General features: G+C 70.1%; 50 protein-coding genes, 2 tRNA genes and 1 pseudogene (2 of these 53 running past the window's edge). 33 read left to right on the top strand and 20 right to left on the bottom strand.

Annotated elements, in window-relative coordinates:
* Both ACH5HR_RS15130 and ACH5HR_RS15125 read left to right on the top strand, forming a co-directional pair.
* Positions 1-317, top strand: a pseudogene (locus ACH5HR_RS15130) (IS3 family transposase); it begins 855 nt to the left of the window's first position.
* Positions 318-711: 394 nt separating this feature from the next.
* Positions 712-939 (top strand): hypothetical protein, encoded by a 228-nt coding sequence (locus ACH5HR_RS15125; RefSeq protein WP_416478617.1) that lies wholly within the window; start codon positions 712-714, stop codon positions 937-939.
* A gap of 104 nt (positions 940-1,043) precedes the next feature.
* Here the strand turns inward: ACH5HR_RS15125 and ACH5HR_RS15120 are convergent, their stop codons facing one another.
* The 3 genes from ACH5HR_RS15120 to ACH5HR_RS15110 all read right to left on the bottom strand — a co-directional run bounded on the left by ACH5HR_RS15120 (position 1,044) and on the right by ACH5HR_RS15110 (position 6,159).
* Complete coding sequence (locus ACH5HR_RS15120) at positions 1,044-1,574, bottom strand: AAA family ATPase (protein WP_416478615.1); 531 nt, start codon at positions 1,572-1,574, stop codon at positions 1,044-1,046.
* Positions 1,575-2,063: 489 nt separating this feature from the next.
* Positions 2,064-2,960 (bottom strand): histidine phosphatase family protein, encoded by an 897-nt coding sequence (locus tag ACH5HR_RS15115; protein WP_416478613.1) that lies wholly within the window; start codon positions 2,958-2,960, stop codon positions 2,064-2,066.
* Between the two features lie 130 nt (positions 2,961-3,090).
* Positions 3,091-6,159 (bottom strand): replicative DNA helicase, encoded by a 3,069-nt coding sequence (locus tag ACH5HR_RS15110; RefSeq protein WP_416478612.1) that lies wholly within the window; start codon positions 6,157-6,159, stop codon positions 3,091-3,093.
* A gap of 306 nt (positions 6,160-6,465) precedes the next feature.
* Between ACH5HR_RS15110 and ACH5HR_RS15105 the strand changes: the two genes are divergently transcribed.
* Positions 6,466-7,779: an MATE family efflux transporter gene (locus ACH5HR_RS15105; protein WP_416478610.1), complete on the top strand. Its 1,314-nt coding sequence runs from the start codon at positions 6,466-6,468 to the stop codon at positions 7,777-7,779.
* Between the two features lie 93 nt (positions 7,780-7,872).
* On the opposite strand, the gene ACH5HR_RS15100 is transcribed toward ACH5HR_RS15105, so the two are convergent.
* The 6 genes from ACH5HR_RS15100 to ACH5HR_RS15075 all read right to left on the bottom strand — a co-directional run bounded on the left by ACH5HR_RS15100 (position 7,873) and on the right by ACH5HR_RS15075 (position 13,483).
* Positions 7,873-8,820: a hypothetical protein gene (locus tag ACH5HR_RS15100; protein ID WP_402374942.1), complete on the bottom strand. Its 948-nt coding sequence runs from the start codon at positions 8,818-8,820 to the stop codon at positions 7,873-7,875.
* A gap of 202 nt (positions 8,821-9,022) precedes the next feature.
* On the bottom strand, positions 9,023-9,472 hold the full coding sequence (rplI, locus tag ACH5HR_RS15095) for a 50S ribosomal protein L9 (protein ID WP_106265818.1): 450 nt from the start codon (positions 9,470-9,472) through the stop codon (positions 9,023-9,025).
* Between the two features lie 18 nt (positions 9,473-9,490).
* Entirely contained in the window at positions 9,491-9,727 is a 237-nt protein-coding gene (gene rpsR / locus ACH5HR_RS15090; RefSeq protein WP_106265817.1) for a 30S ribosomal protein S18, read from the bottom strand.
* A 78-nt stretch (positions 9,728-9,805) separates the two neighbouring features.
* Positions 9,806-10,363 (bottom strand): single-stranded DNA-binding protein, encoded by a 558-nt coding sequence (locus ACH5HR_RS15085; protein ID WP_106265815.1) that lies wholly within the window; start codon positions 10,361-10,363, stop codon positions 9,806-9,808.
* 116 nt (positions 10,364-10,479) lie between these two features.
* Positions 10,480-10,770, bottom strand: a complete 291-nt coding sequence (rpsF, locus tag ACH5HR_RS15080) for a 30S ribosomal protein S6 (RefSeq protein WP_106265813.1) — start codon at positions 10,768-10,770, stop codon at positions 10,480-10,482.
* 160 nt (positions 10,771-10,930) lie between these two features.
* Entirely contained in the window at positions 10,931-13,483 is a 2,553-nt protein-coding gene (locus ACH5HR_RS15075) for a transglycosylase domain-containing protein (protein ID WP_416478607.1), read from the bottom strand.
* A 315-nt stretch (positions 13,484-13,798) separates the two neighbouring features.
* Between ACH5HR_RS15075 and ACH5HR_RS15070 the strand changes: the two genes are divergently transcribed.
* The 5 genes from ACH5HR_RS15070 (at position 13,799) to ACH5HR_RS15050 (ending at position 21,090) form a co-directional block, all read left to right on the top strand.
* Positions 13,799-14,476 carry a PadR family transcriptional regulator gene (locus ACH5HR_RS15070; protein ID WP_416478605.1) on the top strand — a complete coding sequence of 226 codons (678 nt, stop codon included), beginning with the start codon at positions 13,799-13,801 and terminating at the stop codon, positions 14,474-14,476.
* Entirely contained in the window at positions 14,473-15,564 is a 1,092-nt protein-coding gene (locus ACH5HR_RS15065) for an inositol-3-phosphate synthase (protein ID WP_402374931.1), read from the top strand. The genes ACH5HR_RS15070 and ACH5HR_RS15065 overlap by 4 nt, the downstream gene beginning before the upstream one ends.
* A gap of 300 nt (positions 15,565-15,864) precedes the next feature.
* Positions 15,865-17,199 carry an MFS transporter gene (locus tag ACH5HR_RS15060; RefSeq protein WP_416478603.1) on the top strand — a complete coding sequence of 445 codons (1,335 nt, stop codon included), beginning with the start codon at positions 15,865-15,867 and terminating at the stop codon, positions 17,197-17,199.
* 119 nt (positions 17,200-17,318) lie between these two features.
* A complete protein-coding gene (locus tag ACH5HR_RS15055; protein WP_416478602.1) occupies positions 17,319-19,442 on the top strand; it encodes a SpoIIE family protein phosphatase in 2,124 nt (707 codons plus the stop codon).
* Positions 19,443-19,605: 163 nt separating this feature from the next.
* Positions 19,606-21,090, top strand: coding sequence for a DHA2 family efflux MFS transporter permease subunit (locus ACH5HR_RS15050; protein ID WP_402374925.1), 1,485 nt, complete (start codon positions 19,606-19,608; stop codon positions 21,088-21,090).
* 25 nt (positions 21,091-21,115) lie between these two features.
* On the opposite strand, the gene ACH5HR_RS15045 is transcribed toward ACH5HR_RS15050, so the two are convergent.
* From ACH5HR_RS15045 to ACH5HR_RS15035, 3 genes are all read right to left on the bottom strand, one after another.
* Entirely contained in the window at positions 21,116-22,186 is a 1,071-nt protein-coding gene (locus ACH5HR_RS15045) for an MFS transporter (protein ID WP_416478600.1), read from the bottom strand.
* Between the two features lie 5 nt (positions 22,187-22,191).
* Positions 22,192-22,320: a hypothetical protein gene (locus ACH5HR_RS15040; protein WP_416478599.1), complete on the bottom strand. Its 129-nt coding sequence runs from the start codon at positions 22,318-22,320 to the stop codon at positions 22,192-22,194.
* A gap of 69 nt (positions 22,321-22,389) precedes the next feature.
* Positions 22,390-23,877, bottom strand: a complete 1,488-nt coding sequence (locus ACH5HR_RS15035) for a CCA tRNA nucleotidyltransferase (protein WP_416478598.1) — start codon at positions 23,875-23,877, stop codon at positions 22,390-22,392.
* Between the two features lie 156 nt (positions 23,878-24,033).
* On the opposite strand from ACH5HR_RS15035, the gene ACH5HR_RS15030 reads away from it, so the two are divergent.
* The 6 genes from ACH5HR_RS15030 (at position 24,034) to trxA (ending at position 31,984) form a co-directional block, all read left to right on the top strand.
* Positions 24,034-24,651 carry an NUDIX hydrolase gene (locus tag ACH5HR_RS15030; protein WP_402374919.1) on the top strand — a complete coding sequence of 206 codons (618 nt, stop codon included), beginning with the start codon at positions 24,034-24,036 and terminating at the stop codon, positions 24,649-24,651.
* Between the two features lie 10 nt (positions 24,652-24,661).
* On the top strand, positions 24,662-26,785 hold the full coding sequence (locus ACH5HR_RS15025; RefSeq protein ID WP_416478597.1) for a DUF6049 family protein: 2,124 nt from the start codon (positions 24,662-24,664) through the stop codon (positions 26,783-26,785).
* Positions 26,782-28,509, top strand: coding sequence for a murein biosynthesis integral membrane protein MurJ (murJ, locus tag ACH5HR_RS15020; protein ID WP_416478596.1), 1,728 nt, complete (start codon positions 26,782-26,784; stop codon positions 28,507-28,509). Before ACH5HR_RS15025 ends, murJ begins: the two co-directional genes overlap by 4 nt.
* A gap of 106 nt (positions 28,510-28,615) precedes the next feature.
* Complete coding sequence (locus tag ACH5HR_RS15015; RefSeq protein WP_416478594.1) at positions 28,616-30,529, top strand: protein kinase family protein; 1,914 nt, start codon at positions 28,616-28,618, stop codon at positions 30,527-30,529.
* Between the two features lie 82 nt (positions 30,530-30,611).
* Complete coding sequence (gene trxB / locus ACH5HR_RS15010; RefSeq protein WP_402374911.1) at positions 30,612-31,631, top strand: thioredoxin-disulfide reductase; 1,020 nt, start codon at positions 30,612-30,614, stop codon at positions 31,629-31,631.
* A gap of 29 nt (positions 31,632-31,660) precedes the next feature.
* The gene (gene trxA, locus ACH5HR_RS15005; protein WP_402374909.1) at positions 31,661-31,984 is read left to right on the top strand and encodes a thioredoxin; all 324 of its coding nucleotides are present in this window, start codon (positions 31,661-31,663) and stop codon (positions 31,982-31,984) included.
* Between the two features lie 295 nt (positions 31,985-32,279).
* Here the strand turns inward: trxA and ACH5HR_RS15000 are convergent, their stop codons facing one another.
* From ACH5HR_RS15000 to rpmH, 8 genes are all read right to left on the bottom strand, one after another.
* Complete coding sequence (locus tag ACH5HR_RS15000) at positions 32,280-33,632, bottom strand: ParB/RepB/Spo0J family partition protein (RefSeq protein WP_416478592.1); 1,353 nt, start codon at positions 33,630-33,632, stop codon at positions 32,280-32,282.
* A gap of 109 nt (positions 33,633-33,741) precedes the next feature.
* Positions 33,742-34,842: a ParA family protein gene (locus tag ACH5HR_RS14995; RefSeq protein ID WP_402374905.1), complete on the bottom strand. Its 1,101-nt coding sequence runs from the start codon at positions 34,840-34,842 to the stop codon at positions 33,742-33,744.
* A gap of 183 nt (positions 34,843-35,025) precedes the next feature.
* Entirely contained in the window at positions 35,026-35,661 is a 636-nt protein-coding gene (gene rsmG / locus ACH5HR_RS14990; RefSeq protein ID WP_402374903.1) for a 16S rRNA (guanine(527)-N(7))-methyltransferase RsmG, read from the bottom strand.
* A 121-nt stretch (positions 35,662-35,782) separates the two neighbouring features.
* Positions 35,783-36,316, bottom strand: a complete 534-nt coding sequence (locus ACH5HR_RS14985) for a Jag family protein (RefSeq protein WP_402374901.1) — start codon at positions 36,314-36,316, stop codon at positions 35,783-35,785.
* Entirely contained in the window at positions 36,313-37,254 is a 942-nt protein-coding gene (gene yidC / locus ACH5HR_RS14980) for a membrane protein insertase YidC (RefSeq protein ID WP_416478590.1), read from the bottom strand. Before yidC ends, ACH5HR_RS14985 begins: the two co-directional genes overlap by 4 nt.
* A gap of 54 nt (positions 37,255-37,308) precedes the next feature.
* The gene (yidD, locus tag ACH5HR_RS14975; RefSeq protein WP_402374897.1) at positions 37,309-37,569 is read right to left on the bottom strand and encodes a membrane protein insertion efficiency factor YidD; all 261 of its coding nucleotides are present in this window, start codon (positions 37,567-37,569) and stop codon (positions 37,309-37,311) included.
* Between the two features lie 35 nt (positions 37,570-37,604).
* A complete protein-coding gene (rnpA, locus tag ACH5HR_RS14970; RefSeq protein ID WP_416478588.1) occupies positions 37,605-37,961 on the bottom strand; it encodes a ribonuclease P protein component in 357 nt (118 codons plus the stop codon).
* 3 nt (positions 37,962-37,964) lie between these two features.
* Positions 37,965-38,102, bottom strand: a complete 138-nt coding sequence (gene rpmH / locus ACH5HR_RS14965) for a 50S ribosomal protein L34 (protein ID WP_402375114.1) — start codon at positions 38,100-38,102, stop codon at positions 37,965-37,967.
* 317 nt (positions 38,103-38,419) lie between these two features.
* Between rpmH and dnaA the strand changes: the two genes are divergently transcribed.
* The 19 genes from dnaA to ACH5HR_RS14870 all read left to right on the top strand — a co-directional run.
* Positions 38,420-39,856, top strand: coding sequence for a chromosomal replication initiator protein DnaA (gene dnaA, locus ACH5HR_RS14960; protein ID WP_402374893.1), 1,437 nt, complete (start codon positions 38,420-38,422; stop codon positions 39,854-39,856).
* Positions 39,857-40,383: 527 nt separating this feature from the next.
* A complete protein-coding gene (gene dnaN / locus ACH5HR_RS14955) occupies positions 40,384-41,517 on the top strand; it encodes a DNA polymerase III subunit beta (RefSeq protein ID WP_402374891.1) in 1,134 nt (377 codons plus the stop codon).
* A 63-nt stretch (positions 41,518-41,580) separates the two neighbouring features.
* Complete coding sequence (gene gnd, locus ACH5HR_RS14950) at positions 41,581-42,480, top strand: phosphogluconate dehydrogenase (NAD(+)-dependent, decarboxylating) (RefSeq protein WP_402374889.1); 900 nt, start codon at positions 41,581-41,583, stop codon at positions 42,478-42,480.
* A 19-nt stretch (positions 42,481-42,499) separates the two neighbouring features.
* Positions 42,500-43,681, top strand: a complete 1,182-nt coding sequence (gene recF, locus ACH5HR_RS14945; RefSeq protein ID WP_416478586.1) for a DNA replication/repair protein RecF — start codon at positions 42,500-42,502, stop codon at positions 43,679-43,681.
* 91 nt (positions 43,682-43,772) lie between these two features.
* On the top strand, positions 43,773-44,270 hold the full coding sequence (locus ACH5HR_RS14940; protein WP_402375112.1) for a DciA family protein: 498 nt from the start codon (positions 43,773-43,775) through the stop codon (positions 44,268-44,270).
* A gap of 315 nt (positions 44,271-44,585) precedes the next feature.
* The gene (gyrB, locus tag ACH5HR_RS14935) at positions 44,586-46,661 is read left to right on the top strand and encodes a DNA topoisomerase (ATP-hydrolyzing) subunit B (RefSeq protein ID WP_416478585.1); all 2,076 of its coding nucleotides are present in this window, start codon (positions 44,586-44,588) and stop codon (positions 46,659-46,661) included.
* Between the two features lie 103 nt (positions 46,662-46,764).
* On the top strand, positions 46,765-49,404 hold the full coding sequence (gyrA, locus tag ACH5HR_RS14930; protein WP_416478584.1) for a DNA gyrase subunit A: 2,640 nt from the start codon (positions 46,765-46,767) through the stop codon (positions 49,402-49,404).
* Complete coding sequence (locus tag ACH5HR_RS14925) at positions 49,404-50,429, top strand: DUF3566 domain-containing protein (RefSeq protein WP_416478582.1); 1,026 nt, start codon at positions 49,404-49,406, stop codon at positions 50,427-50,429. The genes gyrA and ACH5HR_RS14925 overlap by 1 nt, the downstream gene beginning before the upstream one ends.
* Before the next feature lie 115 nt (positions 50,430-50,544).
* Positions 50,545-50,618 (top strand) — tRNA-Ile (locus ACH5HR_RS14920).
* Positions 50,619-50,644: 26 nt separating this feature from the next.
* A complete protein-coding gene (locus tag ACH5HR_RS14915; RefSeq protein ID WP_402374879.1) occupies positions 50,645-50,764 on the top strand; it encodes a DLW-39 family protein in 120 nt (39 codons plus the stop codon).
* Between the two features lie 8 nt (positions 50,765-50,772).
* Positions 50,773-50,848: transfer RNA gene (locus ACH5HR_RS14910), tRNA-Ala, on the top strand.
* A 141-nt stretch (positions 50,849-50,989) separates the two neighbouring features.
* Positions 50,990-51,703, top strand: coding sequence for an 8-oxoguanine DNA glycosylase OGG fold protein (locus ACH5HR_RS14905; RefSeq protein WP_416478580.1), 714 nt, complete (start codon positions 50,990-50,992; stop codon positions 51,701-51,703).
* 81 nt (positions 51,704-51,784) lie between these two features.
* Positions 51,785-52,351, top strand: a complete 567-nt coding sequence (locus ACH5HR_RS14900) for a hypothetical protein (protein WP_416478578.1) — start codon at positions 51,785-51,787, stop codon at positions 52,349-52,351.
* Between the two features lie 80 nt (positions 52,352-52,431).
* On the top strand, positions 52,432-52,884 hold the full coding sequence (locus tag ACH5HR_RS14895; RefSeq protein WP_416478577.1) for a hypothetical protein: 453 nt from the start codon (positions 52,432-52,434) through the stop codon (positions 52,882-52,884).
* 54 nt (positions 52,885-52,938) lie between these two features.
* Positions 52,939-53,976 (top strand): adenine-specific methyltransferase EcoRI family protein, encoded by a 1,038-nt coding sequence (locus ACH5HR_RS14890; RefSeq protein WP_416478576.1) that lies wholly within the window; start codon positions 52,939-52,941, stop codon positions 53,974-53,976.
* Between the two features lie 27 nt (positions 53,977-54,003).
* Positions 54,004-55,026: a DNA adenine methylase gene (locus tag ACH5HR_RS14885; RefSeq protein WP_416478575.1), complete on the top strand. Its 1,023-nt coding sequence runs from the start codon at positions 54,004-54,006 to the stop codon at positions 55,024-55,026.
* A 2-nt stretch (positions 55,027-55,028) separates the two neighbouring features.
* Positions 55,029-55,580, top strand: a complete 552-nt coding sequence (locus tag ACH5HR_RS14880; RefSeq protein WP_416478573.1) for a hypothetical protein — start codon at positions 55,029-55,031, stop codon at positions 55,578-55,580.
* Positions 55,581-55,588: 8 nt separating this feature from the next.
* Positions 55,589-56,770, top strand: a complete 1,182-nt coding sequence (locus ACH5HR_RS14875; RefSeq protein ID WP_416478572.1) for an AAA family ATPase — start codon at positions 55,589-55,591, stop codon at positions 56,768-56,770.
* Positions 56,755-57,671: the 5' portion of a 5-methylcytosine restriction system specificity protein McrC gene (locus ACH5HR_RS14870; protein ID WP_416478570.1), read on the top strand. Its footprint extends 364 nt past the window's final position; 917 of the gene's 1,281 nt are visible here — the first part of the coding sequence; its start codon is at positions 56,755-56,757; the stop codon falls past the right edge of the window. Before ACH5HR_RS14875 ends, ACH5HR_RS14870 begins: the two co-directional genes overlap by 16 nt.

Below are 57,671 nucleotides of genomic sequence, written 5' to 3'. Positions count from 1 at the left end.
GCATCGTGCACAGCGACAGAGGCAGCCAGTTTCGAAGCCGCAAATTCCTGGCAGCGCTGCGGCGCCACGACCTGCGCGGATCCATGGGCCAGGTCGCCTCCGCCGGCGACAACGCCGCCATGGAGTCGTTCTTCGCGCTGCTGCAGAAGAACGTCCTGGACCGGCGCCGCTGGACCACCCGCGAGCAGCTGCGCATCCGGATCATCACCTGGATCGAACGGACCTACCACCGACGCCGCCGCCAGACCCGTCTCGGACGCTTGACCCCCATCGAATACGAAGCCATCATCACCACTCAGGTCGCACTCGCCGCCTGAGAACCGCTGTCACCTATCCGTGCAGCAGTCCCGAACGTCGTCAGGTCAGGTGTGCAGAAGGTAGCGTCGTCCACGTCGAGGTCTTCCAGATGGTGAGCGTGAGAACTCCCATCCTGGGGGACCTCGACCCATCCCCGGCCAGATCAGCCAGCCAGCGCTACACCCTCATCTGCGTTGAGCCACGTTGACGACCAGAGCACAGGCCGCACTCATGACACGGGCGAGGCTGCACCAAGGGCCACGGGTCACACAGAGGTTTGAAGCTGACTCCGAGCTCCCGATCGCGCAAGTGGTGAGTTCCGATCGGCCCAACCTGGAGTACATCATGGCCGAGCCCGTAGGGTGGATGACCACCCGCTGGGTACTCACTGCTGTGGATGCCGACGGTAGGCGCATGCGCTACATGGGGGACGGGCGGCCAGAGTTCGACCCCAGCGCCGAACGATGGCGCCGACCCCTGTGGGTTCTCTCCGCGTTGGTCATGGCGGCACTTCTCTGGGCGACCGCTGCCGGTGCGGGACTGCTGGACCAGGCTGCGGTGCTGACACCGCTGGCTCCCGCCGGGGCTGTACTCGCGTTCTTGATGGGTCGCGTCACGGCGGACACGCTGCTGCGGCGCTGACGGCGGCCGCCGACGCTCGAGCTCGCACCTCACACTGCGGGGCGCGGATGACCTTTCTCTCAACCGGTCACCCCCTCGGACACCCCACCGGCGAAAGCCCGAGGCTAGGCTCCGGTCGCCCGAGCGTCTCGGACCGCCAGCACCGCTGCGGCCACCTCCTGCGCGGTGCGGTTCTCGGTGTCGACACGCGGCCCGAGCGTGGCCAGGCGGTCAGCTGCCTCGAAGTAGCGGGAGGCCTGGGCAAGCCGCCAGTTCCGGGCCCCAGGGTCGTCCGTGTCGTTCTCGATGCGGGCAACCAGCGTCTCGTGCGGGGCGTGCAGCGTCACGTGGACGACCTCGTGACCCGCCGCGCGCAGACCACCGAGGATCTCGTCCGCGTAGTCTGCGCGGACTAGGGTCATCGGAACGACCAGCGTTGGCGTCCGCCGAGCCGCTCGGTGGGCACCATGGACCACGCCTCGGCGCCAGACGGGACGATCCTGGAAGTCGCCCGGGCGGACGAGACCGACCGTGCGCTGGAGCAACCAGCCGAGTCGTTCGGGGTTGTACTGGCGAGCCTGCGGATCGTGCTGGAGCAGCAGTCGGGTGCACGTTGACTTGCCCACCCCAAAGGGCCCGTTGAGCCAGAGGATCATGCCCAAGACCTTAGCAAGGGGAAGGCTGTCACCTGCGAGGATGCGAGCTCTCCACACTCAATCCGCGCCCGGGAGGTTACGCCCGCCACCTGCCCAGCGGGCCGTCGGTCTGGGCACCACCGGAGCGCGACGCCCTCGACCCGGCTAACGGGCGCGTGGTAGCCAGATCGCGGACGCGCCCGGTGGCGCTCGCGGCCTGCCCGCCGTGGCTTTTGGGAGACGCCTTAGGGCCCCGCCCACCTGCCGCCCACCTGCCGTCGGCCTGCCGCGGGCCGTGCGGGTGTCGTGGTGCTCGCCCGGCCCCCCGGGTGCTCGCTCGTTCCTCCGTCGGCTGCTGGTGGCTCCGCTCGGGCTCGTCCGTCGTCGCCCGGCCTGCCCTGTCGTCGGCCGCTCCGGTGGCCTGCGGCCCCCCGTGCTCGCGGCCGTCGTGGTCGTGCCCCTGCTGGTCCGGGTGTTCGTTGAGGGCGCGACGTAAACCCCCAGCGCCCGTCACTGTGCCGCGTTATGAACCCGATGTTCGCCTCTCATGTCCTGGTCCACATCGCGGCGGCCTTCGGCCTCGAGCTGGACCACGATTCCGCCGCCCTGATCGCGTACGCACTGGATCGAGTCCGCAGGCTCGCGCTGCGGTGGTGGCGCCGCCGCCGCCCCCCGGCTCCGCGGGCCTGGCCGTGTTCTGTCCGCCCATGCTCCGGCCCCGCCGCCGTCCCGCCGGCCCGCGGGCCCCGGCGCCGGGCGACTCGCCCGCCCGCGTCGTGCTCGTCGCCGGCGTTCTGTCCGCCCACGCCCACCGGCCCGTCGACCGGCAGCGGGCCCCGGCCGCCGCGCCCGGGCCCGTCCGTCGTCGTGCTCCAGCTGCCCGCCACGCACCGCCCATGCTCCGGCCCCGCCGCCGTCGCGCGCCAGGGCGTCGGACATCGCCGCGTAGACCCTGGACGCCACCTCCAGGCGCGTTTCGGCGCCATCGATCCCCTCGTGGTGACGCAGCCGGTCGCCTACCGCCGGCGGCGAGACGAACCGTTCGTCCAACCACGATTGCTCACGACCACCGGCCACGCCGTATGACTTTTCCCGCAGGCGCCTGTCGAGGTCGGGTTCAACGCCCAGGACGTCGCCGATCACTGTCGCTGTCTGAGCCGTCCGGCGAAGATCCGACGAGACCACGGACCGGCTGCGCTCTTCACCGATCCATCCGGCCAACGCCGCAGCGATCCGCTCCGCGTCTTCGAGACCCTTCGCCGTCAGCTCCGAGTCGAACTGACCACCGACCAACCCGTCGACGTGGTGTGTCGCCTCCGGGTGCGTCACCACGAAGACAGTGCGCGCTCGCGCAGGCACGACGCCAGGAAGCGGCGGCGCGGGAAGGAACCAGTCAGAAGCGGCCATCGCAGGATGGTGGCACATCCCACGACTCCAGACAGGTAATGGAATCATCATGTCGAGGTCATCATGGCCTCAAGTTGCGTAGACGGAGGATTGAGAAAACTAGGCTGCACGTCGACAACAACAGTCCTCGTCACACCTGCATGTCAACGAACCGCGAGTAGTGCCCCTGGAACGCGACGGTAATCGTGTCGGTCGGGCCGTTACGGTGCTTTGCAACAATCAGGTCTGCCTCCCCAGCGCGCGGTGACTCCTTTTCATAGGCGTCCTCGCGGTGCAACAGGATCACCATGTCGGCGTCCTGCTCGATGCTGTTGTGGACAGCGATGCCGTTCGCGACGAAATTATGAGTATCCAGGACCGTCGCGTCGAATACCTGCTTCTCCCCGACCGGCTCGATCTCGACGACCTCGTCCCACAGGAGATCGTTCACCGCCATCATCTCTAGCTCTTCGCTCTCGAGGACGGCCGCGATCTTCCCCAACCGCTGACGGGACGGCGAGCGCTTCCAGAGCGTGCTGCCGCAAAACTGGGTGCCGATCGCCTCAGCAAACTGGCGATGCGTCATTCCTCGCTCCACGAGAAGGTCCCGCACGTCGTCCCAGACCTGACGCGGCACGGTGTCGATGTTGGTGTTCGCCTGCGTCTCGCGGATGATCTCCAGCAGTCTCTCTGCGATGTCCCCACGGTCGCCGTGCACACCAATCTCCTGGAGGAAGCGGCGCTGGTCGTCAACGCCGCTGACGTCCAGTGTGTAACCCTGCCGGTAGGCACCCTTCAGTGTCGTCCGGTGCAACCGCGTCGAGATCCCGAAGCGGAGCAGCAGCCGAGACAGGCCGTCAACCAGCTCGCGCGACGTCGACGCGTAGTAGATCCGCCCGCTGCGCCCGTTCTTGTTGATCGTCACTGAGCCGTCGGTGGCCCAGATGTGCTTGATGAACAGGGCGATCTGGTGCTTCGGCAGGTGGAAGACACTTGACGGAATGAACTTCTCGTGGCTTCGCGCACCGAACAGGCCCATGTCGTCGAGCCATTCGGCGATAGGATTCCGCCGGCCTCGAGCAAGACGGTAGGGCGCCGGCAGGCGCAGCGTCGTCACGCGTGCGGCGGCGTACTCGTCACGGATGGTTGTGATCCCAAAGGCTTCCGCCGCGTCCGTCACGGCCGAGAGGTTGCGCTCGTCGATCGATGCGTAGCGGATGGGCTGCCGCTTGACGAATGAACCGTCTCCGAGCAGGTGCGCAAGCATGACGACCTTGCGGTCGTCCCACTCGATGTTCTGCTCCGGCCCAGGCACATGGCGCGGCACTCCGAGGCGAGCGCCGACTTCGAGCTCGCCGAGCGGAGTCCAGCCCTCGTAGGTGAGGAACGGGTGGTTCGCCGTGGCCTCGATCTGCTTACCGGAGGCGAGACGCAGCCGGTAGACCTGCTTCACTCCCGTCGGGAAGACGTGCGTGAGGTGACGTCGCACGTACTGCAGCCGCTCATTGAGCGCCCAGACCGGGACGTCCTTCGCGTTCAGCGCGAAGAGCTCGCCCATCGTGGTCTCAGCGCCGGTGTCGGCGCGGAGGATCTTGGTGTCCTCGGTGAGACAGCCCGACTCACGAAGATCCGACATCGCCGGCTTCTTGTCCTGCCGCTGTTCCGGGCCACGGTTCAGCTGCGACAGCGCAATCACAGGAACCTCGATCTCCTTCGCCAAGAGCTTCAGCGCACGCGAGAACTCGGAGACCTCCTGCTGGCGCGACTCGACCTTCTTGCCGGACGTCATCAGCTGCAGGTAGTCGATCACCACGAGCTGCAGGTCGTGCTTCTGCTTGAGCCGCCGGCACTTGGCGCGGATCTCGGTCAGCGACATGTTGGGCGAGTCGTCGATGAACAGCGGCGCCTCGGACACCTTGCCCATGACCTTGGCGAGCTTCTGCCAGTCGTCGTCGCCCAGGGAGCCGTTGCGCAGCTTCTGCAGGTGCACGCGCGCCTCGGCGGAGAGCAGACGCATCGTGATCTCGTTGCGGCTCATCTCGAGCGAGAAGACGACGGACGTCTTCTGGTGCTTGATGGACGCCGACCGTGCGATGTCGATGGCGAGCGTCGAGTTGTGCGTCGGGATCTTCGCCGCTGACGCGAGGTAGAGGTGCTCCGGGTGGTCGATCTCCACGCAGCGCACAGGCACCGAACCGACCGCCACGACGTCGACGATCTTCCAGGCGGCGCCGGGCCGCGCCACCGAGTGTGCAGCACCCGCACGCATCGACGCGACGATGTCCTCCGTCGTCCGCACCGCGGCGTCAGCAGGCTTCCCCGACGTGCTCGTCACCCACTCGTGCCAGGCGTCCGCGACGATCGTCGTGCCGTCGTCGAACACGACCTCGTAGCAGGGCCTGCCGGTCATGACCTCGGTGGCGCGCACCACGCGCGTCGGTGTCCCGTCCGCGGCGATCAGCTCGTCCCCGACGGCGACGTCGCCCATCGTGGTCCAGCCGGTCGGCGTCGGCAGCGGGGTGTCGAGGGCGAGCGCCTTACCCATGGCGGGCCGCGCCGCGACGACGACCATCTGCCCGGGGTGCAGCCCGTTCGTGAGCCGGTCGAGGTCGGCGAACCCGGTCGGCACGCCGGTCATGCCTTCGCCACGGTTCCCCGCGGCCTCGATCTCGTCCATGGTGCCGCCGATGATGTCGGCGAGCGGCGCGTAGTCCTCGGAGGTCTTGCGCTCGGTGACGGCGTAGATCTCGGCCTGGGCGTTGTTGACCACGGTCTCGACGTCGCCGCCGTCGGTGGCGTAGCCGAGCTGGACGATCTTGGTGCCGGCCTCGACGAGCCGGCGGAGCACGGCCCGTTCGCGCACGATGCGCGCGTAGTAACCGGCGTTGGCCGCGGTGGGCACCCCGGCCATGAGGTCGTGGATGTAGGAGGCGCCGCCGATCCGCCCGATCTCACCGCGCTTGGTGAGCTCGGCGACCACGGTGATCGCGTCGGCGGGCTCGCCGCGCCCGTAGAGGTCGATGATCGCGTCGTAGATGGCCTCGTGCGCCGGGCGGTAGAAGTCGATGCCGCGGATCTGCTCGACCACGTCGGCGATCGCGTCCTTGGAGAGCAGCATGCCGCCGAGCACGCTCATCTCGGCGTCGACGTCCTGCGGAGGGGTGCGGTCGAACCCCGCCCGCGACGGCGAGTAGTTCGCTTCCAGCTCCTCGATCGACATGTCCCCACCTCCCCCGGCTCCCACCGGCACCACGACCCGACCCGGGCTGATCGACCGGTCCTCACGACCTTGTTCTACAGTCCACCTCTGACACCCGGGACGACGCTAGGCGCGCCTGGAACCGTGCGCAAAAGACGCTGTGGACACACCTGTGGACAAGGGTGTGGAAGACTGCCGAGACCTGTGCACCAGCGGTGGAAAACCCTGTGCACAACTGGGGACATCTCCTGTGTACAACTCCAGATATCGCTGTGACCTGCAGCGATGTTGTTACCAGCCTGTGGAGGAAAGAAAGGTGGGGGTGAGTTGCGCCGCATCGACCGCGAGATCCTCGCGCTCGCATGGCCGGCCCTCGGGGCGCTCGTCGCGGAGCCGCTGTTCGTGCTCGTCGACAGCGCCGTCGTCGGCCACCTCGGCACCGCGCAGCTCGCCGGGCTGTCCCTCGCCTCGACGCTGCTCCTCACCCTCGTCGGCCTCTGCGTGTTCCTCGCCTACGCCACCACCGCCGCGGTGGCGCGCCGCCTCGGCGCCGGGGCAGAGCGCGAGGCGCTCCAGTCCGGCATCGACGGCATGTGGCTCGCTCTGCTCCTCGGCGCGGTCCTCGCCGCCGCCCTCCTCCTCGCCGCCCCGTGGGCGGTCAGCGCCATGGGCGCGTCCGACGACGTCGCCGCCCACGCCGTCACCTACCTGCGGTGGTCCGCCCCCGGTCTGCCGGGGATGCTGCTCGTGCTCGCCACCACCGGCGTGCTGCGCGGCCTGCAGGACACCCGCACCCCCCTGTGGGTGGCCTCGGGCGGTGCGGTCTTCAACGCGGTCGGGTCGGTCACGCTGGTGTACGGCGCCGGGATGGGGATCGCGGGCTCCGCGCTGGCGACGACGACGGCGCAGCTGCTGATGGCGCTCGTGCTCACCGCCGTCGTGGTCGCCGGAGCCCGCCGGCGCGGTGCGTCCCTGCGTCCGCACCATGCGGGGATCTGGGCCAACGCCGTCGCCGGTGCGCCGCTGTTCGTCCGCACCGTGTCGCTGCGGCTCGCGATCCTGCTGACGGTGTGGACGGCGACCTCGCTCGGTGCGGTGGCCCTCGCGGGGAATCAGGTCGTCAACTCACTGTGGGGACTGGCGGCGTTCGCCCTCGACGCACTGGCGATCGCCGCTCAGGCGCTGGTCGGGCACGGTCTGGGGTCGGGCGACGTCGACCGGGTCCGGGCGGTGCTGCGACGCTGCCTGCAGTGGGGCGTCGGCGCCGGAGCCGTGATCGGCGTGCTCTTCGCGGCGTCCGGCTGGTGGATCGCGCCGCTGTTCTCCCCCGACCCGGGCGTCCGTCTCGCGGTGACGGCCGGGCTGGTCGTGTGCGGCGTCCTCATGCCGATGGCCGGCTGGGTGTTCGTGCTCGACGGTGTCCTCATCGGCGCGGGCGACGGCCGATACCTCGCGTGGGCCGGCCTGCTCACCCTCGCGCTGTACGTGCCGTGCGCGCTGGCGATCCGGGCCTGGGCCCCCGACGGCGCGGTCGGCCTCGCGTGGCTGTGGGCGGCCTTCGCGGGGGTCTTCATGCTCGCCCGCGCACTGACCACGGGCCTGCGGGCACGTGGCGACCGGTGGATGGTCACGGGCGCCTGAGCGCCCCGCTCGTTCGGCACTTGCTGCCTCGTTCGGCAGTTGGAACTGCCGAACGAGGCACAAGATGCCGAACGGGACGGCCCGACGGTGGAGTCATCTCGGTCTGGGCAGCAGCGGGTTCTTCCGTGCCGCGCGCCGGACGTCAGCGGGAAAGCGCGCCAGCAGACGATCGGCCACCCCTTGCGGGTCCGGTGCATCCTTGGATGTCACGTGGAGCGGCTGGATGCCGGTGGACTCCGTGATGGCATCGGACCGGCGCTTCTCGTCGATCCGCGCCCGGTCCGGGTCGTGGTCCTTGCCGAGCGCGCCGGTCCGGTACTTCACGAGGCCGTCGAACTCGGCGAGCACCCGGTGGTCCTCCCAGCCCAGGTCCACCCGGAACCGACCGATCGCGGTGCGCACCGGCACCTGCGTCCGCGGGCGAGGTAGCCCTGCCCAGTGGGCCACGTAGCGCAACCACGACTCCCAGGGGCTCTCGGCTCCGGGGTCCGCCAGCTCGAGGACGAGGAGCGCACGCCGGCCGCCTCGAGCACGCGACGCGACGAGCTCCGCCGTCCGGTCGCGGTCGAGACCCCGCGCCACGGCGGCGTCGGCGACCACCAGGGCGTCGAGCGGTGGCAGCGTCGTTGCACAGTCGGCCACCGTCCGTTCCAGGGTGGTGACCGGCAGGCCGAGCACCTCGCAGCCGTCGGCCGGGCGCCCCTCGACGAAGTGCCGGCGCACGTCCCGGGCCGCCCGCGACGACGCTCGATAGGTCTGCAGCACGTGCGTCTGCGAGGGCAGGCGCCACAGGGGCAGGCCGTGCAGCATCGCCGCCGTCTGGTGGCTGAACCAGTGCGCCGACCGGAGCTGGCGCCCCAGGGCACGCGCTCGGTCGACCTGAAGCCAGCGCGCGGCCGACCACCTGTCCGGTCCGCGGCTGCCGTCGTCGGGGACCACGCGGTACGCGCCACGGCGGATCCGCTCGATCTCGCCCGCCCGGCGCGCGGTGCGCAGCGCGGTGGGCAGGTGCTCACGGGCGACGAGTATCTCGGACGGCATGCTCCCAGCCTGGCCTCGAGGCACGGTGCCCGTGCCGACTGTCCACAGGCTCGTCCCCTCATTCGGTACTTCGTGCCGCGTTCGGCAGTTGGAACTACCGAACAGAGCACGAAGTGCCGAACGCGCTCCCCCGCCTCACGCAGAAGGCCCCGGTCCACTCGCTGAACGAGCGGACCGGGGCCTTCGGTGGCCGGAACCGGCGTCAGCCGGCGACGACCTCGAGCTCGATCTTGGCCGACACCTCGGGGTGGAGGCGGATCGACGCGGTGTGCACACCGGTCGACTTGATCGGCTGGCCGATCTCGATCTTGCGCTTGTCGACCGACGGGCCACCGGCGGACTTCACCGCAGCGGCGATGTCGGCCGTGGTGACCGCACCGAAGAGACGGCCGGACTCGCCGGAGTGCGCCTCGATCGTGTAGGTCTTCGACTGGATCGAGGCCGCAGCGGCCTCGGCGTCCTCACGCGTGGAGATCTCGCGGGCCTTGCGGGCCTTGCGGATCGCCGAGACCTGGGACTCGGCGCCCTTGGTCCACGGCGTGGCGAGCGAACGCGGGATGAGGAAGTTACGGGCGTACCCGTCCTTCACCTCGACGACGTCCCCGGGCTCACCGAGACCGGTGACCTCGTGGGTCAGGATCAGCTTTGCCATGATCTGGATCCTTTCCGGTCAGCGGGCCGACGACGAGTACGGCAGGAGTGCCATCTCGCGGGCGTTCTTGACGGCCTTGGCGATCTGGCGCTGCTCCTGGACGGAGACGCCGGTGACCCGACGCGCGCGGATCTTGCCGCGGTCGGAGATGAACTTGCGCAGCAGGGCGGTGTCCTTGTAGTCCACCGTCTCGACCTTCGCCGCCTTCAGCGGGTTGGCCTTCTTCTTGGGCTTGCGCACCACAGGCTTGGCCATGGTGAGTGCTCCTTACTCAGGATCGCCCCGGCCGGTACGTACCGCCGGGACAGGGATGATCTGGGGGTTGAGCGACGATCAGAACGGGGGCTCGTCCGAGAACCCGCCGCCGGACGACGCCGGGCCGGCCGTGGCCCAGGGGTCGTTCTGCTGCTGACCGCCGCCGGAGGAACCGAAACCGCCGCCCTGGCCGCCGCCGGGCTGGCCACCGGGGCCACCGGCGTTGCCGCCGTAGCCCCCGCCGCCGCCGAAGCCGCCACCGCCACCGGAGCGCTGGGCACGAGTGACCTTGGCCGAGGCGAACCTCAGGGCCGGGCCGATCTCGTCCACCTGCAGCTCGACGACGGTGCGCTTCTCGCCCTCGCGGGTCTCGTACGACCGCTGCGTCAGACGGCCCTGCGCGATGACGCGCATGCCCTTCGTCAGCGACTCGGCGACGTTCTCCGCGGCCTCACGCCAGATGGAGCAGCGCAGGAACAGCGCCTCCCCGTCCTTCCACTCGTTCGACTGCCGGTCGAACGTGCGGGGCGTGGACGCGATCGTGAAGTTGGCAACGGCAGCACCCGACGGGGTGAAGCGCAGCTCCGGGTCCGCGGTCAGGTTTCCGACGACCGTGATGACGGTCTCACCAGCCATGCCAAGCTCCTTCGTTCGTCCGCGAGATTCGGCTGTACTCGACTTCCAGGGAAGATCCCATCACGAGCCTCCCACAGGGGGCCGGGACGGGCGCAGAATGTTTCGGTTCAGCGGATTCAGCGAGCGCTGGGGCGCAGGATCTTGGTGCGCAGCACGGCCTCGTTCAGGCCGAGCTGGCGGTCCAGCTCCTTCGCGGTGTCCGGCGTGGACGTGAAGTCGACGACGGCGTAGATGCCCTCGGCCCGCTTGTTGATCTCGTAGGCCATACGGCGACGGCCCCAGATGTCCACGTTGTCGACGGTGCCGCCCTCGGTCTTGACGACCGTCAGCAGCTTCTCGAGCGACGGGGCTACGGTGCGCTCCTCGACCTCCGGGTCCAGGATCACCATCAGTTCGTACTGACGCATGTGTTCAACCCACCTCCTCTGGTCTCGACGGCCACGGTCTGTCCGTGGCAGGAGGGTTATTGCGTGCGTCGGCCGCGCCACCGGGTGGCACGGCCAGTCCACCAGGGTACCCGGTGCGGGCACCCCGATGGAATTCACGGGCCGGTGCTGTCCATCACGGTCAGCCGAACAGGCCGCCACCGCCGCCGTCGTCACCACCGTCGCCACCGCCGTCGCCGGGACCGCCGCCGTCGTTGCCGCCGCCACCGCCGCCATCGTTGCCGCCGCCACCGTCACCGCCGTCGCCACCGTCGTCCTCGCCGCCCTCCGGGCCGCGCGAGACGACGATCGTCACGGTCGAGTCGGGTGCCACCTCGGCCCCGGCGCCGGGGTCCGTGCGGATGACGTTGCCGACCGGCACGTCGTTGCTGTACTCCTCCGCGGTGTTCGCCGACAGCCCCACTCTGCGGAGCTGCTGCTCGGCGGCGGTCCGCGGCTGGCCCGCCACGTTCGGCACGGCGACCTGCTGCGGTTCGACAGGCTGGCCCGTCGACACCACGAGGGTGATGGTCGAGCCCGCCGGGATCTTGCCGCCGCCGGCGTTGACGCTGATGACGGTGCCCTTGGAGGCGTTGTCGTTGGCAGCCTGCGTCGCCACCTTCAGGCCCATCCCCTGCAGCAGGCTCGTCGCCTGCGAGATGTTCATCCCGACGAGGTTGCCCGGCAGCTCGACCCACTCGGGCGTCGACTCGCTCGGCGACGGGCTGGGCGAGAACGACGGCCGGGGCGGTGTGTAGGCCGGGAACTCCTCGATGTCCTTGCCGTCGAGCGCCACCTGCATGAAGTCGGTCCACGCCGCGGCGGGCCAGGTGCTACCGGTGATCTCGTCGTAGCCACCGAAGGCGTCGATCGGCTCCGTCCCGCCGAGGATGCCCTCCTCGACGTCCACGTTCTTGTACTGGCGGACGTTCACCACGGTTGCGAGCTGCGGGGTGAAGCCGGCGAACCAGGCCGTCTTGTTGTCGTTCGACGTACCGGTCTTGCCGGCCACCGGCCGGCGGGTCCCGTCGGGACCGGTGAGCTCCAGGGCGGCACGGCCGGAGCCCTCTTCCACCACCTTGGTCATGGCGTACGTCGCGTGGGTGATCACGTCGCGCTCAAAGCGATTGTCCGGCGTCGTGTCGGGCTCCCAGCGCAGGGACCCGTCCCGGTGCTCCACCCGCTCGACGACGTGCGGCTTGATGTAGGTGCCACCGCCGGCGATGGTCGCGTACGCCGAGGCGAGGTCCACCGGGTAGACGGCTGCCGTGCCGAGCACGTTGGACGGCACGGCCTCGATCTCGGTCTCGTCCCGGATCCCCAGCCGGTGGGCGACCTCGGCCGTCTTCTCCGGGCCAACCTCGATGTTCAGCGCCGCATAGGCGGTGTTGACGGAGTTCGCCGTCGCCTTGACCAGGTCGATCTGGCCGTAGCTCTGGAGGCCGAAGTTCGTCGGCCACTCCTTCGAGGGGTCTTGCGGGTCCAGGTGCCCCGGGGAGTTGCCGTCGAACGTCTCGTTGAGCTCGTGGCCCTCCTCGAGCGCGCCGATCAGCGTGAACGGCTTGAACGTCGAGCCGCCCTGCACCGTGTCGTCGGTCGCCGTGTTGAGCGACTGCTTGATGTAGTTCTTCCCGCCGTACAGCGTGACGATCGCACCGGTGCTCGGGTCGATCGAGACGACCGAGGCGCGGACCTTCTTGCTCGCGTCGTCGGGCATGTCCTTGACGATCTGGCGGGCCTCGCGCTGCAGCTTCGGCTTGATGGTGGTGTAGATCTGCAGACCCTTGGTCTCGATCTCCTCCTCGGTCATGCCGTTGTTCAGCAGCTCCTTCTTGACCGCGGCCATGATGTAGCCCTTCTGGCCGCCGAGGCTGTTCGAGTTCTCCTCCTTCTCCTGGAACTCGGGGAACTCGGCGGACTGCCGCTCCTCCTCGGTGATGTAACCCTGGTCGGCCATGCGGTTGATGCTGCGCTGCCACCGCTTCTCGGTCACCTCGGGCTGCACGGACGGGTCGTAGTTCACCGGGGAGGGGATGATGCCGGCCAGCATCGCGGACTCGGAGTAGGTCAGGTCCGCGGCGTCCTTGCCGAAGTACGCCTGCGAGGCCGCCTGCACGCCGTACGCGCCGCGGCCGAAGTAGATCGTGTTGAGGTACCGGTCCAGCACGAGCTCCTTGGACTGCTCGCGAGTGATCTTCAGCGCGATGATCGCCTCCTGCGCCTTGCCCAGCACGTCCGTGGTGCTGCCCAGGTAGTACCGCTCCACGTACTGCTGCGTGAGCGTGGACCCGCCCTGCGTGCCGCCGTCGCTCGTCAGGTTGGTCCACAGCGCGCGCGCCATGCCCTTCATGTCGACGCCCGGGTCGGTCCAGAACGACTCGTTCTCCGAGGCGACGACGGCGTCGCCCACGTGGGCGGGCAGCGCCTCGTAGTCGACGATCTCTCGCTTGATCGTCGAGTAGGAGCCGATCTCCTTGCCGTTGCCGTAGTAGACGGTGGTGGCCTGGTGATCGACGTCGTCGAGGTTGGCCGGGATCTGCGTGGAGGTCCACGCGGCGAAGAACACGCCGGCGCCCAGGGCGATGCCGCCGAGCATGCAGCCGACGACCACACGCCACGACGGCAGCCACCGCTGCACCAGGTTCTTGCCCCGGCGCGGGTAGTTCCAGAAGCGACGTCTGCGCTTGCTCGCCACGTCCCAGCCTTTCGATTGCGGAGGTCCTCGGAGAAGTCCCGCCCCTACGGGCATGAAGAACCACAGGGAACACTAGGGGATCGACCCGAGGGACTGTCCAGGCTGACCCGCGTCTGACGCAGTTCCACGCCGACCGTCCCCAGACCCTCACACGGCGCTCCACCGTGCCTTCACAACCTTGTGCCCGACGGCGGACAGGCGCGTCCCGTTGCTCGCACCGGTCGGTACGTCCTATCCTCACGATGTATCGACTCGATACAACGAGTCATCATTCATGACCGGTCCGTGCAGCACGGAGCAGAGGAGGGCAGCAGGGTGCGCAGTCGCTCGAACGTCCTGGAGACGGCCATCCTCGGCCTGCTCAGCTCCGCGCCGCTGCACGGTTACGAGCTGCGCAAGCGACTCAACCTGCTCCTGGGGTCCTTCCGGGCGTTCTCGTACGGCACCCTCTACCCCGCGCTCAAGTCGCTGGTGGCCCGGGGCCTCATCGAGACGGTCGAGCCGGACCCCGAGGCCCTCCCCCGGGCCACCGCCCGCGCCGGCGCGACGAGCGCCGCCGGACGTCCGTCGTCGGGCACCAAGCCGTTGACCGGACGCCGCGGGCGTATCGTGTACCGGCTCACTGCCGACGGCAAGGAGCACCTCCAGACCACTCTTGCCTCCTCCGGCCCTGCGGCCTGGGAGGACGAGAGCTTCGACGTCCGGTTCGCGCTGTTCGCGCAGACGGACGCCGAGACCCGCCTCCGCATCCTCGAAGGCCGGCGCACCCGGCTGACCGAACGGTTGGAGGCGGTCCGGGAGTCCGCAGCCCGCACCCGCGAACGGCTCGACGAGTACACGCTCGAGCTGCAACGGCACGGGCTGGAGCAGGTCGAGCGCGAGGTGCGCTGGCTCGACGGGCTCATCACCACCGAGCGCGACCGCGCGAGCAGCCGCGACAAGACTGCCGGGACGCACGACGTCCCGGCCCCGAGAAACAAGGAGCGAGGATGACTTCCGTCCGCGTTGCCATCGTCGGCGTCGGAAACTGTGCATCGTCCCTGGTCCAGGGCGTGCACTACTACCGCGACGCCGACCCGTCCGACACCGTCCCGGGTCTCATGCACGTGCAGTTCGGTGACTACCACGTGCGCGACCTCGAGTTCGCGGCGGCGTTCGACGTCGACGCGAAGAAGGTCGGCTTCGACCTGGCCGAGGCGATCCACGCCTCGGAGAACAACACCATCAAGATCGCCGACGTGCCACCGACGGGCGTCCTCGTCCAGCGTGGCCCGACGCTCGACGGCCTCGGCGACTACTACGCCGCCACGATCGACGAGTCCGACAGCGAGGCCGTCGACGTCGTGCAGGCGCTCAAGGACGCCCGCGTGGACGTCCTCGTCTCCTACCTGCCGGTGGGCTCCGAGGAGGCGGACAAGTTCTACGCGCAGTGCGCCATCGACGCGGGTGTCGGCTTCGTCAACGCCCTGCCGGTGTTCATCGCCTCCGACCCCGTGTGGGCCAAGAAGTTCGAGGACGCCGGAGTGCCCATCGTCGGCGACGACATCAAGTCGCAGGTCGGCGCGACGATCACGCACCGCGTGCTCGCGAAGCTGTTCGAGGACCGCGGCGTCGTGCTGGACCGCACCTACCAGCTCAACGTCGGCGGCAACATGGACTTCAAGAACATGCTGCAGCGCGACCGGCTCGAGTCGAAGAAGGTCTCCAAGACCCAGGCCGTGACCTCCAACCTCACCGGCGCGCTCGGTGGCAAGACGGAGGACCGCAACGTCCACATCGGGCCGTCGGACTACGTGGCCTGGCTCGACGACCGCAAGTGGGCCTACGTCCGCCTGGAAGGCCGCGCGTTCGGCGAGGCCCCGATCAGCCTGGAGTACAAGCTCGAGGTGTGGGACTCCCCCAACTCGGCCGGCATCATCATCGACGCCATCCGTGCCGCGAAGATCGCGAAGGACCGCGGCGTCGGCGGACCGATCCTGTCGGCCTCGACGTACTTCATGAAGTCCCCGCCCGTGCAGATGGAGGACTCGCTGGGCCGCGTCCAGCTGGAGTCCTTCATCCGCGGTGACGTGGAGCGATAGTCCGGAGCGAGCGTGCGAGTGCAGGACGATCGCGACCATCCAGGTCGAGCGATAGTCCGGAGCGAGCGTGCGAGTGCAGGACGATCGCGACCATCCAGGTCGAGCGATAGTCCGGAGCGAGCGTGCGAGTGCAGGACGATCGCGACCATCCAGGTCGAGCGATAGTCCGGAGCGAGCGTGCGAGTGCAGGACGATCGCGAGGTAGTAGCTCAGACGTCGAGGTAGTACGGGGCCCGCCGAGGTAGTACTACTTCGGCGGGCCCCGTACTACCTCGGCAGCGCCGTGAAAGGCTGGCCAGCGTGGGAGCCATCACCGAGACCTGGCAGGATCTGCGCGCTCTGCTGCGCCTGCCGGGATTCCGGCGGCTCTTCGCCGTCCGGCTCGTCTCGCAGGCCGGCGACGGCATGTTCCAGGTCGGTCTGGCCTCCCTGCTCTTCTTCTCCCCGGAGCGGGCGGGCACGGCGGCGGGCGTCGCCGGCGCGTTCGCGGTCATGCTCGCCCCGTTCACGGTCGTCGGCCCGTTCGCGGGGGTGCTGCTGGACAGGTGGCGGCGCCGGCAGGTGCTGGCGGTCGGCAACGCGGTGCGCCTCGTCCTGACCGGTGCGATGGCGGCCGTCATGCTGACCGGCGGCCTGGCGGGCGCGGGAGAGGCCGCCGTCATCGTCCTCGGGCTGGCCGCCCTGAGCGTCAACCGCTTCCTGCTGGCTGCGCTGAGCGCCGGCCTGCCTCGCGTCGTCGACGGTCCTCTGCTCCTGACCGCGAACTCGCTGACGCCCACCCTGGGCGCCGGAGCGGTCTTCCTCGGCGGCGGGGTCGGCTTCGTCCTCGGGCTGGGTCTGCCGCCGGGCCGGATGCACGACGCCGCCGCGCTCGTCTGCGCAGCCGTCGTCTTCGGCGTCGCGGGCCTGCTGGCCCTGCGCCTGGGACGCGACCAGCTCGGGCCCGAGCACCCGGTCCGTGGACGGCTCGGGGCGGAGATCGCGGCGGTCGCCCGCGGCCTGGTCGACGGCGCCCGCTACCTCGTCGCCCGACGGACGCCCGGGCAAGGGCTCCTCGTCATGGCGGCACACCGGTTCCTCTACGGCGTCGTGTTCATCGCGGCGATCCTCATCTCCCGCAACCTGCTGGCCGAGCCGGGGAACACCTCGGCGGGCCTGGCCAACTTCGCCCTCGTCATCGCCCTCACCGGCGCGGGTGGCGCCTGCGCGGTGCTGATCACGCCGGTGCTGTCGCGTCGCACCGGCCCGCAGGGGTGGATCGTCTGCATGCTGCTGCTCGCCGCCGCGTCGCAGCTCCTGCTGGCCACCACGCCGTCGCGCACCGTGATCCTGATCGGTGCCGGCCTGCTGGGCCTCGCCGCCCAGAGCGCGAAGATCGCCGTCGACACGATCGTCCAGCGGGACACGCACGACGACTACCGCGGCCGCGCCTTCGCGTTCTACGACGTGCTCTACAACGCGGCGTTCGTCGGTGCCGCCGTCCTGGCCGCGTTCGCGGTGCCCGACGACGGCTGGTCGCGCGGGCTCTTCATCCTCCTGGCGCTCGCCTATCTCGCCGTCGCGGCACTGATGTGGCTCCGTGGTGCCCGCGACCCCGCTGATCTCGACGTTCGTCACTCACCGGCGGTGCGCTGACCCTCCAGGGCCGGGGGTGTGAGCGTGCGCACGTGGACAGGTCGCCGCGCACATCGCAAGATATAGCCGTCCGGACGGTCGAGAGAACGGCCGCCGGTGCTTCAGGACGAGAGGTACCGATGACGCTGAACGAAACGTCGTCGCCGGACGGCACGACGCCGAGCACGACGGTGCTCCCCGACGTCGTCGACCCCTCGCAGGTCGCCACGGGCGGCGCGGTGCTGCTCCTGGACACGGCGACGCAGGAGGTGGTCGACGCCAACCGGGTCGCCGCCCGCCTGGCAGGTGACCTCGGCATCCCCTCGTCGTTCGGGTCCTGGTGCACGGCCGCGGGCATCGTGCCGGCCTTCGGTACCGCACGGTCCACGTCGGAGGCGATCCTGGCCGCGCTGCGCGAGGGTCGTGGGATCGCGGTCCGGTCGACGCGGCGTGGGGGCGACGCGATCTCGTGGGCGGTCGGGCTACCACTCGTCGGTGCGCCGGACCGACTCGCCGACCGGGCCCTCCTGGTCCTGCTGCCGCTCGCCGGGCTCGGGGAGCCGTCCGAGCCGGATTCATCGCCGGGCAGCCTGCAGATGCGGGCCGCCGTCGCGAGCCACCTGAGCTTCACCATCTCCGATCCGTCGCTGCCCGACGACCCGCTGGTCTGGGTGAACCCTGCGTTCTGCGAGGTGACGGGCTACAGCGCGGACGAGGTGCTCGGGCGCAACTGCCGGTTCCTGCAGGGCCCCGGCACCGACCCCGGGGCCGTCGCGCGCATCCGGACGGCGATCGAGGCCGGCGAGGCCGTGGGCGAGACCCTGCTCAACCACCGCAAGGACGGGACTCCGTTCTGGAACCAGGTGGTCGTCTCGCCCGTGCACGACGAGGAAGGGCGGGTCACCCATCACGTCGGCATCCAGGCCGACGTGACCGAGCGCGTCCATGCCGAGCGACGACACGTCCTCGAGCTCGACGAGGTCAACCGGGAGAACCAGCGCCTCAGCCTGCTCGCCTCGATCACGCAGGCGCTCGTCGACCTCTTCGACGAGGACTCGGGCGCCGCCCTCCTGCCCGAGCTCGTGGCCCCGCACTTCGGGACCTGGTGCGCCGTCGTGGTCACCGACGGCACCGGCGAGCCGCGGCTCGTGCACGGCGCGGCCCGCGACCCGGAGCGGGCGGCGGACATCGCGGTGCTCGAACGCTCGCACCGCTGGGTGCTGGAGTCCCCCTCCGTGCTGCACGTGCTGTCGACGCACCACAGCCAGGTGCCGGCGCCCTTCCCTGTCGAGGTCGCCTCGCTGGAGGACCGCACCACGCCGGAGGAGCTGGCGGCGCTGGAGCGACTGGGCCTCGGGACCGCCCTCGTCGTCCCGCTGCGCGGCCGCGACCGCCACACCGGTGTGCTGGTGGTCGTCAGCGAGGACGAGGACGCGTTCTCCCGTGACGACCTCCACGACATCGTGGCGCTCGGAGCCCGAGCCGGGCTGGCGCTCGACAACGCCCGGCTCTACCACCGCGAGCACCAGGCGGCCCTGACGCTGCAGCGCAGCATGCTCCCGGAGATCGTCGCCGCGCCAGGGCTGGACTGCGCTGCGCTGTACGACCCGGCCTCCGACGGCACGGACGTCGGCGGCGACTGGTACGACGTGGTGCCGCTGCCCACCGGGCGCGTCGCCGTCACGGTGGGCGACGTCGTCGGGCACGACGTCCGGGCGGCTGCGTCGATGGGCCAGCTGCGTTCCGTCATCCGCACCGAGGCCTGGTCCGGCCGGAGCCCGGCCGAGGTCGTCGCGGGGATGGACGACCTCGTGCGCAGCCTGGGCATGGCGGACATCGCGACGTGCGTGTTCGCCCTCGTGGACCCGCCCGACGCCCACGGCACACGCCGGATCACCTACACGCGGTCCGGCCACCTGGCCCCGCTCCTGCTGCGCGTCGACGGGAGCGTCGAACTCCTGGACGGCGCGCTCACCACCCCGATCGGTGCACCGATCATCGGTGAGGAGGTCCCGCAGGCCGAGGCCCTCCTGCATCCCGGGGACGTCCTCGTCCTGTTCACGGACGGGCTGGTCGAGCGCCGGGACCGTCCGCTGCGCGCCCAGCTCGCGAACCTCGCCACCTGCGCCGGCGAGATCGAGCAGGGGATGGATGCGGCCGGCGTCCGAGACGCGATCGTCGAGGTGTGCGCAGACGGCAGGCGCGAGGACGACACCTGCGTGCTGGTGGTGCGCAACATCCCGAGCGGTGAGCCCACCGACTGACCACCCCTTCGGCGCCCGAACGACGTCCGATGAGTCCCGAGCGAAAAACAGGTCGCTCCCTGCAGGGGAATACCGCACCCTGGTGACGACTTGAGTTGACGGGTCAGTCCGTGCGCAGCGTCGCCCGCGGTCGGCAAGGAGCAACGAACCGGGAGAGGGACACATGTCTGTACGTACCACCGAGGCTGCGCCCGGTCCCACCGAGCGGAGCGCGGGCCGGTCGGGCGACGGGCTGGCACCCGAGCACTTCCGGGTCATCGCCCTGCTGCTCGTCTCGGCGTTCGTCGTGATCCTCAACGAGACCACCATGGGTGTGGCCCTGCCGGCGGTGATGGAGGAGTTCGACATCCCGGAGTCGTCCGGGCAGTGGCTCACCACCGGGTTCCTCCTGACGATGGCCGTGGTCATCCCGTCCACCGGCTGGCTCCTGCAGCGGCTGGGCACCCGCGGCGCCTTCATCCTCGCGATGTCCCTGTTCACGACGGGCACGTTCCTCGCCGCGATCGCACCGGTGTTCGGGCTGCTCGTCGCGGCCCGTGTGGTCCAGGCGTCGGGCACGGCGATCATGATGCCGCTGCTCATGACGACGGTGATGAGCACGGTGCTGCCGCACCGTCGCGGGCGCGTGATGGGCAACGTGTCGCTGGTGATCGCCGTCGCCCCGGCGCTCGGTCCCACCGTCTCCGGGGCCGTCGTCACCGGCCTGGGGTGGCGCGAGGTCTTCTGGGTCGTCCTGCCGATCGCGGCGGTCTCGCTGCTGCTCGGCGCGCTGCTGGTCCGGGACGTCGCCGACCGCGCGCGCACCCGTCTGGACCCGCTCTCCCTGCTCGTGGCGGCGGTGGCGTTCGGCGGGCTGGTGTACGGCCTCTCGGCCCTCGGCGAGGCGGCGCAGCACGACCTTCCGGTCTCGCCGGCCGTCCCGCTGGTCGCGGGCGCGGCGTTCCTCGGACTGTTCGTGTGGCGCCAGCTCGTGCTGCAGCGCACCGACTCCGCCCTGCTGGACCTGCGGGTGTTCCGTGCGCAGGGCTTCACCGTGGGGCTGTCCGTGATGGCGGTCAGCATGATTGCGATGTTCGGCATGATCATCGGGCTCCCGCTCGTCCTCCAGCGCGGGATGGGCCTGGACGCGCTGACGGCCGGCCTGCTCATGCTGCCCGGTGGTCTGCTCATGGGTCTGCTCGGTCCGGTCGTCGGCCGGCTCTACGACCGCGTCGGGCCGCGGCCGCTCGCGATCCCGGGGGTCGCCGCCGTCGGTGTCGCGATGCTCCTGTTCGCGTCCCTGTCGCCGACGTCGCCGCTCTGGGCGGTGGTGGTGGGCCACCTCGTCCTGAGCCTGGGTCTGGCGTTCATCTTCACGCCGACCTTCACGTCGGCGCTCGGCGGCCTCCGTCCGGGTCTCTACTCGCACGGCTCCGCCGCGATCACGACGGTCCAGCAGCTCGCGGGTGCCGCCGGCACGGCGCTCTTCGTCGCGCTGCTCACGCTGCGCAAGGTGTCGCTGGTCGACGGCGGTGCCACCGAGGCGCAGGCCACGACCGGGGGCGCACAGCTCGCGTTCACCGTGGCGGCCGCCGTCGTCGTCGGTGCGCTCGTGCTGGCCACGCGCCTGCGCAAGTCGGAGGCTCCCGAGGGCGTGTCCTCGCACTGAGGGTGGGACGACGCCCGGCGCGGTACTACCGCGCGGCGTCCCGCACTACCTCGGCGGGCGGCGGCCCGTGCCTCGTGGCGCGCGCCGCCACCCGGTACGCCGGGGCGAGTGCGACGACGCCCAGGGCGATCACCGCCGGCACGGTGAACGCCCAACGCAGGCTCGCGAGCTCCGCTACCCCGCCGATCAGACCCGCACCCAGCACGAAACCGACGTAGTTGAAGAGGTTCACGCGCGCGACCGCCACACCGGTCGTGTCGAGCGCCCCGGCGACGGAGAACGACAGCGGCACGACGACGCTGAGCCCCAGGCCGGTCGCGGCGAAGCCCAGGACGGCGACCCACGGCACCGGGGCGAGGGCCACGAGGCCGAGGCCGGTCGCGCCGATCAGCCCGCCGACCGCCACCGGCAGCACCGGGCCGAACCGGTTCACCTGGGCGTCCGCCGCGAGCCGGCCGACGAGCTGGCAACCGAGGTACGCGGCCAGCCCCAGCGGCGCCACCTCGGCCGTACTGGCCAGCGCGTCGGCGATGTACTTGGTCGACCAGTTCGAGACGGCGGAGTCCGCCAGGTAGACGATGGCGACGGCGGTGCCGACCAGCAGGACCGGCCGCCACGGCACCCGCGCCGGAGCGGCATCGGTGCTCGCGCCCGTGACCGACGGCGGCACGTCTGCCCGATGGTCCAGCAGCAGCGGCGCCGCCACCAGGTCCACCACGACCGCCACCGCCGCGACCAGTCCGAGCCCTGCCACGAGCCCCCAGTCGAGGGAGTGGGCGAGCACCGCCGCCAGCGAGCCGAGGACTCCGCCGACGCTCCAGGCGCCGTGGAACGAGTTGAGCAGGCTGCGCCCGTACCGACGCTCCACCGCGACGCCCTGCATGTTCATCGTGGCGTCGACCATGCCGAGCAGGAGCCCCACCAGCGCCACCACGGGGTAGAGGACCGCCGTCGACGGCGCGAGGCCGGTCGCGAGGACGGCCAGCGCGACGAGCGGGCCCGCGACGCGCAGCAGCACCGCGCTCCCCGTGCGCGGTGCCAGGTGTCCCGCGAGGACGCTGCCGAGGCCCGCCACCACCGGTACCACGAGCAGCACCAGCGTCAGCTCGGCGTCCGAGATCCCAGGCCGTCCTGCAGGGTGGGCACCTGGGCCAGCAGCCCGGCGAAGCACAGTCCCTGGACGGCGTAGAAGGCGGTCGCTCCCGCACGTGCCCTGCGATCGGTCCCCATGGTCCGCCTCCGCTCGACAGGTCCCGCAGGACGCGGCGACCTCGCGCGCCCCACCCTAGGGGCGGGACCTCACTCCTGGCGAGATTCCCACCAGGCCGTCAGCTCCGCCGTCGCGCGCTCCGTACCGAGCGGGCCGTGCTCCATGCGCAGCGCGAGCAGGTGCTTGTACGCCGCGCCCACCGCCGGGCCCGGGCCGATGCCGAGGATCTCCATGATCTGCGTCCCGTCCAGGTCGGGTCGGATCGAGTCGATCTCCTCCTGCTCACGCAGCGCCGCGATGCGGTTCTCCAGGTCCGTGTAGGCGTCCGCGAGCCGCTTCGCCTTGCGCCGGTTCCGGGTGGTGCAGTCCGCCCGGGTGAGCCGGTGCAGCCGCTCGAGCAGCGGCCCGGCGTCGGTGACGTACCGGCGCACCGCGGAGTCGCTCCAGGCGCCGTCGCCGTAGCCGTGGAACCTCAGGTGCAGCTCGACGAGCCGCGCGACGTCCTTGACCACCTGCTTCTCGAACTTCAGGGCCCGCAGCCGCTTGGCCACCATCTTCGCCCCGACCACCTCGTGGTGGTGGAAGCTGACACCTCCGCCGGACTCGAACCGGCGCGTCGAGGGCTTGCCGATGTCGTGCAGCAGCGCGGCGAGCCGCAGCACCAGGTCCGGCGCCGGTACGGGGCCTTCCGGTCCCGTCTCCTGCGCGACGGCCTGGTCGAGCACGATGAGGGAGTGCTCGTAGACGTCCTTGTGCCGGTGGTGCTCGTCGATCTCCAGGCGCAGCGCGGGCAGCTCGGGCAGCACCCGGTCGGCGAGGCCGGTCTCCACGAGCACCTGCAGCCCGGCCCGCGGCGACGGCGCGCACACCAGCTTCGTCAGCTCGGCCTGCACCCGCTCCGCCGAGACGATGTCGAGCCGCGGAGCCATGTCCACGATCGCCGCGTGGGTCGCCGGCTCGACGTCGAACCCGAGCTGCGCGGCGAACCGCGCCACGCGGAGCATGCGCAGCGGGTCGTCGTCGAACGAGCGCTCCGGGGCGATCGGGGTGCGCAGCACCTTCGCCGCCAGGTCGGCGAGCCCTCCGAACGGGTCGACGAACGTCAGGTCCGGCAGGCGCACAGCCATGGCGTTGACAGTGAGGTCGCGCCGAGAGAGGTCGCCGTCGAGCGAGTCGCCGAACGCCACGACCGGCTTGCGGGAGGCGGCGTCGTACTCGTCGGTGCGGTACGTGGTCACCTCGACGACGATGTCGTCTGCGGTGCCCGTGTCGGCGGCGCCCCGGCCGAACCGCCGGGCGCCGATGGTGCCGAACTCCTTGCCGATGTCCCAGTGGGCGTCGCCCCAGCGTGCCAGCAGCCGCTGCGTCTCATCAGGAGAGGCCGAGGTCGCGAAGTCGAGGTCGGCGCTCGCGCGGCCGAGGAACGCGTCGCGGACCGGACCGCCCACGAGGGCCAGCTCGTGCCCGGCCGCGGCGAAGGTCTCGCCGAGCTCGACAGCGGCGGGGGCCATCTGGGTCAGCACGCTCAGGGCCTGGTGGAGGAGCCGGGCGGGGGCAGGGTTCGCTGGGGTCGACACGACGTCCCATCCTCCCAGATCGCGGCCGCTCGCGCGTCGGCGTCGCACCAGAGTTCCCGTTGCGGATTTTGTCCCAGTTTGTGCCGGAGCGAGCGCTGGGCGATCTCTGGGCCGCGCGTCGTCCGGATGCCCCGACGAACTCGGTAGGGTGTGCGCATGTCTTCTGCGGCACCGGCGCCAGGCGCTTCCGACGGGCGCCCGCCCGTGCCGGTGCCCGTCCCGCCCGGCGGACACCCCCTACGGGTCGATCCTGCCCGTCGGCAGAGCGGCACGCCCGTCCCCGCGGCCGCGCCGGCCACCAACCTTCCCTCCGGGCACCTGCCCGTCGTGGACGAGACCTCGGCCGGCGGTCTCGTCGTCGAGCGCCACGTCTCCGGCCACCGGGCCGCGGTGATCCTGCGGCGCAACCGCGCCGGCCGGCTGGAGATGTGCCTGCCGAAGGGCCACCTCGAGGGGCGGGAGACACCGGAGGAAGCCGCGGTCCGGGAGATCCGCGAGGAGACGGGCATCGTCGGGACCGTCCGCACCACCCTGGGCGTGATCGACTACTGGTTCAGCGGTGAGGACCGGCGCGTCCACAAGGTGGTGCACCACTTCCTGCTGCGGTCCGAGGGCGGGACCATCACTGCCGCCGGCGACCCGGACGGCGAGGCCGAGGACGCCTGCTGGGTGCCGCTCGACGAGCTTCCCGACCGCCTCGCGTACCCGAACGAGCAGCGTCTGGCCGCCACGGCCCTGCAGGCGCTGTCCGACAGCCCGGAGCTCGTCGAGTGAGGCCCACCGCGTGATCGACTCCCGTGCCGCGGTGGTGCTCCCCCGCGCTCTCGCCGTCGTCGTGGCCGCCCTCGTGCTGGCCGGTGCGATGGTCGCCGTTCCGCTCGCCCCCGCGCCGTCGGCCGCCGCGGGTGGCGGCGTCACCGTCGAGATCGTCGACATGTCGCCCACGGTGGTGGGCCCGGACCAGACCCAGGACGTCACCGTCCGCGTGACCAACGACTCGGAGACCGCCCTGACCGGGTTGGAGGCGAACCTGGGCGTCGGCTGGCGCGAGGTGTCCGCCCGGTCCACCGTGGCGACGTGGGCCGACGACGACTCGACCCGGACCGCTGCCCGCCAGCTCAGCCTGCCGATGGACGACCTGCCGGCGGGCGAGTCGGCGGAGGTGACGTTCGAGCTGCGCGTCTCCACGCTCCAGCTCGGCGCCGACGCCGAGTGGGGCCCACGCCAGCTCTCCGTCGACGTGCGGGACGACGCCGGCCTGATCGACGTGCTGCACTCGTTCATGTTGTACGACCCGGACGGCGGGACCGGACGTGCCGGCCGGACCGCACCCGCACCGGTCGACCTCACGCTGGTGGCGCCGCTGACCGGCCCCCCTCTGGACCCGGCCGCACCAGAGGCGTACATCTCGACGATCACCGAACGTACATCGCCGGGCGGAGCCTACGACGCGCTGCTCGCGGCCGCCGGGGTGGACGACGCGCCCCTCTCGCTCGCCGTCGACCCCGCCGTCGTCGCCACGGCCGCCACCTCCTCCACGGAAGAGCTCAGCGCGTGGGCCAGCCGGCTGCAGCGTCCCGGCGCGGCCGACGTCGTCACCCTCCCGCCGTACGACGTCGACCTCGCGGCCCTGGCGCACGCGGACGTCCAGCCGAGCGACCTGCGCACCGTCACCGCGCCGGCCGGGCGCCTGCCGAGCGGCTGGTCGACCCCCGACGCCTGGAGCACCCGGGTCGCCTGGCCGGAGGGGACCGCCGACCTCGACACCCTCGGCGCGGCCCGGTCCGCCGGGATGCAGCACGTCCTCGTCGCCGACGGCCTCGAGCCGACCGTCGGCGTCACAGCCTCCGCCACCGACACCGTGCCCACCGCCGCGGGCGACGTCCCCGTCGTCGTCGCCGACCGTGCCCTCGGCGGCGCCCTCGCCGCGAGCACCGCGAGCACCGCGGGCTCGGCACCGGCCGCCACCCAGCGCCTGCTCGCCGACACCGCGGTGCTCGCCATGGCCGCCGCCGACTCCGGCCGCCCCGTCTCCGTCGTCGCCGCGATGCCGCGGGGCTGGTCACCGGACGTCGAGGCCTACACCGCCGTCACCTCCGCACTCGTCGGCCGGTCCTGGGTGGACGTCGTCCCGCTCACCGAGGTTCTCGCCGAGGCCCCCGTCAGGGCCTCGCGCACCGCCCTCGAGAAGCGCGTCGTCGACGCCGCCGAGCTAGGGCCCCGGGCCGTGCGCACCCTCGTCGACGAGCTCGACGGCCTCGTGTCCTTCGCCTCCGTCGCCGCGGACCCCGCCACCCTCATGGCCAGCGTGGACCGCGATCTCGTCGCACCGCTCTCCATCGCCTACCGCGGAGACCAGGACGCACGGGACGCCGCGGTCCAGCTCGCCGGGATCCGCGCCGAACAGGTCCAGTCCGGGATCCGGGTCATCGGACGGGCCGACGTGCTCCTGATCAGCGACACCGGCAACCTCCCCGTCCGGGTCCGCAACGACCTGCCGGTCGACGCCACCGTCACGGTGACGTTGCAACCGGACGACCCCCGGCTCATCGTCGAGACGTCCCCCACCGTCGTCATCCCCGCCGGCGAGTCCCGCGACGCCCAGGTCCGCGTGCGGGCCATCGCCTCCGGCGACGCCAACCTCGAGGTGAACGTCCTCGCTCCGAGCGGTGCCGCCGTCACCGCCCCGGCCGAGTTCGCGGTCCAGGTCCGCGCCGGATGGGAGACCGTCGGCACGTCGGTGATGGCCGCCGGAGTGGGACTGCTGTTCCTCGCAGGAATCTGGCGTACCGTGCGACGCGGCCGGTCGGACCGCCGTACCACCGCCGACGTCGCCGAGACGGTGGTTCCTCAGGACGCACCGACGCACCAGCCGCCGACGCACTCACCGGAGGACACCCAGGCATGACCGCCGACAACCCCGAGCCGGCTGCGCCGGGCCCGCTCCCCGACGACGCCCGACCCGCGGGCGAACCGTCGGACTCCGGGGCGCGCAAGGCCGGCCTGGGCCGAGGATCGATCGCCATGTCCCTCGGCACGGCGGCGTCACGCGCCTCCGGCCTGGTGCGGTCCATGCTGCTCGTCGCGTGCGTGGGTGCGGTCGGTACCGTCGCGGACGCGTTCGACATCGGCAACAAGCTCCCCAACGTCCTGTTCGCGCTGATCTCGGCGGGAGTGCTGCAGGCCGTCCTCATCCCGCAGATCCTGCGCGCGATGAACGCGGAGAACGCGCGGGAGAGGCTCGACAAGCTCCTCAGCCTCTCCGGCCTCGGCCTCCTGCTGCTCACCGCGGTCCTCGTCGTCGCTGCCCCGCTCATCGTGTGGGCCTACACCACCAGCGACGCGTGGTCGACCGACGCGCGCCACCTCGCGACCGTCTTCGCCTACTGGTGCATCCCCCAGGTCTTCTTCTACGGGCTGTACATGCTGCTCGGCCAGGTGCTCAACGCGCGCGGCCGGTTCGGCGCCTACGGCGTGGCCCCGGTCGCGAACAACGTCGTCTCGGTGCTCGGGTTCGGTGCCTTCCTGCTGGTGTGGGGCACCTCGCCGGACCGTGGCATCACGGACCTGTCGGCGTGGACGACGCCGATGACGACGCTGCTCGCCGGTACCGCGACGCTCGGCATCGCCGCGCAGGCGCTGGTGCTGGTCGTCGCGCTGCGCCGCTCCGGCTTCTCCTGGCGGTTCCGCCTCGGGCTCCGCGGCATCGGGCTGCGCTCGGCGGGCAACGTCGTCGGCTGGACGCTCGGCGCCGTCGTCCTCGAACAGCTCGGCGTCCTGTTCCTCACGAACGTCCTGGGTCGCGGGGCGCGAGCCGTCGAGGCGACCGGCGCGGTCGCCGCCGGGAACATGGCCTACACGCAGGCCATGACCATCTACTTGCTGCCCCACTCCCTGGTCATCGTGTCGATCGTGACCGTCCTCTTCCCGCGCATGACGGCGGCGGTGCAGGCCGGGAACCTCCCCGCGGTCCGTGCGGACATGTCCCTCGGCCTGCGGTCGGCAGGCATCTTCTCCGTCATCTCCGCCGCGGTCCTCTTCGTGCTCGCCAAGCCGCTCACCGGGGCGCTCCTGCCGTCGCTCGGTGCCGCCGAGGTCGACGCGATCGCCCCCATCCTGCGTGCCATGTCGATCGGCCTCGTCGCGCTCGGCGCCACCGTGCTCGTCCGCCGCATGTACTTCGCCTTCGAGGACGGTCTCGGGCTGTTCCTCATCCAGATCGCCGCCACCGTCACCCTGGTGGGCGCGCTGGCCGGCGCCGTCGCCACCCTGCCCGAGACGTGGTGGGCGGTCGCCGCGGGCGGCGCCTTCGCGCTGTCCACCTGGGTCTCGCTGCTGCTGCGGCTGCGTGGCATGAACCGCAAGCTGCACGGCATGGACGGCGGGCGCGTGCTGCGCCTCTATGTCCGCGCCGCCGTCGCAGCCGCCGTCGCGGGAGTCCTCGGCTGGGGCGTCATCCAGCTGATGGACGGTGGCGCGGGCTCGTCATGGCCGCACGCCGTGCTCGTGACGGCAGTGGGCGGCCTCGTGATGGTCGGCGTCTACCTCGGCATGCTCAAGCTGCTCCGCGTCCGCGAGCTCGACGACGCCCTCGCACCGATTCTGCGACGCGTACGCCGGAGCCCGCGATGACGAGACCTCTGACCAGCACTTCGCTCTACCATGGTCCGATGGAACGGACCACCGGCTCATCCGGCCGGAGCCCACTCTCCCACCACACCCCTACGGAGGCGTCCAGGTGAGCACCGTCCAGCCCGGGACCGTCATGGTCGATCGTTATCGGCTGACCCAGCCCGCGAGCACGGACCTGGCGACGGCGGAGGCGTGGGAGGCTCACGATCAGATCCTCGACCGTCCGGTGCGCGTCACGTTCGTGGACGGCCCCCAGTCCGCGGCAGCCCTCGACGCCGCACGCCGCGCGGCGCTGGTCGCCGACTCGCGCCTGTGCAGGGTGCTCGACGTCGGCACCACCGACCTGGGCGCGGGCGAGCGTTCCTACGTCATCACCGAGCCCTTCGCCGGCGAGTCGCTCACACAGATCGTCTCGCGTGGTCTCGTGGACGCCCAGCAGGCTCGCGCGCTCATGGGCGAGGCCGCGACCGCCCTCGAGGCCGCGCGCCGGCGCGGGGTGCACCACTGCGCCCTACGCCCCGAGGCCGTGCGCGTCGACGGACACCGCGTGGTCGTCACCGGCCTCGGCATCGATGCCGGTCTCGCCGGGATCGAACCTTCGGACACCGAGGCCGCCGCGATGGACGCCCGCGGGCTGGTCGCGCTGGGCTACTACGCGCTCACCGCACGCTGGGCCGCGGACAGCCTCGAGGTCCCCTGGATCGCTCCGGACGCCGTCCGGCCGCTGCCCGCTCAGACCGGGCCCGACGGTGTCGTCCCGGTCTCCGAGCTGGTGCCGCACGTCGACGACGAGATCGACGTCGTGGTCCGCCGCACCTTCACCGGGGACGACGCCGGTGCCCCGGCCACGCCGGCCGACATCGTCGCCGCGCTCGAGCCGTGGGGGCAGGTGTCCGTCGTGGCGGCCCTCCCCCGGTTCGTCCAGCCCCCCGAGCGTCCCGTGCGCTCGTCCGTGCTGGGAGCCGGCAGCCCGGCGGGTTCCGCGTCGCGCCCGGGCACACCCCCGCCCGCGCCCCCCGTGCGCCGTCCGTCCACCGGGAGGATCGCCCGGGCAGGTGTCGTCGGCGCCGGGGCGGGCGTCGCGGCCGGTGCCCCCTACGGGCAGCCTCCCGCGCAGGGCGCCGTTCCTCCGCCTCCCGGCCAGGGTGCCTACGGCCAGACGGCGGCCTATGGCCAGGCGCCCGCCTACGGGCAAGGACCTGCCTACGGCCAGGCGCCTGCTGCCGGGCAGTCCCCCGCTGCGGCCCCGGGCCAACCTGCACCGGCCGGCTATGCCCAGGCAGCGCCCGGGCAGCCCGCAGCGGCCCAGGGCGCCCCTCAGTCGGCGGCCGGCCCCACGACCGGCGGCTTCGCCTCGACCGCCGCCCCGAAGAAGCGTGGTGTCAACCCGACGCCGATCGTGCTCGGCGTCCTGCTCGTCGGCGTCGTGCTCGCCGCCGTCTGGGCGATGTCCCAGGCCTTCACGCCGTTCAGCTCCGAACCACCGCCCGAGGCGCAGACCTCGCAGGAGGCCACCACCGAGGGTGAGCCCACCGAGGGAGCCGACGACGCTGCGGAGGAGGAGCCCACCGAGACCGAGGAGCCCGAGGTCCGGCCGATCATCGACAGTGGTGAGCAGCTCGACCCGGCGGGCGACGGTGAGCACCCGGAGGCCGTGGAGCTCGCCTATGACGCGGACCCCTCGACGTTCTGGTTCACGCTGACTTACCACAACAACCCTGCCTGGGGCGGTTTCAAGGAGGGCGCCGGCTTCGGCGTCGAGCTGCGTGAGCCGGCCCCCGTGTCCCAGGTCGACCTCAACACCAACGGCAGCGGCGGGGCGTGGCAGCTCCGTTCGACCAGCCTCGACGACCCGACGGGCGGCGACCTGCTGGCGGAAGGATCGTTCTCTGAAGACACGACGATCGAGCTCGACGAGGCCGTCATCGTCGACTCTCTCGTCCTGTGGATCACCGAGCTCCCGGGGACGGACGAGGCCGACCGCTACCGGCTCGAGCTCAACGAGATCACGCTGTCCTGACGCCCGGAACATCGCCGATGCCCCGTGTGTTGACCCCTGGTGCCGGTCCGCGCCGGTACCGAACCGAACCGCAGGAGTAGATGTGACCGACCAGCCGACCCCCCCGGCCAGCACGGACGCCGCGCTGCACGACATCGTCATCGTCGGTTCCGGCCCTGCCGGGTACACCGCCGCGATCTACGCCGCACGAGCAGGCCTGGCGCCGATCGTCGTGGCCGGGTCCGTCACGGCCGGCGGTGCTCTCATGAACACCACCGAGGTGGAGAACTTCCCCGGCTTCCCCCCGGGGATCCAGGGACCGGACCTCATGGACGCCATGCGCGAGCAGGCCGAGAAGTTCGGTGCGATGGTGCTCTGGGACGACGCCGAGACGCTCGACCTGACCGGCGACGTGAAGACCGTCGTCACGGGCGGCGGCGAGACGTTCCGATCGCGGACGGTCATCCTCGCCACCGGCTCGGCCTACCGCGAGCTCGGCCTTCCCGAGGAGAAGAAGCTGTCGGGGCGCGGCCTCTCGTGGTGTGCCACGTGTGACGGGTTCTTCTTCCGTGACCAGCACATCGCCGTCGTCGGTGGGGGTGACTCCGCGATGGAAGAGGCGACCTTCTTGACCCGCTTTGCGTCAAAGGTCACGATCATCCACCGCCGCGACGCTCTCCGCGCCTCCAAGATCATGGCAGACCGTGCCCTCGCCGATCCCAAGATCGACTTCGCGTGGAACAGCGAGGTGGCGGCCATCCATGGCGAGGACAAGGTCTCCGGGGTGCGCCTGCGAGACACGGTCACGGGCACTGAGCGCGACCTCGACGTGACCGGGCTCTTCGTCGCCATCGGCCACGACCCTCGCAGCGAGCTGCTCGCCGGGCAGGTCGACCTGGACGACGAGGGCTACGTCATCGCGGAGGGTCGCTCCACCCGCACGAACCTCCCCGGGGTGTTCGCCTGCGGCGACCTCGTCGACCACACCTACCGTCAGGCGATCACCGCCGCAGGGTCGGGTTGCTCCGCCGCCCTGGACGCGCAGTCCTACCTCTCCGACCTGGCAGACCTCGCCTCTGAGCCCGACCCGGAGCAGCTCCCGGCCGCGCTCGACGCCGTCTGACCCCCATCACGCACATCGAAGGAGTCCGCATGCCTACCGTCGCAGTCACCGACGACACCTTCCAGTCCGAGGTCCTCGAGTCCGACATCCCCGTCCTGGTGGACTTCTGGGCTACCTGGTGCGGCCCGTGCCGCATGGTCGCCCCGATCCTCGAGGAACTGTCGGAGGAGTACGAGGGCAAGGTCAAGATCGTCAAGCTCGACACGGACGCCAACCAGGCCACCACGATGGCCTACGGCATCACCTCGATCCCGACGCTGAACGTCTACTCCGGCGGTGAGGTGGTCAAGTCGATCATCGGTGCCCGCCCCAAGCGCGCGCTCGCCGAGGAGATCGACGGCATTCTCGTCTGAGGATTCATGGTTCGCTGGCGGCCGCCTCTGGTTCATCGGAACCAGGGGCGGCCGCTTCTTCGTCGTACCGGCCTGGTCCCGCATGGTCGGCGGGCCGGCACCGACCACGGTGAACCGGTGCTGTTTCACGTGAAACATCGAACCGCCGCTTCGTTTCACGTGAAACAGCACGTGCCCCGCATCGCGGCGTCGCGCATCACCCAAGGGGCCCAAGGCACGAAACCCGGACCCACAGCAACGGGCCCGGTCCTGTTTCACGTGAAACATGACCGGGCCCGGTTCTGTGCCCGCGGGGTTAGGACGGTGCGAAGCCGGGATCCTCCGGAGCCATGACCGTCAGGATCCTGTTCAAGTCCTCGACGGACGCAAACTCGACGGTGACCTTTCCCTTGGTCTTGCCCAGGTTGACCTTCACGCGCGTCTCGAACCGGTCGGAGAGCCGGGTCGCCAGCTCGTCCATCGCCTCGCTGCGTTGACCAGCTCGCGGAGCCCGTGCAGCGGGCTTGTCCTCGCTGCCCTCCGCGATCAGCGTGACCACCTCTTCCGTCGCCCGCACCGAAAGTCCTTCCGAGACGATCCGCTGCGCGAGCCGCTCGATCTCCGCGCCGTCCGTGAGCCCGAGCAGGGCACGGGCGTGGCCTGCAGAGAGCACGCCCGCCGCCACCCGCCGCTGAACCAACGGAGGCAGCTTCAGCAGCCGGAGGGTGTTCGAGATCTGCGGCCGCGAGCGGGCGATCCGCGTGGCCAGCTCCTCGTGGGTGCACCCGAAGTCGTCGAGCAACTGGCGGTACGCCGCCGCCTCCTCCAACGGGTTCAACGCAGCGCGGTGCAGGTTCTCCAGCAGTGCGTCACGGAGCATGTCCGAGTCGTCCGTGGAGCGGATGATCGCCGGGATGGTCTCGAGCCGCGCTTCTTGCGCTGCACGCCACCGCCGCTCCCCCATGATCAGCTCGAAACCTGCCGAGGCGTCAGGGTCCGGCCGGACGACGATGGGTTGCAGCACACCGATCTCGCTGATCGACTCGATCAGCTCGTCGAGCTCCCCCTCGTCGAAGACGGTTCGCGGCTGACGCGAGTTCGGCCGGATCTGATCGACCGGCACCTCGGCGAAGCGAGCGCCGGGTACCGGGACCAGGGCGTCCTCGCCCTCTCCCGAATCGCCCGCCGCCGACGCCGCACTGCCGGCAGGGGTGCCGGGCGCCGAGTCTGCCGGCTCGGTCGCCGAGGCAAGGTCCTCCGGGGCGTCGTGCTCGGTGATCTCGATCGTCCCCGGCGATCCGTACCCGCCGTCGGCAGCCGCGCTGGACTCCGACTCCAGCCGGTCGGCGAGGCCCGCCAGCGCCGACACCGGGTCGATCGGGTCGTCCGTCCGGCCACTGCCGTTGATGCTCAGCCGACCGCCCGCGATCGCCGAGTCCCAGGACGCCGATCGCCGTCCGGTGCGTTCGCCAGCCGCTGCTGAGGTCTCGGCAGCACGCTCGGGTTCGTCACCACCATGGTCGTCGTCCGAGGCGGTCATGACCGCTCCGGGTGCGTCCTGTGCCTCGTCACGTTGTGGGAAGAAGACATCCACCGGCTTGTCCTGCGGTGGCCCCTGAGGAATCAGAGCCCCCAGCCCACGGCCGAGCCCTCGCTTCTTCTGGCTCATGATCCACCAGCCTCCTGGTTCCGTCCGGGTGTCGGACCGTCTTCGTCGGGTCTCGGTGCTGCGGCCGTGACCGATCGCGACTCACCGTACTGCTTCGATGCTACGCGCGTCATCGCAGGTCAGCGCGTTGAACTGAGTGCTCTGACATCTCGCGCGCCGCCTCCAGGTAGGCCAGGGCGCCGGTCGATCCCGGGTCATAAGTCATGACCGTCTGGCCGTAGGAGGGCGCTTCGGAGATGCGCACCGAGCGTGGGACCGTAGTCCGCAGGGTCTGGTCCGGGAAGTGCTGCCGGACCTCGGCGGCCACCTGCTGCGCAAGGTTGGTGCGTCCGTCGTACATCGTCAGGAGGATCGTCGACACCACGAGCTCGGGGTTCAGGTGCGCCTTGATGAGCTCGATCGTCTTGAGGAGCTGGCTCAGGCCTTCCAGGGCGTAGTACTCGCACTGGATCGGGATGAGGACCTCGCGGCCCGTGACGAACGCGTTCACCGTGAGCAGGCCCAGACTCGGCGGGCAGTCCACGAAGACGTAGTCGATCGGCTCCTCACCGCGCGCCGTGCGCTCGTCGAGATACCGGTCGAGAGCCTTGCGCAGCCTCGTCTCGCGGGAGACCAGCGACACCAGCTCGATCTCGGCACCTGAGAGGTCGATGGTGGCCGGCACGCCCCACAGCCCTTCGACGTCCGGGCATGCCTGGACCGCCGTCTCGATGGGCTCGTCCTCGACGAGGACCTCGTAGATGGACGGCGTCCCAGCACGGTGCTCGATGCCCAGCGCTGTGGAGGCGTTGCCCTGAGGATCGTTGTCGATCACGAGGACCTTCAGCCCAGCCCGAGCCAGGCCGGCGGCGAGGTTCACCGTGGTCGTCGTCTTGCCGACGCCGCCCTTCTGGTTGGCGACGGTGATGATCCGCGTGCGTTCGGGACGCGGGAACCTCCGTCCGTCCAGCTCGAGCCGGCGTCGCGCATCCAGCGCCAGCTGTGCGGCCAAGGGCGTGTCTTCGTCCACCTCCGGCACGGAGGAGATCAGCGCCTCCCGGTGCAGATCCCCCGCGTGCGAGGCTCCCGCGTGCGGAGCTCCCGGGTGCGAGGTGGATCCACCGCCGATCTCCGGCGAGGGGGATGTTTCACGTGAAACACCGGCGTCGCGCGCGTCAGGGGTGCTCCAGGTACCGTCCTCGGACGAGGCGTCCTGGCGGTCGGCGCTCATGCTCACGGGTCGTTCCTCCACGTCGCGTCGCACGTCGATGCAGTTCCGCGCTCACTCTACGGCCTCGCACCCACGGCCGCGGCGCTGACACCCGCACGTCATGCACCTCGCGACGAAGCGCCCACAGCACGACGACGGCCCGGCACGTTTCACGTGAAACATGCCGGGCCGCGAGCCGTAGCGCTACTTGCGGCGGACGCGGAGGACCGTCGTCGACTCCACGCCGTCGACCGTCCGGCCCTCCAGGATCTCCGGCTCTCCGACGGCGAGCTTGCGCAGGATCTTTCGCGCCGGCTCGATCTCCTGCGCGACATTGCGTCCCTTGAGGACGACCAACTCTCCGCCGGGCCTGACGAGCGGAAGGCTCATCCGTGCGAGCTTCGACAGAGCTGCCACCGCACGAGATGTCACCGCGTCGACCTCCAACGCGCCGTCATACTCCTCCGCGCGGCCTCGCTTGACCTCGACGTTCGTCAGCCCGAGGTCGTCGACGACCTCCTCGAGCCAGGTGGTCCGTCGCTCCATGGGTTCGATCAGGTGCACCGTGGCGTCGGGACGCAGGATCGCGATGACGACGCCGGGCAGCCCGGCGCCGGATCCGATGTCCGCCACAGTGTTCGCCGATGCGAGGAACGGCACGACCGCCGCGGAGTTGAGGACGTGTCGCTCCCACAGGCGATCGACCTCGCGCGGGCCGATCAGCCCGCGAAGCTCGCCTTCGTCCCGTAGCCGGGCGTGGAACCGGGCCACCGCGTCGTAGTGCTCGCCGAAGTAGTCGCGTACCGCCGCGCTCGTCCCGATCGTCTCGTCCGATTCCATGCGCACCATCCTGTCACTCACGTCGGGGTCCAGCATGGCTCGTCCCCTCCTTGGTCAGCATCCTCCAGACACGACGAGGGCCCGCTGTTTCACGTGAAACAGCGGGCCCCGTCGGCGGTCGTCACGCCGTGGTGTCCCCCGCCGGATGGATCACCACGTGCCGCTGCGGCTCGACTCCGGCCGAGTCGCTCACCAAGCCCGCCGCGGCCACGACGTCGTGCACCACCTTGCGCTCGAAGGCGTTCATCGGTTCCAAGGACTCCGTCTCTCCGGACTCCCGCACGCGCGTGATCGCATCGGTCGCGAGCGTCTCGAGCTCGGCGCGCCGCCCCGCGCGGAAACCGCCGACGTCGAGCATCAGTCGGCTCCGCTCCCCCGTGCGCGCCTGCACCGCCAGTCGCGTGAGGTCCTGAAGCGCCTCCAGCACCTCGCCGTTCCTGCCGACCAGCGCGTCGAGAGACCGGGGGGATTCCTCGGAGACCACCTCGACCGCGGCGCGCTCGTGGTGGATGTCGAGGTCGATGTCACCGTCCAGGTCGGCGATGTCGAGCAGCTCCTCGAGGTAGTCCGCGGCGACCTCACCCTCCTCCTCGAGCCGTGCCACCAGCGTCTTGCCGTTCTCGGGCGTCGCGTCGCTCGTCATGGCTGACCTCATCTCTTCTTCTTCTTGCGGTTCTTCCGCACCGGCTGCTCACGCTGGCCGACGGGCTTCGGCGGCGCGATCTCGGTGGGCTCCTCGGCGACGATGCCCTTCTTGGCAGCCTTCGCGGCCTGCTTCTCCTTGAGCTGGCGCTCCGCCTCGGAGCCCGGCGCCGGCATACGCTTGATCGTGTAGAACTGCTGCCCCATCGACCAGAGGTTGGTCGTGGTCCAGTAGATCAGGACACCGACAGGGAAGTTCACGCCCGAGATCAGGAAGATCACCGGCAGCGCGTAGAGCATCATCTTCTGCGTGTTCGCCATCGGCCCCTCGAGCGCGGCCTTCGGCATGTTCTTCATCGTGAGCTGGCGCTGCGTGAAGAACGTCGTGGCGCTCATCGCGACGATGAGGACCAGGATGACGATCCGGGCACCCCAGTCGTCCGTCTGCAGGAAGATGTCTGAGAGCTGCGCGCCGAAGAGCGAGGAGTGCTCGATGTCGGCGGCGACCGACTGGTCGATCGGCCCGATCGCCGAGTCGGCACCGGTCGAGATGTCGCCCAGGTTGTAGAGCAGCCGGAACAGGGCGAAGAAGATCGGCGACTGCAGGAGGATCGGCATGCACGAGGCCATCGGGTTGGTGCCGTGCTTGCGGTACAGCTCCATCGTCTCGCGACCCATGGCCTCGCGCGACGACGGGTCCTTCTTGTTCTTGTACTTCTTCTGGATCGCCTGGAGCTCCGGCTGCATCATCTGCATACCGCGCGAGGCCTTGATCTGCTTGAAGAACAGTGGGATCAGCAGGATACGGATGGCGATCACCAGTGCGACGATCGACAGCACCCAGGCGAAGCCCGGACCGTCCTGGAAGCCCAGCAGGGTGAAGAACTGATGGGACCCGTACATGATCCAGGCCACGACCCACTGGATGGGGTACAGGATGGTATCGATCATCCCGAAATGTCTCCTCTGTCGGAAGCTGAGTCCGGGTGGCGCGACCCCGGGAGGTCAGTGCGTGTGGGCGCCGCGGTGCTCGTGCTGACGAGCCGGCGGCACGTCGTCGACGCCGCCGAGGCTCCACGGGTTGCACCGCAGGATCCGCCAGAGGGCGAGTCCGGTCCCCCGCAGCGGTCCGTGCGTACGGACTGCGACCAGCGCGTACTGCGAGCAGGACGGGTAGTACTTGCAGGTCGGACCGGTCATCGGCGACACGACGGCCTGGTAGACGCGGATCGCCCCGACGAGCACTGCCGTCGGGACGGCGCGCATCAGCTCTCGGCTGCGTCCGAGAACCGAGCCGGCCATCAGCCCGGCCCCGCGAACCGGGCGAGCGCCTTGTAGATGCCGCGGGAGACGTCGCGGGCGAGGCGGGAGTAGTCCGCCGCAGCGGACGCCGGCAGCGCGCGCAGGACCACGAGGGCGTCCGCGGGCAGCTCGGCGAGGTGGGCGGCTGCGATGCCTCGCAGGCGCCGCTTCACCAAGTTCCGGTGCACGGCGTTCCCGACCGCCTTGGAGACCACCAGGCCCACCAAAGGGCCGTCCACCTGCCCCGGTGCTCGGGTCAGGTGGACGACGACGGTCGAGCGCCCTGCGCGCGCGCCACCGCGCACCGCTCGTTCGAAGTCGAAAGAGCGGCGCATGCGACGCGCCGCAGGGAGCACGGCTCAGGCAGCGAGGTCGGCGCGGCCCTTGCGACGGCGGTTCGCCAGGATGGCGCGGCCGGCACGGGTGCGCATGCGCAGCCGGAAACCGTGGGTCTTCGCACGACGGCGGTTGTTCGGCTGGAAGGTCCGCTTGCTCACGAGGTACTCCAAGAAAACGTCGGGGAGGCACACCGTCAGGTCCTCGACGATGTCGGTCAGGTTGCAGGTCGGTGTCCGCACGGGCAGTGTGTCGACCGGGCCGACCCGAGGCCGCTCGCCCGAAGGAGGGCGCGCGAAAGTACCTGGAACGGCTGTCCGACGTTACGCCGTCGGAGCCTCTCCGGTCAACCGGGCCCAGCGTGACGACGACGACACGACCACTGCCGGTCCGCCGTCGTCCACACCGATGTCCACAGGTTCCACAGGGTGTGGAAAACTATGTGGACACTGTCACCCGACCGCCCGGAGGAACCCCCGTGCCCCAGCCCGACGCCGACATCACCGAGGTCTGGTCACAGACCCTGGCGACCCTCGAGGCGCGGTCGGACATGACCCAGCGGCAGCTCGCCTTCATCAAGCTCGCGAAGCCGATGGCGATCCTGGAGGACACGGTCTTCATCGCCGTCCCGCACGAGCAGACGCGCAACTACCTCGAGACGAGCGTGCGTGACCAGCTCGTCTCGGCGATGTCGTCGACGCTCGGGCGCGACATCCGCTTCGGGATCACCGTCGACCCGGAGCTCAGCCACGAGGCGCTGGCCGGGCCCACGCAGGACTACAGCCCGCCCTCCGAGGAGCCCGAGCACGACATCTCCGCCCCCGAGCGGACCTCGGTGCCCCGCACCGCGCCGCCGGCGCGCAAGGAGGCAGCGGAGCCCACGCGGCTGAACCCGAAGTACATCTTCGAGACGTTCGTCATCGGCTCCTCCAACCGGTTCGCGCACGCGGCCGCCGTGGCGGTGGCCGAGGCGCCGGCCAAGGCCTACAACCCCCTCTTCATCTACGGCGACTCCGGGCTGGGCAAGACCCACCTCCTGCACGCGATCGGTCACTACGCCCACAACCTCTACCCGCACGTGCGGGTGCGGTACGTGAACTCCGAGGAGTTCACCAACGACTTCATCAACAGCATCGGCGAGGGACGCACCGGCGCGTTCCAGCGGCGCTACCGCGACGTCGACGTCCTGCTCATCGACGACATCCAGTTCCTGCAGGGCAAGGAACAGACGATGGAGGAGTTCTTCCACACCTTCAACGCGCTGCACAACGCGGACAAGCAGGTGGTCATCACCTCCGACGTCCCGCCCAAGCAGCTCGACGGGTTCGAGGACCGCCTGCGCTCCCGGTTCGAGTGGGGTCTCATCACGGACGTCCAGCCGCCCGACCTCGAGACCCGTATCGCCATCCTGCGCAAGAAGGCCGCGAGCGAGCGGCTCGACGTGCCGGCAGAGGTCCTGAGCTACATCGGCTCGCGCATCTCGACGAACATCCGCGAGCTCGAGGGAGCGCTCATCCGGGTGACGGCGTTCGCCAACCTGAACAAGCAGCAGGTGGACCTCGCCCTGACCGAGATCGTCCTCAAGGACCTCATCACCGACGACGACCAGGCCACCGAGATCACCCCGGCCATGGTCATCGCCCAGACCGCCGCGTACTTCGGTCTCACGATCGACGACCTCTGCGGCACGTCCCGGTCCAGGGTGCTCGTGACCGCCCGGCAGATCGCCATGTACCTGTGCCGCGAGCTGACAGACCTCTCCCTGCCCAAGATCGGCCAGCAGTTCGGCGGCCGCGACCATACGACGGTCATGCACGCGAACAAGAAGATCGCCGGGCAGATGGCCGAGCGCCGGTCGACGTACAACCAGGTCACGGAGCTGACGAGCCGCATCAAGCAACAGCATCGCGGCTGATCCACAAGTCCACAGCCCTGTGGAGAACCTCGTGTTCACAGGGTTTCCCACAGAAGCGTGCCCGAGAACATGCGATTTCAGCCGAGCTGTCCCCATCCTGTGGACCGCATCGGTGGACAACTCCCCCGATTCCGGTCTCAGCCCGGTGCACACCTGTGGACAAATCTGTGGATGCCTGTGGAACACGCCGCAGAACCGGTGGACGAACGCACCCTCATCGGTGGACGCCTGTGGGTACAGAAACCACCGTCCACAGGGGCACCCTGTTGCCCACAGGTTCGCCCCCAACCCTCTCCACAGCCTTGCAAGCCCTCTGACCTGGGAAGACAGCGGTTTTCCCCATGATCCACAACCCCTACGACGACGATGAACGTGTTTATCCCAGGAGAGATCCACACGCCTTCGAAGCGCTGGACGGCAGTGACGGCACGCCCTTCCTCCCGGGCCTCGGCACGGTAGGGTTTGCACGGACGACGGCGCTGCTGCCAGGCATGTCGTCGCACCGCACGAGCACACTGAGGAGTGGGATGAAGTTCCGGGTTGAACGTGACGTCCTGGCCGAGGCCGTGACCTGGACGGCCCGTACGCTCCCCACGCGGCCGCCGGCCCCGGTCCTGGCGGGTGTCCGCCTCGAGGCCGACGCCGCGGGGACCATCGGCCTGGCGAGCTTCGACTACGAGGTCTCGGCCCGCTCCGAGATCCCCGCCGAGGTCTCCGAGCCGGGCACGGTGCTCGTCTCCGGCCGCCTCCTCGCCGAGATCTCCCGTGCCCTGCCCAGCAAGCCGGTGGACGTCACGGTCGAGGGCAACAAGGTGGCGCTGACCTGTGGCGCCTCCCGGTTCACGCTGCTCACCATGCCCGTCGAGGACTACCCGGCCCTGCCGGCGATGCCCGAGCTCACCGGCACGGTGCCCGGCGACTCGCTGACGCACGCCGTCGCGCAGGTCAGCGTGGCAGCGAGCCGGGACGACACGCTCCCGCTCCTCACCGGCGTCCGGATGGAGATCGAGGGCGAACGGATCACGTTGCTCGCGACCGACCGGTACCGTCTTGCGCTGCGTGAGCTGACGTGGACGCCCGCCACGCCGGGCTACTCGGCCGTCGCGCTGGTGCGCGCCCGCACCCTCAACGACGTCGCGAAGTCGCTCGGCGCGGGCGGTGGCCAGGTCAACATCGGCCTCTCCACCGGCGAGGGGATCGATCTCATCGGCTTCGAGGCCGGTGGCCGGCACACGACGTCCCAGCTGGTCGACGGCGACTACCCGGCCGTGCGGCGGCTGTTCCCGGACGCCACGCCGATCCACGCCGTCGTCCCCACCCAGGCACTCATCGACGCTGCCAAGCGCGTCGCGCTCGTGGCCGAGCGCAACACCCCGATCCGCCTCGCGTTCTCCGAGGGCCAGGTCGTGCTCGACGCCGGCCAGGGCGACGACGCGCAGGCGTCCGAGGCCCTCGAGGCGGTTCTCGTCGGTGAGGACATCCAGGTCGCCTTCAACCCGCAGTTCCTGCTGGACGGTCTGGGCGCGCTCGGCACGGACTTCGTCCGGCTGTCGTTCACGCACCCCAACAAGCCGGTGGAGTTCACCGGCCAGGAGTCTCTGGACGGCGAGGACTCGTCCGCCTACCGCTACCTGTTGGTCCCGATCCGCTTCTCGTCCTGAGTCAGGGCGGGTTCTCCTCGAGGCCCGTACGCTCGCAGCACGCCTATCCAGGAGGTTCTCCACATGGTCACCCACATGGGACTGGTCGGTCTGGGCAAGATGGGCAACAACATGCGCGAGCGTCTGCGCCGCGCGGGCATCGAGGTCACGGGCTACGACCCGCGTCCCGAGGTGTCCGACGTCGCATCGCTCGCGGCGCTCGTCGCCGCGCTGCCCGGGCCGCGACGCGTGGTGTGGGTGATGGTCCCGGCCGGTGAACCGACGCGCGGCGTGGTCCAGGAGCTCGGAACCCTGCTGGGCGACGGCGACATCGTCATCGAGGGCGGCAACTCCCACTACCCGGAGGACCAGGCGCGTGCGGCCGAGCTCGCGGAGCGCGGCATCGGGTACGTCGACGTGGGCGTCTCCGGTGGCATCTGGGGCCTGGAGAACGGCTACGGCCTGATGTGCGGTGGACCCGACGACCAGGTCGCGTACCTCATGCCGATCTTCGACGCGCTGCGGCCCGAGGGTCCGCGCGAGGAGGGCTTCGTGCACGCTGGCAACGTCGGGGCGGGACACTTCGCCAAGATGGTGCACAACGGCATCGAGTACGGGCTGATGCAGGCCTATGCCGAGGGCTACGAGCTGCTGTCCGCGAAGAAGGACGTCGTCACCGACGTCCACGGCACGATGCGCGCGTGGAAGCGCGGCACGGTGGTGCGTTCGTGGCTGCTCGACCTCATGGTCAAGGCCCTCGAGGAGGACCCTGAGCTCACGGCGATCGACGACTGGGTCGCGGACTCGGGCGAGGGCCGCTGGACGGTGGACGAGGCGATCGACAACGCCGTCCCGCTCCCCGTCATCTCGGCAGCGCTGTTCTCCCGGTTCTCCTCGCGCCAGGACGACTCCCCGGCGATGAAGGCCGTGGCAGCGCTGCGCCAGCAGTTCGGCGGACACGCCACGAAGCCCTCGGCCGAGTAGTCCGCGCGACACTGGGGTCATGTACGTCTCGCACCTCTCCCTGCTCGACTTCCGGTCCTACGAGGCAGCCGACGTCGAGCTCGAGCCGGGCCCCAACGCGTTCGTGGGCCGCAACGGCCGCGGCAAGACGAATCTCGTGGAGGCTCTGGGGTACGTCGCGACGCTCGGCAGCCACCGGGTCGCGAACGACACCCCGCTGATCCGTGCCGGCGCCCAGCGTGCGGTGGTCCGGACCCGCGTCGTCCGGGGCGAGCGAGCGTCGACGGTCGAGCTGGAGATCACCGCGGGCAAGGCGAACCGGGCTCGCGTGAACCGCGGCCAGCTCGGCCGCGCGCGCGACGTCCTCGGGATCCTGCGCACCGTCCTGTTCGCCCCGGAGGACCTGGGTCTCGTCAAGGGCGACCCGGACGGCCGGCGCCGCTTCCTGGACCAGCTCGTCGTGCAGCTCCTCCCCCGTGCCGCCGGCGTGCTGGCCGACTACGAGCGCGTGGTCCGTCAGCGGTCGGCGCTGCTGAAGTCGCTGCGTGGTCACCGGGCCGCCGGGCGCGACCCGGACCTGTCGGCGCTGGAGGTCTGGGACGCCCGCGCGGCCCAGCTCGGTGGGCAGGTGCTGGCGTGGCGCACCGCGCTCGTGCGCTCCCTGCAGCCGCTCGTGGCGACGGCGTACGAGCAGGTCAGCGACGCGGACAGCGAGGCGCAGATCCGGTACCGCTCGGCGGTGCTGCCCGACGGACCGTCGGACGCGGTGGCGCCGGAGGAGCTCGAGAAGCTGTTGGCCGCCGCCGTCGAGGAGCAGCGGCCGCAGGAGATCGAGCGGGGACAGAGCCTCGTCGGGCCGCACCGGGACGATCTCGTGCTCTCCCTCGGCGATCTTCCTGCGAAGGGCTACGCGAGCCACGGGGAGTCGTGGTCGTTCGCGCTGGCTCTGCGCCTCGCGGCGTTCCGGCTGCTGGGCGGCGGGTCGGAGCCGATCGAGACCGAGGGAGTCTTCTGGGACCCGGACCACGGCTCGGACGCGGACCCGGTGCTGATCCTCGACGACGTCTTCGCCGAGCTGGACGTCCGCCGTCGCGAGCGGCTCGCGGAGCTCGTGGTCCCGGCGCGGCAGGTGCTGGTGACGGCCGCGGTGCCGCAGGACGTCCCGGAGGCTCTCCTGGGTGCCCGCTTCGAGGTCACGCCGGGGCGGGTACGTCGTGTCTGAGCAGGGGGCCGACGGCGGTCCCGCGGACCCGCTCGGCTCCCCGGACGAGCGGCGCGAGCGTGACCCGCGTCCCGTCGTCGAACGCACCGAGCTGACGCCGCGGTCCGAGGTGGCCCGCGAGGCGCTGAACCGCGCCAAGGCGGCCGCGCGGGCCAAGGGTCTGCGCCCGGGGAGCCCGTCGCGCCGGTCGGCCCTGGCGGAGCCGCGCAAGGATCCCGGCAAGGGGCCGAACGCCCGCGACCCGCGGCTGGTCTCGGACGTGGTGGCAAGGCTGCTGCGGGACAAGGGCTGGCACGAGGAGGTCTCGGTCGGTGGGGTGATCGGCCGGTGGCGCGAGGTGGTCGGGGACCAGGTCGCGGACCACTGCACGCCGGAGACGTTCGAGGACAAGGTCCTGGTGGTGCGGGCGGACTCCACGGCGTGGGCGACGCAGGTGCGGCTGCTCGTGCCGACGCTGATGCGGCGGCTCGACGAGGAGGTCGGCGAGGGCGTCGTGGAGCGGGTCTCGGTGCTCGGTCCGGCGGGGCCGAGCTTCCGTCGTGGACGCCGGTCGGTGCGCGGTCCCGGGCCGGGTGACACCTTCGGCTGACCAGGCTGGTGGTCGATGTGGAGAAACCTGTGGACAACGTGTGGGAGAGCACACGCTCGGCGGCCCGGTGGCCGCGATTTCCCGCGGATCTCCGGTAGACTCGGTGGGTGTCCCCGGGTGTCGATCCGGGTCCGTGGAGAACCGTGCGACCGGCCCGATCGGGCCGGTCGACGACTGCTCGGGCCTCGATGGTCCCCCGGTGGCGCACGGCACCGACCCGCAGCCGGCACACCCGTGCCCGTCCCTGTGCTGCGGCCCGGACCTCGGTCCGGGACACCCCGTCGCGTGCCTGGACGACGAGGAGTGCTACAGCCTGTGGCTCAGCGATCCGACAACAGCTACGACGCCGGGAACATCACCGTCCTCGAGGGCCTCGAGGCAGTCCGCAAGCGACCCGGCATGTACATCGGGTCCACCGGCGCGCGAGGTCTCCACCATCTCGTGTACGAGGTCGTGGACAACTCGGTCGACGAGGCTCTCGCCGGCCACGCGGACACCATCGACGTCACGCTCCTGGCGGACGGCGGGGTGCGCGTCGTCGACAACGGCCGTGGCATCCCCGTGGCGATGCACCCCACCGAGGGCCGGCCGACGATCGAGGTCGTCATGACGATCCTGCACGCGGGCGGAAAGTTCGGGGGCGGCGGCTACGCCGTCTCCGGCGGTCTGCACGGCGTGGGCATCTCGGTCGTCAACGCCCTCTCGTCGCGGGTGGTCACCGAGGTGCGCCGTGACGGCTACGCCTGGCGCCAGGAGTTCGCCGACGGCGGCGCTCCGGTCGGTGAGCTGCAGCGGCTCGAGGCCACGCAGGAGACGGGCACGACGCAGACGTTCTGGGCCGACGGCACCATCTTCGAGACGACGGACTTCGACTTCGAGACGCTCCGGTCGCGGTTCCAGCAGTACGCGTTCCTCAACAAGGGCCTGCGGATCACGCTGACGGACGAGCGGACCGAGCACGTCTCCGGCCCGGACGAGATCACCGGCGTGCCCGACGCCGTCGAGGGCGTCGCCGATGATGACGACGCCGCGGCTGCCGCGTCCCCGGACGACGAGGTCCACGACGCCGAGTCCGAGGACGGCGCGGTACGAACGGTCACGTACAAGTACGACGACGGCCTGATCGACTACGTCAAGCACATCAACGCGGCGAAGCGGTCGGAGATCATCCACCCGGAGATCATCGACATCGAGTCGGAGGACACGACGGCGAAGATCTCGCTCGAGATCGCGCTGCAGTGGACCAGCGCGTACAGCGAGTCGGTGCACACGTTCGCCAACACGATCTCGACGACGGAGGGCGGCACCCACGAGGAGGGCTTCCGTGCGGCGCTGACCGGCCTGGTCAACTCGTACGCCCGGGACAAGGCGATCCTCAAGGAGAAGGAGGAGAACCTCACGGGTGACGACATCCGCGAGGGGCTCACCGCGGTGCTGAGCGTCAAGCTGGGCGAGCCGCAGTTCGAGGGGCAGACGAAGACCAAGCTCGGCAACACCGAGGCGAAGACGTTCGTCCAGCGCGTCGTGCGCGAGAAGCTGGTCGACTGGTTCGACGCCCACCCGAACGAGGCGCGGGACATCATCCGCAAGGCGATCTCGGCGTCGCAGGCGCGCATCGCGGCCCGCAAGGCACGCGAGGCGACCCGACGCAAGGGGATCCTCAGCTCGGGCGGGATGCCCGGCAAGCTGAAGGACTGCCAGTCGAACCGCCCCGAAGAGTGCGAGATCTACATCGTCGAGGGCGACTCCGCCGGCGGTTCGGCGGTGCGTGGCCGTGACCCGCACAACCAGGCGATCCTGCCGCTGCGCGGCAAGATCCTCAACGTGGAGCGGGCGCGCCTGGACAAGGCGCTGTCCAACGCCGAGGTCCAGGCCCTGATCACGGCGTTCGGCACCGGCATCGGCGAGGACTTCGACATCGCGAAGCTGCGGTATCACAAGATCGTGCTCATGGCCGACGCGGACGTCGACGGCCAGCACATCTGCACGCTGCTGCTGACGCTGCTGTTCCGGTACATGCGACCGCTCATCGAGCAGGGGCACGTGTACCTGGCGCAACCGCCGCTGTACAGGCTCAAGTGGACGAACGCCCCGCACGACTACGTCTACTCCGACAGGGAACGCGACGCGTTCCTCCAGGAGGGCATCGCCAAGGGCAAGCGGATCCCCAAGGAGAACGGGATCCAGCGCTACAAGGGTCTCGGCGAGATGGACTACACGGAGCTCTGGGACACCACGATGGACCCGGAGCACCGTACGTTGATGCAGGTCACCATCGATGACGCGGCCGCGGCTGACGAGATCTTCTCGGTGCTGATGGGTGAGGACGTCGAGTCTCGGCGCAGCTTCATCCAGCGCAACGCCAAGGACGTCCGGTTCCTCGACATCTGACCGGAGCTGCGCGTACGCCACAAGGTTGCGCAGTTGTACAGAACTTCAGCACTGATCGAGGCAGGACCCGCGCCCTGGCGGCGCAGGAAGAAACGGAGACACGGTGACGGACGAGACACCCGGCCCCGAGACGGACGGCCCCACGGGGGCACCGGCAGGCGACGACGTCGCGCTCGCCGCGATCCAGCACGGCCGCGTCGAGCAGGTCGACCTGCAGCTGGAGATGCAGCGGTCGTACCTGGACTACGCGATGAGCGTCATCGTCGGGCGCGCTCTGCCCGACGTGCGTGACGGCCTCAAGCCGGTGCACCGCCGGGTGCTCTACGCCATGTACGACGGCGGCTACCGTCCCGACCGCGCCTTCTCGAAGTGCTCCCGCGTCGTCGGCGACGTCATGGGCAAGTTCCACCCGCACGGCGACACGGCGATCTACGACACGCTGGTCCGCCTCGTCCAGGACTGGGTGCTGCGGTACCCGCTGGTCGCAGGGCAGGGGAACTTCGGCTCCCCCGGCAACGACCCGGCCGCGGCCCCGCGATACACCGAGTGCCGGATGGCGCCCTTGGCGCTCGAGATGGTCCGGGACATCGACAAGGACACCGTCGACTTCCAGGACAACTACGACGGCCGCACGCGGGAGCCGGTCGTCCTGCCGTCCCGCATCCCGAACCTGCTGGTCAACGGGTCGGCCGGCATCGCCGTGGGCATGGCCACCAACATCCCGCCGCACAACCTGCGCGAGGTGGCCGACGGCGTCCGGTGGCACCTGGCCAACCCGGACGCCTCCAAGGAGGAGCTCCTCGCCGCCCTGATGCAGCGCATCAAGGGGCCGGACTTCCCCTCGGGCGCGCAGATCCTCGGCACCAAGGGCATCGAGGACGCCTACCGGACGGGTCGCGGCTCGATCACCATGCGCGCCGTGGTGGACGTCGAGGAGATCCAGAACCGGATCTGTCTCGTCATCACCGAGCTGCCGTACATGGTGAACCCGGACAACCTCGCCACCAAGATCGCCGACCTCGTCAACGACGGGAAGATCGCCGGCATCGCGGACATCCGCGACGAGACCTCGGGCCGCACCGGCCAGCGGCTCGTCATCGTCCTCAAGCGGGACGCCGTCGCGAAGGTCGTGCTGAACAACCTCTACAAGCACACCCAGCTGCAGGACAACTTCAGCGCGAACATGCTCGCGCTCGTCGACGAGGTGCCCCGCACGCTCAGCCTCGACGCCTTCGTCCGGCACTGGACGCAGCACCAGATCGAGGTCGTGCGGCGCCGCCCCACCAACCAGTTTCGCGCAGCGCCGGCCAACAACCACCAATACCAGGGCGCACAGCGGGCGCTGGACGCGCTCGACGAGGTCATCGCGCTGATCCGCCGCTCCCCCGACGCCGACGAGGCCCGCTCGGGCCTGATGGGCCTCCTGGGGATCGACGAGACGCAGGCGAACGCCATCCTCGCGCTGCAGCTCCGCCGTCTGGCCGCCCTGGAGCGCCAGCAGATCCTCGACGAGCACGCCAAGCTCAAGGCAGAGATCCTCGAGTACGAGGACATCCTCGCCAAGCCCGCACGGCAGCGGGAGATCGTCGCGACCGAGCTCGACGAGGTCACCGAGAAGTGGGGCGACGAGCGTCGGACCACGATCCTGCCGTACGACGGCGACATGTCGATCGAGGACCTCATCCCCGAGGAGGACGTGGTCGTCACGATCACGCGCGGCGGGTACGCCAAGCGGACCCGGACCGACTCCTACCGCGCCCAGCGGCGCGGCGGGAAGGGCGTCCGCGGTGCCACGCTGCGCGAGGACGACATCGTCGACCACTTCTTCGTCACGACGACGCACCACTGGCTGCTGTTCTTCACCGACGCCGGCCGGGTCTACCGGGTCAAGGGCTACGAGCTGCCCGAGCAGGCGCGTGACGCCAAGGGCCAGCACGTCGCGAACCTGCTCGCCATGCAGCCGGACGAGAAGATCGCCCAGGTGCTCGCCGTCCGGGACTACGACGCCGCGGACTACCTGGTGCTCGCCACACGCCGCGGACTCGTCAAGAAGACCCGGCTCGGCGACTACGACTCCCCGCGCAGCGGCGGCCTCATCGCCATCAACCTGCGCCAGGACGACGAGGGCATACCGGACGAGCTGGTGGCGGCGCGCCTGGTCAACATGGACGACGAGCTCATCCTCGTCTCGCGCAAGGGACAGTCGATCCGGTTCCCCGCCGACGACGACACGCTCCGCCCGATGGGGCGCGCGACGTCCGGCGTGACCGGGATGAAGTTCCGCGAGGGCGACGAGCTGCTCAACGCCGACGTCGTCACGCCGGGCACCGACCTGTTCGTGGTCACCGAGGGCGGGTTCGCCAAGCGCACCCGGATCGACGACTACCGGCTGCAGGGTCGCAACGGCTACGGCATCAAGGTGGCCAACCTCGTCGAGGCGCGGGGCGACCTGGTGGGCGCTCTGGTGACGGACGCGGACACCGAGGTCCTGGTGATCATGGAACGTGGCAAGATCGTCCGGTCTCGGGTGGACGAGGTGAACCTGACGGGTCGTACGACCCAGGGGGTCACGTTCGCCAAGCCGGACAAGAAGGACCGGATCATCGCGGTCGCCCGGAACGTCGAGCGTCGCGAGGACGAGGTGTCGGTTAGCGTGGAGGAGCAGGCCGCTGACGGCGGCCCGGCCGGGGCCGCGGAGGCGACCACGCCCGAGCAGGACGAGACCGGGGACGGGAACATCTGATGGCCAGCGACAAGAACGCGGGGCAGGCAGGGACGAAGACGGCGGACGCTGCGGAGTCGACGCAGCAGATGGCGCCCGTCCCGGCAGCGCCGACCACGTCGGGCAAGGACCGTGTCTCGGCACCGGAGAAGGGCGGCTCGTCCGCCGTCCCGGCGGCGGAGCCGGAGCCGACCGACAAGCCGGCGAACGATGCGCCGTCGACCCCGGAGCCGCCGGCCTCCCAGCCTGCGACGGATCAGACGCCGAGCGGAGGCCCGTCGACCGAGCAGGCTCCGACGGCGGCCGCCGCGCCACCGCCCGCCGCTCCGGCAGCTCCGGAACCGGCGAACGGCTCCTCGGTGAAGGACGGCGCCGTCAAGGCGGCGGCCGCTGCCCTCGCGGCGGCGCGCACCGCAGCCAAGAAGGTGCAGTCGGCGGCCTCCTCAAGCACCGGCGCCGAGCCGCCGGATGCGGCGTCGGCAGGGACCCAGAGCGCTCCCCCGCCGCCGCCCTCTGCGGGAGCGACGCAGAGCGCGCCGCGGCCCGAGATGCACTACTCCGTGGGCGGGGTGCACGGCGCGGCCCAGACCGAGGCCTCGCCGTCGGCCGCCGGTGGCCAGTACGGTGCGGCAGCGGGAGTCCAGCCCGTGCCCGCGTCGGCCGCCACCCCGAGCGAAGGTCTCGGTAGCCCGCGCCGCGTCCGGCTCGCCGTGTCGCGCATCGACCCCTGGTCGATCATGAAGCTCGCGTTCCTGCTGTCGGTGGCGATCGGCATCATGATCGTCGTGGCCACCGCCGTGGTCTGGTACTCGCTGAACTCCCTCGGGACGTTCGCGACGATCCAGGATTTCCTCATCGAGACGATGGGGCCACAGACGATCAACATCACGCAGTTCGTCGAGTTCGAACGGATGATCTCGCTCTCGACGCTGATCGCGCTGGTCAACATGGTGCTGTTCACGGCGATCGCCACCATCATGGCGATCCTGTACAACATCACGGCAGCGCTCGTCGGCGGCGTCCACCTCACCCTCACCGACGACTGACGAGGGGCGGCCCGGCGCGATGGACGTCACACCACGGGGAACTCCCGCGGTTTGGGGCCGGAGCGCCGGGTACGGTAACGTTCCGTGCTGCACGCGTTCTTCGAACACGTGCGGAGGGGCTATAGCTCAGACGGTTAGAGCGCTTCCCTGATAAGGAAGAGGTCGGAGGTTCAAGTCCTCCTAGCCCCACTCCCTGGCAGACGCGGAGGTCCAGCATGAAGAAGCTGTTCATCGTCCTGCTCGCCGCAGCGGCGGGGTACCTCGTCTGGCGCCGCGTCTCGGCCGATGCGGCCGACCGTGACCTCTGGACCGAGGTCACCGACTCTCTCGACTGAATCCCCCGGGGGCCATGGCGCAATTGGTAGCGCACCTGCTTTGCAAGCAGGGGGTTAGGGGTTCGAGTCCCCTTGGCTCCACCATCGATGACCTGGGCTTTTACACGGAGCCCAGGTCACCGGTTTGGCGCTGTTCGACCTTCGGGTGTGGGGCTGCGGCTCCGACTGCTTCGGACCGGCGCGTCTGAGCCCAAGGGTGGCGCGCCGGCGTGCGACGATGCCGGGATGAGCGTTGATGCCTCGAGCGAACCCGCTTCGCCGCGGTTGGCGGCGGTAACCGATCTCCTTGCCGCACCAGAACCGCAGACGGTGGAGGCCCGGGCTGATCGGCAGGTGTGGGCACGGTGGCTCGAGGGCATCGACGGCGCCGAAGCAGGGCTCGAGGTTCTGCCCCGTGAGCTCGACCGGGCACAGATGTGCCGCCTCGCAGAAATGCTGCTCGGGTCCGATCAGGTCGTCGGCGCATTCGTTGTGACGATGGTGTGGGGTCACGGCGACACCGGGTACGGCCCGTTCCGCACTCGCCAGGCCCTCACCGGCCAGGAGAAACCGCAGGGTTTCGCACTCAGCACAGGAGTGGTGGAGCGGCTGACCGAGTCGGTGGCCATCGCGCGTCGCGATGGGCCTGTAGAGGGCTTTCGCTACTTGGCCAACGACTCACGCGGGCGGATCAAGCACTTGGGTCCGGCGTTCTTCACGAAGTGGCTGTACGCCGCCACGGCACGCGGCGTGCACGACCGTGAAGGGGCCGCACCGGTGCTAGATGATCGGGTGCTGACCTGGGTCAACTCCCACACCGACTTGGCACTACGGCCGTGGCGAACCGACGACTACGCCGCCTACATAGAGGCGCTGACGGCATGGGGAGCGAACGCACAACCGTCACGGACGGCCGTCGGGGTCGAGGAAGCGATCTTCGCAGCGACCGCCAAAGAGTGATCACTTGCCACAGGGCGCAGCCTGCGTACGGCCGCGCGTCCTCACTGCGCAGACCGGGCACGTCCAGTGCAGAATCTGCCTGTGACTGCCGACTGGATCAGCGCCCTGGCGACGTTCGCCGCCGTCGTCCTCGCTATGCTGCTCGCGCTTCGTGACGGGATGCAACAACGCCGTGCGCGCACGCTGGCGGCAGCCGCGGATCGAGCGCGCACACTCGGCGAACTACAGCTCGCATGGGAGCGCCGGCGCGCCCAAGCCCAGGGTGTCATCGGCTGGTTTCAGTACAGCAGCAGCTCAGGGCGTGCCCTGGAGGCCGGGCCGACGAAGTACCAGAAGGTCGTCCCAAGAGTGCTCGTGGCCAACTACTCGTCGCACCCCGTCTTCGACGTGCGTGTAGAGCTCTACAGCACCGACCCTGGGGTCAGCGAGTTGCTCGACGTCACCAGGTGGCAGGTGCTCGGCCCGACACCGGACCGCCCGATGAGGATCAACCCTGAGTTTTTCCACGACAACCAGGACGGCGTCCTCGTCACCGTGAAGTTCCGCGACCTGGCGGGCAACTACTGGCTTCGCAGGCAGGATGCGACGCTCGAGCGGCTTGACACGCACTGGAGACCAATGGCGGATCCGATGCCGACGTCTGGGTGAAACCGCGCCCGACCGGTCGGCTCACGTGATGGCCCCGGCATACTGATGGGCTCCGCACCCAACGCAGGGAGTCCCCGATCGTGTGTCGTTCAGCAGCTGAACCGCGCGCCCGCAGGAACGTCGTCTCCTCGATCGCGCTCGCCGCGGTTCTGGCTCTCGGTCTGTCGGGCTGCACCGACCTCGAGGAATCCGCGGCCGACGCCCTGCCCGAGTCAGGCGCTGAAGCGACGGAGAGCACGACGTCCGACGGCGAGGCCCCAGGGTCCTCGGCCGAGGAAGGCGACAGCGAGCGGGCGAGCGACGAGGCTGCGGACGCGAACGCCGACGACGGCATGAAGATCAAGGCCGGCAAGGTCCACTGGTTCAACACCGAGCGCGCCCACGGATCGATCGACGACCTCACCCCCATCGAAGCCGAAGCGTACATCAGCACAGGTCACTGTGCCGCCAACCACATCGGACACATTTGGGGCCCGAGCCAGCCACTCGGCGGCGTGTGCCCCCACGAGTGTCGCGACCCATCGCTAGGATGAGCCAGCACTGCTCGTGGGAGGTTTCGAGCACCGGGGATGAACGGAGGAGCCGACTTGACGATCACCACCCGGAACCTTGACTTCCGAGAGGCCCGCCGGGCGAAGAAGGACGAGTTCTACACCTCGCTGCGCGACATCGAGCTCGAGCTCCAGCACTACACGGATCACTTCGCGGGCAAGGTCGTCTACTGCAACTGCGACGACCCCCGCGCCAGCAACTTCTTCCGCTACTTCGCCACCAACTTCGAGCGGCTCGGCCTGAAGAAGTTGATCGCCACCTGCTACCGCAGCCAGGACCCGGGGCAGTTCGGCCCCGGCGACTCCGACCAGGCGGTGTACCTGGAGTACACGGGCGACCGCAACGGCGACAAGGTGCCCGATGCCGAGGAGACCGGCATCCAGCCGATGGCCGGCGACGGCGACTTCCGCAGCTCTGAGAGCGTCGAGCTGCTCAAGCAAGCCGACATCGTGGTGACGAACCCGCCGTTCAGCCTCTTCCGCGAGTACGTCGCACAGCTCGTCGAGCACGACAAGCAGTTCCTGATCATCGGGAACATGAACGCGCTGACCTACAAGGAGATCTTCCCGCTCTTCCAGGCCGACCAGATGTGGTACGGGCCGTCCATCCGCAGCGGCGACCGCGAGTTCCGGGTGCCCGACGACTACCCGCTCACCGCCGCCGGCACGCGGGTCGACTCCGACGGCAACAAGTATGTCCGCGTGAAGGGCGTGCGCTGGTTCACCAACCTGGACTACCCGGGTCGCCACGAGGAGCTGGAGCTGCACCGGACCTACAGCCCCCGCGAGTACCCCAAGTACGTCAACTACGACGCCATCGACGTCAGCAAGACCATGCACATCCCGGTCGACTACGACGGGCCGATGGGCGTGCCGATCACGTTCCTGGACAAGTACAACCCCGACCAGTTCGACATCCTCGGCTCCAGCAAGACGCTGGGCCGCCCGATGTCGGAGGTCGCCAAGAAGGGCACCTACATGCAGGGCGGGCCGCGGTTCTACCTGCCGAACGGCGACGGCACTTTCCGGCGCATGTACGACCGCATCGTGATCCGCAACAAGCAGCTGGCATGACCACGGAGACACACCAGAAAGGCAGCGATGTCCTACCGCTACCTCGGTAACAAGACCCGGCTGGCCGATTGGATCGTCGGGGAGATCGCGCGCGTCCTGCCGGCGGGCTCGTCGATCGCGGATCCCATGTGCGGCACGGCCTCAGTGTCGATCGCGCTGGCCCGCGCCGGCTACTCAGTCACCGCAGCCGACGCGCTGACCTTCGCCGTGGTCCACGCACGCACCCGGCTGTTGGCAAAGCGCGCCCCGGCTTTCAAGGTCCTCGGTGGCTACGCCAAGGCCCTGGCCTGGATGGGCTCGGCTGCTCCGGTGGAGGGCTACTTCTTCCGGGAATTCGGCGAGGCCGGTGCCCCGGCGAACGGCCGGGCTCCGCGGCTGTACTTCTCGGCGACCAACGCTGCGCACATCGACGGCATCCGGCACGGCATCCGCGAGCTGGCGGCCGCCGGAGCCGTCGACGAGGTCGAGCACAGCGTGCTGCTGCACCACCTCATCCTGGCCACCAACAAGGTCGCGAACATCAGCGGCACCTACGGCTACTTCCGTCGCACCCTGTCCGGGCCTGCCCTCAAGCCCCTGCAGTTCCAACAGATCGAGTTCGAGCGCACACCCGGCGACCACACGGTCCTGCAGGGCCCGGTCGAGGAACTCGCGCCCACGATCCGGACCGACGCGGTGTACTTGGACCCGCCGTACACCAAGCGGCAGTACGCCGGGAACTACCACGTCCTGGAGACCATCGCCCGCGAGGACGAGCCCGTGGCGGCCGGTGACGGCGGGTTGCGGCCGTGGACCGAGCAGGCCTCCGACTTCTGCTACCGGCGCAGCGCCGGCCAGGCGTTCCGCGAGACGCTGAAGCGCCTCGAGGCCCCGCATGTGTTCATCTCCTACAGCGAGGATGGCCAGGTCTCGGAGGATGAGCTGCTCCCGATCCTGCGCGACTTCGGCAAGGTCACGCTGCACGAACAATCCCATGTTCGGTACAGGAGCAACGCTCGCGTGAAGGATGGCTCTGTGCTTGAGCGGCTTTACCACATCGAGGCCCACTGACCATGGCCCAGAAGCTGAACATCGACCGGATCTGGTGGCGCAACGTGCCGGAGGGGGAGTTCTACAACGTCGAGCGACACCCCAACGTCACCACCGGTGGCCAGGGTTCGCTCTACTTCGAGATCCCGAAGTCGTTGGTGCCAGACACGCTCGACTTCCTCGGCCTCAACGGAACCGGATCGCTTCCCTACACGATCGAGGCAGGGGTGATCGGTCGGGCCGGTGAATCGGGCCCGATCGAGTTCCAGACGAAGGCCAGTAGCCGAATGCGGATCGTCCGCCAGAACCGGCAGATGGCAGGCTCGCAGAGGCATCCGGCGTGGATCGCGGCCCGTGGATTCCCGACTGCGCCCGACGACGTCCGCAACAAGGAGGAGGCGATCCCGTTCTTCCCGGACGGTGGCCTTCGCCTCTACATCGCCAGGTCTGTCGAGGGCAGTTACTACGCTGGCTTCACGAAGGGACGCCGTCCTGCGTCGATGAGTCGCAACGATCCGGCCTGGGACCTGTACACGCAGGGCAGGGTCGTGGGCGGCGTGATTGATGCGGGCTGAGGTGGAGAATGGCTGACAAGATCGACGACATCCTGTCGTCCTGGAACGCGGGCAGGAACGCGCTGCTCTATGGGCCGCCCGCGACGGGGAAGACCCGCCTCATCAGCGAGCTGTTCGATGCCCTGAACAATCCTCCCGAGAGCCAGAAGGGCATCCTGCTCGACATCGCCGACGCCGAAACGCCCTTCAGCCGGCCTGAGCAGGAGATCACGATCCCGCAGCCGATCAAGGTGGTGTGGACGACGTTCCACCAGTCCTACGGCTACGAGGACTTCGTGCTTGGGTTGAGGCCGGAGATCTCGGCTGAAGGGACCCGCCTCCAGCCCTGGGCTGGCGTCTTCCTGGACGCCGCGCTCGAGCTCGCCGACCCCGAGTCGCAGTACAAGTCGGTCGTGATCTTCATTGACGAGATCAACCGTGGCAACGCCGCCCGCATCTTCGGCGAGTTCATGACGTTCCTGGACTTCGACTACCGCGACGGCGGCTCTGTCCCGCTGCCGCTGCCCCTGCGCCAGTTGACCTACGTCGACGGCCAGAGCGAGGAGATCCGGCGGCCCGGAGGCAAGGTGGCCACGATCCCGGAGGGCTTCACCTTCCCGAAGCACGTCTACATCGTTTCGACGATGAACAGCGTCGACCGTGCCGCCGTGCCCATCGACAGCGCCCTGGCGCGGCGCTTTGACCGGATCGAGATGCGACCCGAGCTCGATGTGCTCGCAGACCACTGGGAGCTCGACAGGGACGCGATCCCGGTGCCGACCGAGGACAACTGGGAGACCCTCACGCCGTACGAGGCGGCGTATCTCCTGCTCGACCGGCTCAACGTCGCCATCGCGTCCGATCTCGGCCCCGAGTTCGAGCTCGGCCACGGACTCCTCACCCCTGTGCTCGCCAGCCGCACGGCTGCCGACGAGACCGCGCAGCCGGTGGAGGAGAAGGAGGCCTGGCGCAGCCTCGCCAAGACCTGGGACGACGTCCTGTTCCCGCAGCTCGAGGACAGGTACTCGGGCCGTCCCGAGCAGCTGATGGACCTGCTGCATGTCGACACCGCCCCGCCGGCCGGGGACTACGCCTGGCGACTGCGTACCGCCAAGGGCGGCACCGTCGAGGCCCGCACGCTCGCCCCGGTCCGCGTGAGCGAGCTCGACATCGACGTCGTCAAAAGGTCCTTCAGGTGGTTGACGCGCTGACCGCCTCACCGCGCATCGAGCTCCAGGAGTACGGAGCGCCGGTCGTCCGCCATGCCGCCGACTTGGACCTCCACTCGCTGGCAGAGGCGAACAAGCGCTGGCGCAGGGCGCTGGGACTGGCCGGCGACCCGATCAGGGTCGAGGACCTTGGCGACGGGCTGGTGAAGTTGCGCGCGGAGGCAGTGACTGGAGTCGTCCGTGTCGGCGAGACCGACATCGAGATCGCCCCCAAGTTCCTGAGCGCCACCGACGGCAACTGGCAGACGGTGCTGTGGCGCATCCTGACCGTCGTCGAGGGCGGTCACGTCGATGAAAACATCACGACCGCGCACGAGCTCGCCTCGCTGTCGATGCCGGACCTGCTCGCGGAGATGTTCCTCGCCTCCTACGCCAAGGGCGCCGCTCGCGGGCTGCCGCGCGGATACCTGACCGAGCAGTCGTCGGGAACCACACTGCGCGGGAGTCTGGACGCCTCTCGCCTGGGCGAGTGGGTGGCACGGCCGTGGGAACTGCCTTTCGTCGCTGATAACCTCACCGACGGCACTCCGCTGGCCCGGCTGCTTCGCTGGGCTGCCGAGTGCCTGGCGGCGACTGTGAAGGCACCTGGACGCGCCCGCGCCGTGCGAGAGATCGCTTCTGGCCTGGTCCACGTCGGCCGGCAGCCGCCGCACCTGTTCGATGCGCAGCGGATCTCGCTGGGCATCCAGCACCAGGGACTCGAAGCGGCGCGGGTGGTAGGACTGCTTCTGCTCGAGGGCGCGGGTGTGCACCACGCCAGCGGGGACCATGCGTTGTCGGGGTTCCTGTGGAACTCCGACGTGATCTACGAGAACTACATCTTCTGGCTGTGCCGGCGTGCCGCCAGCAGGCGCGAGGAGCGCGTCAGCAAGGGCGCGATCAA

Origin of the sequence: Isoptericola maris (assembly GCF_048065335.1) — a bacterium.
Classification (GTDB): domain Bacteria; phylum Actinomycetota; class Actinomycetes; order Actinomycetales; family Cellulomonadaceae; genus Isoptericola; species Isoptericola rhizosphaerae.
The sequence above is the reverse complement of the archived record's forward strand: the minus strand, read 5'-3'. Positions and strand labels throughout refer to the sequence as shown.

Excerpts from the sequence above, each read along its gene's own strand:
- ACH5HR_RS15125 (WP_416478617.1), top strand. The coding sequence starts at position 712 with ATGCGCTACATGGGGGACGGGCGGCCAGAGTTCGACCCCAGCGCCGAA.
- ACH5HR_RS15120 (WP_416478615.1), bottom strand. The coding sequence starts at position 1,574 with ATGATCCTCTGGCTCAACGGGCCCTTTGGGGTGGGCAAGTCAACGTGC.
- ACH5HR_RS15115 (WP_416478613.1), bottom strand. The coding sequence starts at position 2,960 with ATGGCCGCTTCTGACTGGTTCCTTCCCGCGCCGCCGCTTCCTGGCGTC.
- ACH5HR_RS15110 (WP_416478612.1), bottom strand. The coding sequence starts at position 6,159 with ATGTCGATCGAGGAGCTGGAAGCGAACTACTCGCCGTCGCGGGCGGGG.
- ACH5HR_RS15100 (WP_402374942.1), bottom strand. The coding sequence starts at position 8,820 with ATGCCGTCCGAGATACTCGTCGCCCGTGAGCACCTGCCCACCGCGCTG.
- rplI (WP_106265818.1), bottom strand. The coding sequence starts at position 9,472 with ATGGCAAAGCTGATCCTGACCCACGAGGTCACCGGTCTCGGTGAGCCC.
- rpsR (WP_106265817.1), bottom strand. The coding sequence starts at position 9,727 with ATGGCCAAGCCTGTGGTGCGCAAGCCCAAGAAGAAGGCCAACCCGCTG.
- ACH5HR_RS15085 (WP_106265815.1), bottom strand. The coding sequence starts at position 10,363 with ATGGCTGGTGAGACCGTCATCACGGTCGTCGGAAACCTGACCGCGGAC.
- rpsF (WP_106265813.1), bottom strand. The coding sequence starts at position 10,770 with ATGCGTCAGTACGAACTGATGGTGATCCTGGACCCGGAGGTCGAGGAG.
- ACH5HR_RS15065 (WP_402374931.1), top strand. The coding sequence starts at position 14,473 with ATGACTTCCGTCCGCGTTGCCATCGTCGGCGTCGGAAACTGTGCATCG.
- ACH5HR_RS15055 (WP_416478602.1), top strand. The coding sequence starts at position 17,319 with ATGACGCTGAACGAAACGTCGTCGCCGGACGGCACGACGCCGAGCACG.
- ACH5HR_RS15050 (WP_402374925.1), top strand. The coding sequence starts at position 19,606 with ATGTCTGTACGTACCACCGAGGCTGCGCCCGGTCCCACCGAGCGGAGC.
- ACH5HR_RS15040 (WP_416478599.1), bottom strand. The coding sequence starts at position 22,320 with ATGGGGACCGATCGCAGGGCACGTGCGGGAGCGACCGCCTTCTACGCC.
- ACH5HR_RS15030 (WP_402374919.1), top strand. The coding sequence starts at position 24,034 with ATGTCTTCTGCGGCACCGGCGCCAGGCGCTTCCGACGGGCGCCCGCCC.
- murJ (WP_416478596.1), top strand. The coding sequence starts at position 26,782 with ATGACCGCCGACAACCCCGAGCCGGCTGCGCCGGGCCCGCTCCCCGAC.
- trxA (WP_402374909.1), top strand. The coding sequence starts at position 31,661 with ATGCCTACCGTCGCAGTCACCGACGACACCTTCCAGTCCGAGGTCCTC.
- ACH5HR_RS15000 (WP_416478592.1), bottom strand. The coding sequence starts at position 33,632 with ATGAGCCAGAAGAAGCGAGGGCTCGGCCGTGGGCTGGGGGCTCTGATT.
- ACH5HR_RS14995 (WP_402374905.1), bottom strand. The coding sequence starts at position 34,842 with ATGAGCGCCGACCGCCAGGACGCCTCGTCCGAGGACGGTACCTGGAGC.
- rsmG (WP_402374903.1), bottom strand. The coding sequence starts at position 35,661 with ATGGAATCGGACGAGACGATCGGGACGAGCGCGGCGGTACGCGACTAC.
- ACH5HR_RS14985 (WP_402374901.1), bottom strand. The coding sequence starts at position 36,316 with ATGAGGTCAGCCATGACGAGCGACGCGACGCCCGAGAACGGCAAGACG.
- yidC (WP_416478590.1), bottom strand. The coding sequence starts at position 37,254 with ATGATCGATACCATCCTGTACCCCATCCAGTGGGTCGTGGCCTGGATC.
- yidD (WP_402374897.1), bottom strand. The coding sequence starts at position 37,569 with ATGCGCGCCGTCCCGACGGCAGTGCTCGTCGGGGCGATCCGCGTCTAC.
- dnaN (WP_402374891.1), top strand. The coding sequence starts at position 40,384 with ATGAAGTTCCGGGTTGAACGTGACGTCCTGGCCGAGGCCGTGACCTGG.
- gnd (WP_402374889.1), top strand. The coding sequence starts at position 41,581 with ATGGTCACCCACATGGGACTGGTCGGTCTGGGCAAGATGGGCAACAAC.
- recF (WP_416478586.1), top strand. The coding sequence starts at position 42,500 with ATGTACGTCTCGCACCTCTCCCTGCTCGACTTCCGGTCCTACGAGGCA.
- ACH5HR_RS14925 (WP_416478582.1), top strand. The coding sequence starts at position 49,404 with ATGGCCAGCGACAAGAACGCGGGGCAGGCAGGGACGAAGACGGCGGAC.
- ACH5HR_RS14915 (WP_402374879.1), top strand. The coding sequence starts at position 50,645 with ATGAAGAAGCTGTTCATCGTCCTGCTCGCCGCAGCGGCGGGGTACCTC.
- ACH5HR_RS14905 (WP_416478580.1), top strand. The coding sequence starts at position 50,990 with ATGAGCGTTGATGCCTCGAGCGAACCCGCTTCGCCGCGGTTGGCGGCG.
- ACH5HR_RS14885 (WP_416478575.1), top strand. The coding sequence starts at position 54,004 with ATGTCCTACCGCTACCTCGGTAACAAGACCCGGCTGGCCGATTGGATC.
- ACH5HR_RS14880 (WP_416478573.1), top strand. The coding sequence starts at position 55,029 with ATGGCCCAGAAGCTGAACATCGACCGGATCTGGTGGCGCAACGTGCCG.
- ACH5HR_RS14875 (WP_416478572.1), top strand. The coding sequence starts at position 55,589 with ATGGCTGACAAGATCGACGACATCCTGTCGTCCTGGAACGCGGGCAGG.